Origin of the sequence: Streptomyces sp. AC512_CC834, from assembly GCF_019049325.1 — a bacterium.
Lineage (GTDB): Bacteria > Actinomycetota > Actinomycetes > Streptomycetales > Streptomycetaceae > Streptomyces.
Genome location: NZ_JAGMUO010000130.1, coordinates 45,123 through 99,468, shown reverse-complemented (window position 1 = coordinate 99,468; position 54,346 = coordinate 45,123). Strand labels below are relative to the sequence as shown.

Sequence of the window (54,346 nt, the reverse complement as noted above, 5' to 3'; positions counted from 1 at the left end):
CGGCCTGGTCGACGTGGTGGCCCTGTGGACGCTGGTCGCCGCCCTGACGGCGGGCGGTGCCTGGTGGGGCCTGGACAGCTACCGGCAGCACCGCGACTACTGCACCGCGGACCGGGAGCTGCGGCGGGCGGGCCCCGAGGGGGAGTGCGTCGGCGTGACGGCCGAGGCGTATTCCTTCGCCCCGGACATCGATGACGTACTGGGCCTCATCGAGGAGGAGAACGAGGCGGCGCGGACGTCGGGCAAGCCGGTGGTCAGCGTCGCCGTCGTCATGCCGTACACCGCGCAGAGCCCCGGCGCGGCCATGGCGCCGGACCTGATACGGCACGCCCTCCAGGGCGCCTACGTCGCCCAGCGGGCCAACAACGACGGGCCCATCACCGGCGACACCGCCGTACAACTGCTCTTCGCCAACGTCGGCGAGGACCTGAGCCACTGGCAGACCGTGGCCGACGCGCTGACCGCCCGGCGCGGGGGCGACGCGCCGGTCGTGGCCGCCATCGGCTTCCCCAACAGCGACGCCGCCACGCTCGCCGCCGTCCGGGACGGCCTCGGACCCGCGCGGATCCCGGCGGTGAGCGCCGTGCTCAGCTCCCGCGACATGGAGCACCCCTACCTGTTCAAGGTCTCGCCCTCCACCGACCAGCTCGTCGACGCGCTCCAGCGCTATGTGAGCGCCAACGAGGTGGACCGGAAGAACACCTTCATGATCGCCGACGACCGTGACGACAACTACGTGGCCAACCTCCGCCGTGCCTTCCGCCGGGAGTTCGGCGCGCGGTACGGCATCACCCCCGACGAGGTGGAGCGGCGGACCGAGACCTACCAGGGCATCAAGGGGCCCTCGCGGGGCACCCCGCAGATCTTCCGGCGGGCCGTGGCCGCGATGTGCGCGGTCGACGCCCGCACCGTGTTCCTCGCGGGCCGCGACGCGGATCTGCCGCCCTTCCTGAAGACCATCGACCGCACCAGTTCCTGTGACCGGGGCCCGGACGACGAGCCGCTGCGCATCCTGCGCGTCAGCACCGGCCGCACCCTCGCCACCGGGGACACCGAGATGCGCCGGATCGCCGAACGCAACAACATCGAGATCGTGACCGCCGTCGCCGTCGACGCGCCCCGCTGGCGGGCCGACACCGACGGCGACGAGCAGGTCCCCAAGGCCTTCGCCCACTTCGCCAAGTCCTACGACCGATACTTCGCCGAGGAGGATCCGGACGCCCTCAACGACGGATACGCCGTGATGTACCACGACGCGCTCACCGCAGTGGGGACCGCCGTGGCGGCGGCCCGGGACAGCAACATCGACGCCGTGACCCACAACGACGTCTACGACGAACTGCGCCGAGGCAGCCCCCTGGAGCACTGTGCCGCCGGCTGCGTACCGGGCGCGAGTGGCGTCTTCACCTTCGCCGACGAGAGCGCCGGGGCGGACGCCAGTGCCGGGGACGAGCAGGTGGTGGGGCTGTGGCCGGTGTGCAAGCCGGTGCCCATAGTGACCTTCCCGGTGGAACGCCAGGACAAGTCGCCGTTGTACCGGACCTATCAGGAACCGGGGGAAAGCACCTGCCCACCGCCGTGAGCCGACTCAGAACTGCCGAAGAAAGGCCTGCCAGCCCTCGCGGGAGACGGTGAGCAGGGGGCCGCCCTGCTGCTTGCTGTCGCGGACGGCGCGACCGTTCCCGAACGTAGGGGCCACCTCCACGCAGTTGCTCTCTGCTCCAGAGTGCGACGACTTCCGGAAGGGGCCTACGACCTTGGTCACGATCAGTCCTTGGTACTCCGCAGTATGTTCCGGATGAGCTTCGCGCTCGCGTCCGGTGCCAGTGCCGACGATCGTAGTAGGTCGTACATGTTGGCGTAAGCAGTGAGGTCTTCCTGCCCTTCAAGGACGGAAGTACCTCTCAGGTTCTCCAGAGCCACCGCTTCGACCACCGGGTCGGAATCAAAACTGAATGCCGAGAAGGCGGAGGTCACTGTGGCGAGCGCTCCTACGCTGAAGGGGAGTACCTGCACCGTGACGTTCTTCCGCTCTCCGGCCTCCAGGATTGCCGAAAGCTGCTGACGGTGGATGTCGACGCTCACCAGAGGGTGGGTGATCACCGCTTCCCAGATGATGGCGGAGTACGTTGCCCCGCCCTCCTCGATCTTTGCCTGGCGGGATTCGCGCACCTTCAGCAACTGGGCCACTCGCTCGGGCTCCATGTAGGTGGGGCTGGTCCGGATCACTGCCTCTGTGCAGGCCGAGGTTTGCAGGAGTCCCGGCACCAAGGCCTGCTGCCACTCACGGATATAGGTCGCATCGTCTTCCAGGGCAATGTGATCAAGGTAGTCCGGCCGCACATGCGCCGCGTGTTCGAGCCACCAGCCCCGGTTTCTGGAGTGCTTGGCCAACTCCTCCAGCTTGGCGCGTACTTCCGGGTCGCGGACACCGTACGCGTCCAGCAACAGCCGCACCTCGATGACGCGTGCGGTGACGTGCCCACTCTCAAGGCGGCTGACTCTGGCCTGACTCGCCGCGATGATCTCGGCGGCCTGCGGTTGATCGAACTTCGCAGCCTGTCGGTACTGCCTGAGTGCCGTCCCAAGTCGTCTGCTGCGTACGGTCGGCCGTCCACCTGCGGGCATGGGTCCTCCCCTCTCCTCGCGCAACGATGCCACACCTGCCGTCAGCACTGAGTGCACTTCACTCGATCGAGTGGACGACTGAATGTATTCAGTTGAGTGGGTTGTGCGTGCGCCATTTGCGGTCCTAGCTTCAGCCCATGCCCGCAACCGAGACCTTCCGCATCCCCAAGCACAGGCGGCACGTGCCGACAGCCCGGCAGCGTTTACACAAGGCCCTCGCCGACTGGGGCGTCGCCGACGAACTCACCGATGCCGTCGTCCTGCTGGCCAGCGAACTCGTCACCAACGCCGTACTGCACTGCCGCACCTCGTACGCGCAGGTCGGCGTCGCCCTCACCCTGGACGGTCCGGAACTGGTCCTGGAGGTCTCCGACCCGGACCGGGACAGGCTCCCCCGGCTCCACGACTCCGGCCCCGACGAGGAGGGCGGACGCGGGCTGGCCCTCGTATCGGCGTTGTCGGACGACTGGGGCTGCCGACAGGACCCGTACACGAAGTGTGTCTGGGCGCGGTTCACGCTCGTGGGGAGGCTCGATGTGGCTCCGGCGACTCCATGAGGCGCTCACCCGGCGGCGAACGGACAGAACGGCGGCGGCCCTCACCCGCGAGGCACGCGAACCGGACCCGTACGTGTGGCCGCTCCCCAGTCCGTACGACGCCCGCTGGCGACGTTGGCACAAGCGCTGTCGTGCGGCGGGGCGTTACCTGCCGTACCCGAGGGACGAACCCTGCTGGCCCGGGCTCGACACGTCACCGCCGCCGGCCTGGCAGACCGAGGACGACGTGGTGCGGCCGTATGTCCTCAGGCCTTGATACCGCGTCGCACCCGGGCGATCACCTGTTGCGCCTCCACGCCGTAGACGGCTGACTCCGCGAGGGCGTCCCAGGCCCGGCGGTACAGAGCGATCGTTTCAGCATCGTCGAGCCAGAGTTCGGCGTGCCAGTCCTCGACCGTGACCAGCCGGTCGTCCAGTATCCAGAACCCGTTCCCGGCGGGAACGCGCAACGGGCTGTCCAGGGGAACGATCCCCAGGTGAACGGTGTCCATGCCCACCACACCGAGCAGCCGGTCCAGTTGAGCGGCCAGGACCTCCGGCGCACACACGCGAGACTGAAGCGCGGCTTCCCACATCAGCAAGTTCAGCCGCTTGCCGGGCCGGTACAGCCACTCCTGCCGCTTCATACGGGCGCGCACCGCGTTCTCCGTGTCCTGCGGTGAGCGGCGGAGCCCTGCGTGCGACGCGAACAGGCTCCTGGCGTAGTCGGCCGTCTGCAAGAGACCGTTGACGACATGGCCGTCCCACACATGCAGTGTTCGTGACTCGCCGACGACGGCATTCCATGTCTCCTGCACAGGAGCATGCCCTGCCGCGAGCAGTCTCCGCCAGGATCGGATGTGACTCTCGAAGCCCTTCAGCCGAGCCTGTAGCTCATCGAAAGCGGCAGGCTGCCCCACCACCTCGGCCCAGGCCTTGAGGTCGTCCTTCGTAGGGGTCTGCCTGCCGCTTTCCAGTTTGCTGACCTTCGACTGAGGCCACCCCAAACGTTGGGCCAGTGCCGTACCGGTGAGCCGGCCATCAGGACTCTCGGCGCGCAGCTCCCGCAGCCTTCGGCCCAGTTCCTCACGCGCTCTCTGATAGTCCGTGCTCACCGGTATCCGCTCTTGCCCCTACATCTCGCTGCGCATCTCCGCCATGAATTGCTTCCACGGTACGGCGTGGTGCCAGGCGGCGTCCCGCAGCATGCAGCAGCGCACCACCTCTGCGGGCTCGGTGATCAGATCCACGTGTGTGAGCTGATCGTCGTCATCGAAGCACAGGAGCGCGACGAGGCGGCTGTCGAAGAGCCAGAAGTCCTCGGCGGGGAGCCGGAGCCGGTCCGCGTCGGCGCGCCGCATGTTGCGGATGTCCTCGCCCGACTCGATGTTCCACCGTGCGTGCTCCAACAGGTAGCGCTGACCAGTGGTGGGCGGCACATCCACCAGCCGCACCCGCTCGATGCGCTTTCCGAGTGCCGTCTGGGCCTGGATCGTCTTGCGAAAGGCACTGACCGAATCGCCCTTGGACCAGTCCTCCGCGACTCGTCCGGCCTCCATGAACTGCTTCCAGGAGTCGCCGTCCTCGTCGCTCGCGTACCGCCGCCGCGTCTCCAGGCGCCATGCGGTGTGCTCGAACTTGCCGAACAGGCCGGCGAACTCGTCGAGATCGATCGTCCGTACCTGCCGAGTCCGCTCCTTCGGAGTCCAGTCCACCAACAGGTCGCGCGGCACCACCACGGCGACCTCGCCCTCCGAAAGGTGCTGCAGTTGGGCGACATCCTCCTGACCGAGCGGAGGTCCGTGCACGATCACCTCGCCGCTGTCCACGTCCTCATGTACGGACGGGCATCCGCCACCGTTGCTCCCCGTCCCGTTGAACCGCAACCTGCGCGTCATACGCACCAACCCCCTTGGGTCTAAACGATGTTGCGCACTCAGCATGGTGGTACCTCTGCGTGAATGTCTATGCATTCAGAGTGACGACACGAGAATAAGGAGGAATATTCTCCTCACTGCTTCCCTCCCCCTCCCTACGGTCATCCCGAAGCCACACCGACCAGGAAGGGACAGCGATGCCGCACCGAAACGACCTGTACCGACTCGACCTCTCCGACGCCTCGTTCGCGACGGCGTGCGGCGGCAACACCCACCCCGACGGCGAGTCCTGCGTGACTCTCGCCCGCATCGGCGACGACGCCTGGGCCCTCGGCGACAGCAAGCGGCCGGACGCCGAGCCCCTGCGGTTCAGCACCGAGGAGCTGAGCGTGGCCGGGATCGACCCGACCCGGTTCGGTCTGGCCCTCTGAATCGCCGTCCCGCACCCCCTTCCCGGCTCCGGCCGGGAAGGGGGTCCGAAGAACCGAAGGACCGCCGGTGCATCACCTGCATCACCACGGCTACCTCTGGGTCGGCCCCAAACACCGCTTCGACGAAGAAGCCCTGCGGCGCCCGCCACATCCCGAGCCGCCGCCCGTCGGAAGCCGGCCGGAGCTGGTCCAGCGGTATCGCGAGGTCGCCGCCGAGTTCCCGACCTGCGACCTGCCCCCGTTGGAAACGCGGAACTGGTTGCGCAAGCCGCGCGCCCAGGTGCGCGGTACCTGGCCGGAGGCGAGCGACGCCGCGGCATGGCTCCGCGACCGACTGACCGAGTACGCGCCCCGCTTCATGTCCGACGCCCAGCGTGAGACCCTCCGGCCCGACACCCTCGTCGCCTCGGCGGAAGCACGCCTCGGGTGGGGCGGGGACGTATCGCTCGGCTACTACCTCGAACGCCCCGCGTATCTCTCCCTCGCCCTGGTGACCTGCTCCTCGACGGACGAGTCCCGCGCCCTGCCATGCCCCGGACTCTGAGGCGTCAGGCCAGCCCCGCCCCGATGGCACGCCGGACGGCGTCGGCGCGGTCGCGGATGTGGGCCTTGGCGAACAGGTTGTTGATGTGGGTCTTGACCGTGGCCTCGCTGATGAAGAGCTTCTCGGCGATGCCCCGGTTGGACAGGCCCTGGCCGATCAGGGTGAGGACCTCGCGTTCGCGGGGTGTGAGGTCGTCCGGCAGGGGCTGCCGGGCCGCCTCGCCCGGGGCGGGCGCCGCCTTCGTCCTGGCCGTGGCGAGCAAGCGGTTCTGGACCTCGCGGTCGAGTACGGACTGGCCCGCGCCGGCGGCCCGGATCGCCCGGGTGATGTCCTGGCGTCCCGCGTTCTTGGTCAGGTAGCCGCGGGCTCCCGCGCCGAGCGCGCCCAGGATCGACTCGTCGTCGGCGAAGGTGGTCAGGACGACCACCGCGACCTCCGGGTGCTCCTCGGTGAGGCGGCGGGTCGTCTCGATGCCGTCCAGCACAGGCATGCGCAGGTCCATCAGCACCACGTCGACCGGCCCGGCGGCCACCGCCGCCAGGACCTCGGTGCCGTCCGCGGCCGCCGCTACGACGTCGATGTCCTCGGCCAGGCCAAGCACCGCCGCGAGCGGCTCCCGTACGGCCGCCTGGTCGTCGGCGACGATCACCCTCAAACGCGCCTGATTCTCGATCTGTTCACTCATCCTGGTATCACCGCTTCCACCAGCCAGCCGCCCTGGTCCTGCCCCTCGGTGACCGGCCCCGCGCTGACGCTCCCGCCCAGCAGGGCGACGCGCTCGCGCATGCCGATCAGCCCCATTCCGCTGCCGACGCCCGGGGTCACCGCACGGGTGGCGGGCCGGTTGCGGATCCTCAGTGTGATCGACGACGCGGCGAACGTCAGCTCCACCTCGACCTTTCCGCCGGGAGCGTGCCGGGCCGCGTTGGTCAGGGCCTCCTGAGCGATCCTCAGCAGGTTCTGCGTCACCTGGGCCGGTGCCTCCCGGACGGTGCCACGGACCGTGAGGGCGTCGTGGTGGCCCGACGACTCGGTCATCGCGGTCAGGCTCTCCAGCAGCGGCAGTGCGTCCTCCCGCAGCGCGTGCACGGTCCACTGCGCCTGCTTCAGGCTCTCCTTGACCAGGCCGTGGGCCTTGTCGTTGGCCTCCCGGACCTTCTCCAGGTCACCGGTGTCGAGCAGGGCGTCGGCCAGTTCCAACTGCATGTTGATCCCGGCGAGGGAGTGCGCGAGGACGTCGTGCACGTCCCGGGCGATCCGGCCGCGCTCGGTCAGCACCGCGGTCCGAGCCTCCGCGCGGGCCGCGCGTTCCGCCGACTCGGCGGCCGAGATCGCCGACCGTACGGCCCGGCGCTGGCTGCGGTTGATGATGCCGACGACGACCGGGAGGCCGGTGGCGAGACCGAGCCCCCAGGGCAGCTCCGGGTCCCCCGGTCCCAGGTCGAAGTACAGGACACCGCCGCTGAGCAGGGAGCACGTCGCCGCGAGCGTGAGAGCCCGCCGGGTTTCGAGGCGGTAGCCGATGTGCCCGGCGAGGAAGAAGGCGAACAGGTAGCTCGCGCCGCTGCCGCTGACCCCGATCAGCGCGGCCGCCGCGAGGACGCCGATCGTGAGCCAGAGGAGCGCGAAGCGCGGGGGCACCCGGTGCTCGGGCAAGCCCCGGGCCAGCAGTGCCGCGGAGTTGAGCGCGAAGAGGGCGACGACCGCCAGGCCCTGGCCGCTGAACCCCATGGGCCGGATCGTCAGGGCTCCTGCGGCGACGACCGCGAGGCTCAGGCCCCACTGCACACGCGGGTCCTGACCGGGGACCGGCCGCCGAACGGGCGGCGCCCCCGCCCCCGGGCTCGGGGACGGAGGGTTCTCGGTGGCGGCGGGCACCGGCCGAACATAGCGCACGGTCAGGCCGTACGGTCGAGGGCGGGCACGGCGGGAGCCACTGCCAGGCCCTCGGCCCTGGCCCTGGCGCGGCTGCGCAGGTAGATCGTGCCCACCCGCGTCACCACCTCGGTGACCGCCATCAGCACGAACGCCGTCACCCAGGCCTGGTCGCTCGTGATGTGGTGCGCGATGCTGAACCGGGCGACGTCGTCGGCGCCGCTGCCGTGCTCGACCCAGACCTGGAAGCCCATACGGGCGCCCATGCCCAGCACCCACAGGATCGCCGACACGGCGCCGGCCTTGATCATGAGGTGCCCGTCGAGCGCCCTGATCCGGGTGTAGACGCCGCCCGCGACGCCGAGCACGGCGCCCACGGCCATCAGGGCCGCGATCAGCACCAGGTCGTTGCCCGCGGTCGGGACGGAGTCCAGGTACGAGTACGCCACGAAGGCGACGATCCCCAGCGGGATCAGGAAGGTCTTGCGGTCGAGCCGGCCTTCCCGCAACTGCCGGAAGACGACGAGAACGAGGGCGATGTCGGTGATCCACTCAGTCGTTGTCATGCCCTCAAGACTGCTCTGACCAGGCCCGCGGCACCTGGACCCATGGGTGGAACCGGGGGTGGAGTTCCGCCGCCGACTCGGCCTCCACCCACGGCTCCACCCCCGGTTCCACCCCCGGTTCCATCCGGTCGTCCCGGAACGGTCCTACCGGCTCAGCCGCTGGAAGCGCCGTACCGCCAGCGGCAGGAAGATCGCCGTCAGCACCACCGGCCACGCGGCCGCCATCAGCAGAGCGTGCTGCTCGACCCACGAGTCGCCGCCGCCGACCGGCGTGCCGAACAGTTCGCGGGCGGCCGCCGCCGTGGACGAGATGGGGTTCCAGGCGGCCACCCAGCCCAGCCAGTCGGGCATGAGCTGCGGGGCGACGAAGATGCTGGAGATCATCGTCAGCGGGAACGCCACCGCGAACAGGCCGCCCGCCGCCTCCGGGTTGGGGACCAGCAGGCCGAGCCACACGCCGAGCCAGATCAGCGCGAACCGCAGCCACAGCAGCAGCCCGAACGCGGCCAGGAAGCCCCAGCCGCCGTCGGGGCGCCAGCCCATGGCCAGCGCCGTCAGCATGAGGATCGTCAACTCGGCGCAGGCGACCACGAGATCGGTCACGCCGCGTCCGGCGACCACCGCCGAGGGGGACATCGGCATGGAGCGGAACCGGTCGATGACGCCCTTGGTGGAGTCGTAGACGACGACGGTCGCGGTGTTGATGAAGCCGAACGCCATGGTCATCACGAACATGCCCGGCATCAGGAAGTCCTTGTAGTCCCCGCCACCGGGCACCGTCATCGCGCTGCCGAAGACGTAGCCGTAGAGGAGGACGGAGAGGATCGGGAAGCCGAGTTGCCAGGCGATGTTGACGGGCTGGCGCTGGTAGTGGGTCAGGCCGCGGCGGACGATGTTGCCGCAGTCGGCGAGCAGCCAGTAGAGGCGGCCGTGCTCGGCCGGGGCAGTCGCCGCGTCGGCGTCGAGGTCGAGGTCTACGTCGGGGTCGAGAGCGCTCATGCCGCCACCACCGCCTCCTTCTCCGTCTCCTGCTCCCTCTCCTTCGTCTTCGCACTCGTACGGTGGCCGGTCAGGCGCAGGAACACGTCGTCGAGGCTCGGCCTGCGCAGCCCGATGTCCTCCACCGTGACGCCCTCGTCCTGGAGGGTGCGCGCCACCTCGGTCAGCGCGGACACCCGGTCGGTGACCGGGGCGTGCACCCGCAGCGCCTCCTCGTCGGCCTCGGGTTCGCCCTCGCAGACCCGGGCGACCGTCTTCACCACCCTCGGGATCTCGGCCCGGTCGGCGACCACGACCTCGATCCGGTCGCCGCCGACCAGGTTCTTCAACCCGTCCGGGGTGTCGTCGGCGATGGCCCGGCCCTGGTCGATGACGGTGATGCGGGCGGCCAGCTTGTCGGCCTCCTCCAGGTACTGCGTGGTCAGCAGGACCGTCGTGCCGCACGCCACCAGCGCGCGCACCGAGTCCCAGACCTCGCCGCGGCTGCGCGGGTCCAGGCCCGTCGTCGGCTCGTCCAGGAAGAGGACGGACGGGGCGAGGATCATCGACGCGGCGAGGTCCAGGCGCCGCCGCATGCCGCCGCTGTACTTGGCGACGCCCTGGTCGGCGGCGTCGGTCAGGTCGAACTGGTCCAGCAGCTCGACCGCCCGCGCGCGGGCCCGCCTGCCGCCCAGGTGGAACAGGCGCCCGAACATCTCCAGGTTCTGCCGGCCGGTGAGCACCTCGTCCACGGCCGCGTACTGACCGGTGAGGCCGATCCGCGCCCGCACCTCGCGCGCCTGCCGGGCGACGTCCAGGCCGGCCACCTCGGCCCGCCCGCCGTCCAGCCGGATCAGCGTGGACAGGATGCGCACGGCCGTGGTCTTGCCGGCGCCGTTCGGCCCGAGCAGGCCGTGCACGGTGCCCTCGCGGACGGCCAGGTCGAAGCCGTCGAGGGCGCGCTTCTCGCCGTACCGCTTCTCCAGGCCTTCGGCCCGTACCGCGTGTCGCTCGCTCATGGGTCCCCCTCTCATTCCCTGCTCCTGCTCCCACTTCCTAACTGAGTACACCGTACCCGATTACGCGTACACCGTACCCAGTTTTTGGGCGCGGACCTAGACTGACCCCATGGCAAGCGGTACGGAGACCAGTGGCAGCGGCGACATCGACCGCACCCTCGACCTGTTGTGGGACACCGGCCGGCGGCCCCGCCGGGGTCCCAGGCCGGGCCTGACGCTGGAGCGGATCGTGGAGGCCGCCGTCGAGGTCGCGGACCGGGACGGGCTCGGCGCGGTCTCGATGCGCAGGATCGCCACCGAGCTGGGCACCGGCACGATGTCCCTGTACCGCTACGTCCCCGGCAAGGGCGAGCTGATCGACCTGATGCTGGACCGCGTGCAGCGGCCGTCCGAGGACCCCGGCGACCTCGGTGACGGCGACTGGCGCTCGGCACTCCACGCGCTCGGCCACGCCACGCTCGCCCTCTACCGCCGCCACACCTGGCTGCTGGGGGTCAACCAGTCCCGCCCGATCCTCGGCCCGGCCGCCCTGGACGGGATGGAGAAGGTACTCACCCGGATCAAGCCCATGGGCCTGACCGACCCCGAGCTGATCTCGGCGATCATCATGGTCGACGGATACGTCGTCGGGGCCGCCCGCACGCAGGTGTACCAGGAGGAGGCCGAACGCACCTCCGGCCTGACGGACGCGCAGTTCTGGGCGGCGCAGGAGCCGGTGCTGGTGAAGGCCATGACGAGCGGGCGCTACCCGGTCCTGGCTTCCCTCTCCGAGGACGCCTTCGGCACCGGCTTCGACCACTTCGAGTTCGGGCTCCAGCGCATCCTGGACGGTCTCGAGGCCGTCGTGGCCGCGCGCCGTGCGGCCGACGAGTCAGCGTCGCCGGAACAGCCGGCGTAGCCCGAACAGGGCGACGAGCGCGACCAGCAGACCGCCCGCCCCTACCTTGAGCGTGTCCCCGCCCAGGCCGTCGGACCCGTCGGAACCCGACGCGTCGGATCCGCCCCCGCCGCCACCCGACCCGCCGTCCTCCCCAGGCGCGTCCTCGGCCTTCACGGGGCTGTCGGCGCCCTCCATGCCGAGCAGCAGCTTCTTGCCGTCGGTGGTGTAGGTGACGGACTCGCCCTGCCCCAGGGGCACGCTGATCCGCCCCTTGCGCTGGATCTTCCCGCCGTTCCAGTCGTACCAGATGCCCCCGAGGTAGCCGCGTACGGCGAGCTGCTTCCCGTCCGGGGAGAACGCGGCGTCCGTGGTCCACAGGTCGACGGGGACGGTGGGCCGGAAGACGTTGGTGCCGGAGGCGGAGAGCTTCGCCGGGCCCTCGTAGAGATGTCCGCCGTCCTCGTTCTTGTCGATGAGGTAGACCCGGCCGGTCTTCGGGTGGACCACCATCGACTCGGCGTCGCGGGCCCCGTCCGCGTACTTCACGACGTACTGCGTCGCCTTGACCGTCTGGTCCTTGAGTTCCTTCGGCTCGGGCAGCTCGTAGATCCACACGTACGGCCAGGTGCCGCCGAGGTTGTCCCCGATGTCGCCGACGAAGATCTTGTTGCCCGGTCCGACGGCGATCGCCTCGACGTCGCGGGGCGTGCCGACGCCGGAGAGTGCGACGCGGGCGACGGTCTTGCCGGTGGCGCCGTCCACGGCGTAGAGGTACGGCCCGTTGTCCTGGTCGTTGTGCGTCCAGTAGATGCCGGGGTGCAGGCGGGAGGCGGCGAGGCCGCTGGACTCGGTGATGCGCGGGTCCTTGATCGTGAACCCGTCGCTCCCGGCGGGCCCGTCGTCTCCGTCCGCCGCCGAGGCGGGCACGGCGAACGCGCCCACGAGAAGGGCCGAGGCGAGGAGGGCGAAGGGTCGGCGCATGCGCCAAGCCTGCCATCCCGCGCGGGCGTTCAGGTCGGCGGTCACCCTGTCGGTCACTCTGCCGCTCACCCTGCGTGGTCGGGCTCACATCGCGCCGGCCGGGCCGATCGTCCATGATGAGCGGATGCTCAGGTTCATGTTCGTCGGTGACTCCATGACGATCGGGAGTGCCGGCGAACACACGTGGCGCTACCGGCTGTGGCAGCACCTGCGCGACTCCTACGGCCGCCCCTTCACGTTCGTCGGCCCGCGCGAGACCCTCCACGACCAGGTGACGGACGCCCCCACCTCGTACGCCTACGCCGATCCCGACTTCCCCCGCGCCCACCTGGCGGGCTGGGGCGAGGGCTGGCACCACATGGCCCCGCTGATCGGCGAAACGGTACGGTCCTGCCGCGCGGACGTGCTCCTGGTCTCCCTGGGCCTCATCGACCTCGGCTTCTACACGAACGCGGAGCAGACCGCCGACAACGTCCGCGCCTTCGTGGCCGAAGCACGGTCGGCGAACCCGCGTGTGCGCGTGGCGGTGATGCCGGTGCTCCACAACATCCGGGTGGAGGCCGACGAGACCTTCGCCGAACAGGTCGCCCACTTCAACGAACTCCTCGCGAAGACCCTCGCCGACCTCGACGACCCGCGCTCCCCGCTGCTGCTCGTCCCGCCACCTGCGTCGTACGACGTCCACGCGGACACCTACGACGGCACGCATCCCAACGAGAGCGGCGAACACAAGGTCGCGGAGGCGTTCGCGGACGCGATGGACGGGGTGTGGGGGCTCGGCGGGCCCTACTCCGCCTCCTCGTAGGCCACGCCTCTGGCATATGCGCGCCCTCCCGTGTCCTGGTCGCCGTGCGTATCGTTGTACCGCGCGGCTGTACTCGGCGTTGAGTCAGCCGGGGAGGATCGCCACGATGACCGTCGTAGACGACAGGATCGCCATGGCCGACGTCGACACTGAACGCTTGGACGAGTGGTTCGAGCGGCTGGAGCGGATGCCCGTCCCCGAAGGATTCAGGGTCGAGATCGTCGGGGGCAACGTCCACATGACACCGCAGCGCGACACCCACCACAAAATCATCCGCCTTGTCGAACGATCCATCGAAGACCGCTTCGGCATGGACGTCGAGCTCTTCTCGGACGTCCGCATCGACTTCCCGGGACCCAAGAACGGCTTCTGCCCCGACGTGGCCAAGCTCCGCGACGGCGCGGCGAAGGACGAAACGGGCCACTGGCGCCACCAGGACGTCGAATTCGTGGCCGAGGTCATCTCCCAGGGCACCGCCGCCAACGACTACGGCCCCAAGAAGCTCGCGTACGCCGAAGCCGAGGTCCCCCTCTACCTCATCGCCGACCCGTACCAGGGCCGCTGCCACATCTTCACGCACCCCAAGAACGGCGACTACACGACCGAGACCAGGGTCGCCTTCGGGCAGGAGCTGGACCTCAACGACACCGTCCTCGGCCTCACCCTCAGGACCGACACCTTCCCCCGCGACTGACCACCCGCCCCGCCCCCGCTTGCCTGGAGCGCACTCCAAGTCGTTGGCTTGGGGACCATGAAGTACACGCAGCTTGGACGCACAGGACTCAAAGTCAGCCGGCTCGTCCTCGGGACGATGAACTTCGGTCCGCAGACCGACGAGGCCGACAGCCACGCGATCATGGACGCGGCGCTGGACGCCGGCATCAACCTCTTCGACACCGCCAATGTGTACGGCTGGGGCGAGAACAAGGGCCGTACCGAGGAGATCGTCGGCAACTGGTTCGCCAAGGGCGGCGACCGGCGTGACAAGACCGTCATCGCCACCAAGGTGTACGGCAACATGGGCGCCGACGGCGAGGCGTGGCCCAACCACGACAAGCTGTCCGCCGTGAACATCCGGCGTGCGGTCGACGCCAGCCTCAAGCGGCTGCGGACCGACCACATCGACCTGTACCAGTTCCACCACATCGACCGCTCCACCGGGTTCGACGAGATCTGGCAGGCCATCGACACCCTGGTCCAGCAGGGCAAGGTGCTCTACGCCGGGTCCTCGAACTTCCCCGGATACAAGATCGCGCAGGCCAACGAGACCGCCGCCCGGCGCGGCGGGACCATCGGTCTGGTCAGCGAGCAGTGCCTGTACAACCTGGCAGAGCGCCGGGCCGAGATGGAGGTGATCCCGGCCGCGCAGGAGTACGGCCTGGGCGTCATCCCGTGGTCGCCGCTGCACGGCGGGCTGCTCGGCGGGGTCATCCGGAAGGAGGTCCAGGGTGGGCGACGCGCCTCCGGGCGGGCGGCCGACACCCTGGCCGACCCCGCGGGCCGGGCGCGGATCCAGGCCTACGAGGACCTGCTCGACAAGCACGGCGTCGAGCCCGGCGAGGCCGCGCTGGCGTGGCTGCTGACCCGGCCGGGCGTGACCGGCCCGATCGTGGGCCCGCGCACCGCCGAGCAGCTCGCGTCGGCGCTGCGGGCCGTGGAGCTGGAGCTGTCGGACGAGCTGCTGGCCGGGCTCGACGAGATCTTCCCGGGGCCGGGGCCGTCGCCGGAGGCGTTCGCCTGGTAGCACGGTGAGCGGCCCTCGGCTGACCGGCCGCCCACCGGCCGGTCAGCCGAGGGCCGCCGCCATCGCCACCACGACGAGCATCAGCACGAGCACACCGGCCATGATCCGGTTACGGGTCTTCGGGTCCACGCCCCCGAGCCTAACCGGAGGCGCCGAGCGGGCTGCGGGCGACCGTCTCGTAACGGGGCTGCTCGCCCGGCACGCCGGAGTCCGGCAGGTGGCTGCGCACCAGCGCCAGCTCCGTCACGGTCCAGGTGGCGCCGGCGAAGCCCGCCAGCGCCTCGACGTAGGGCCGTACGTCGTGCGCCTCCCTGCTGCGGGCCAGGGTCAGGTGGGGCTTGTAGCGCCGGTGCTCCCCCATCTCGACGCCCGCCTTGCGCCCCGCCGACTCCGCGCGGTCGGCGAGCAGCCGCAGGGTCGCCAGGCCGCCCTCGGCACCCGCCCACAGCGCCCGGCCGCGCCCGAACTGGCCGCCGCCGTGCAGCGCCAGGTCGAAGGGCGCGGTGCGGTGGGCCGCCCGGTCCAGGCGGGCCGACAGGTCCGGTACGACGTCGTCGTCGACCTCGCCGTAGAAGGCGAGGGTGAGGTGCCACCCCGGACGACCGGTCCAGCGCAGCCCGTCCGCGCCGGGCAGCCTCCGCAACGCGGCCACCTCTGCGGCGAGGCCGACGGTGACGTCCTCGGGGGGCAGCACGGCGGCGAACAATCTCATGGAGCCACAGTCTGCCCGGGCATGACCCCGGCGCACCAGAAGTCGTTGTACCGCGCGGTTGTACGCGTCCGGAGAGGCACGACAGACATGACAGACATGATCGACAGCGGCAACGAACTCACCCTCGACGAGATGTTCGAGCGGCTGGAGAAGCTCCCCGTCCCTGAGGGTTACAAGTCGGAGATCGTCGGCGGCCATGTCTTTCTGTGGCCGCAGCGGAACACCTCATGGGACATCACCATCAACATCCTCGGACAGCTCCGCGCCGCATACCCGCACAAACGCCTGCGGTCCGACGTGCGCATGGACTGTCCGGGGCGGCTCAACGGGTTCGCTCCGGACGTGGTGGCCCTGGCCGATGGCCCGGACACCGGCCGCGACGCCGAGTTCGTCGCCGAAGTGATCACCCGTGAAACCGCCTCCAACGACTACGGCCCCAAGAAGGACGCCTATGCCGCCGCCGGCGTCCCGGTGTACCTGATCGTCGACCCGTACACCGGCGAGTGGCACCTCCACACCATCCCCAAGGACGGCAAGTACCACAGCGCCGTGAGCTTCGGCTTCGGCGAGGACATCGATCTGACCGGCACCGCCGTCGGCCTCACCCTCACGACCGACGACTTCCCCCGCGACTGACCGGGCACCGGCCTACGCCGCCGGTGCCAGCGCCTCCCGACGCTCCCGCGGCACGAAGCGGACCTGCGGGTAGCCGCGGTGCCAGCCGACCGACACGCGCAGGTTGCCGACGCGGGCCAGGATCAGGCCGATGACGAGCGCGGCGGTGGCGGCCACCGCGCCGCCCGCGGCGAAGCCGGCCCGGGCGCCGTAGGTGTCGGTGACCCAGCCGACGATCGGGGCGCCGACCGGGGAGCCGCCGAGGAAGACCATCATGTACAGGGCCATCACGCGGCCCCGCATGGCCGGGTCGGTGGACATCTGGATGCTGGTGTTGGCGGTGACGTTGACCGTCATGCTGAAGACGCCGATCGGGACCATCAGCAGCGCGAAGAGCCACAGCTCGGGTGCCGTCGACGCCACGATCTCCAGGGCGCCGAAGCCGAGGGCCGCCGCGATCAGTACGCGCAGGCGTGCCGTGCCGCGCCGGGCGGCCAGCAGGGCGCCGGCGAGGGAGCCGACGGCCATCAGGGTGTTGAAGAGGCTGTAGGCGCCCGCCCCGGCGTGGAAGACGTCGTCGGCGAAGGCGGACAGGAACACCGGGAAGTTGAAGCCGAAGGTGCCGATGAACCCGACCAGGGTGATCGTCCAGATCAGCTCGGGGCGCCCGGCGACGTAGTGCAGGCCCTCGCGGAGCTGTCCCTTGCCGCGCGGGGCGCGCTCGACGGCGTGCAGTTCACGGGCGCGCATCAGCAGCAGGCAACTGAGCGGCGCGACGAAGGACAGGCCGTTGGCGAGGAACGCCCAACCGGTGCCCACGCCTGTGATCATCAGGCCGGCGACGGCGGGGCCGACCAGGCGGGCGGACTGGAAGTTGGCCGAGTTCATGCTGACCGCGTTCGCGAGCTGGTCGCGGCCGACCAGCTCGGAGACGAAGGTCTGGCGGGCCGGGTTGTCCATGACGGTGGCCAGGCCCATGGCGAAGGCGGCGACGTAGACGTGCCAGACCTGGACGTGGCCGCTCAGGGTGAGCACGGCGAGGGCGAGCGCGGTCAGGCCCATCGCGGACTGGGTGACCAGCAGCGTGGGCCGCTTGCGCAGGCGGTCGACGAGGACGCCGCCGTAGAGGCCGAAGAGGAGCATCGGCAGGAACTGCAGGGCGGTGGTGATACCGACGGCGGCCGAGGAGCCGGTGAGGCTGAGCACCAGCCAGTCCTGGGCGATGCGCTGCATCCAGGTGCCGATGTTGGAGACGACCTGGCCGATGAAGAACAGGCGGTAGTTCCTGACCCTCAGGGAGGAGAACATCGAGGTCTTGGTCGTGCGAGGGGCGCCGGGGGTGGTCGGAGCGGTGGTCGGATCGTCGTTGCCGTCAGGTGCGGGGGCGGAAGCTGCTCCGGATCCCGTACTCAAAAGGGTTCGCCTCCTCGCGAAAACTGCTTACCGGTGTGCGAGCTTCTCCAGCACGGGGGCGGCGGCTCGCAGTTTCGCCCACTCGTCCTCGTCGAGCCCCTCGACCAGCGTGGCCAGGAACGCGTTCCGCTTGCGTCGGCTCTCGTCGAGCATGACCACGGCCTGCTCGGTCTGCGTCACGACCTTCTGGCGCCGGTCCTCGGGATGCGGCTCGAGCCGGACCAGGCCCTTGGCCTCCAGTAGCGCCACGATGCGGGTCATCGAGGGCGGCTGAACGTGTTCCTTGCGGGCCAGCTCGCCCGGGGTCGCGCGGCCGCAGAGGGAAAGGGTGCCCAGTACCGACATCTCGGTCGGGCTGAGCGACTCGTCGACGCGCTGGTGCTTGAGCCGACGGGACAACCGCATCACGGCGGAGCGCAGGGAGTTCACGGCGGCGGCGTCGTCGCCATGCTTGAGGTCCGGCATGTTCCTTAGCGTAACTCATTAGTCTGGCGAAGTACTACCGCTCAACCGCCCGCGTTCCCGTGACGCCCGCCACTGAAACCTACAGTTCACCCGTACGAGTGAGTCGTTTCCGGAAATCGGAGCATCACCCGGTCGGCGCGGGTGACCCTCGTGCCCATGGGGACCAGCGTGCTCAGCCTGCGGATGGACGGGGAGCTGCTCGACCGGCTCCGGGATCATGCGGCCAAAAGAGGAATGAGCGTCCAGGACTATGTCGTCCGGACGCTCATTCGCGATGACTTCGACGAGCGGTTCCAGTCCGCCGTGGAGGAGACGGAACGGTTCTACGGGGTCACCTGAGCGTGCCCCGCGGGCCTCACGTCAGGCCGAGGGCGGGCATCAGGTAGTAGAAGGCGAAGACCACCGACACCACGTGCATCACCACCGGGACCTCGCGGCCCCGCCCGGCCGCAAGGCGCAGCACCGAGAAGGTGATGAAGCCCATGCCGATGCCGTTGGTGATCGAGTACGTGAACGGCATCATCAGCATCGTCACGAAGGCCGGGATGGCGATCGTGAAGTCGGACCAGTCGATCTCCCTGATCGAGCCGGCCAGGATCAGGAAGCCGACCGCGATCAGCGCCGGGGTGGCCGCCTGGGACGGGACCATGGTGGCGACCGGCGTGAGGAAGAGCGCCAGGGCGAACAGACCGCCGGTGACGATGTTGGCGAAGCCGGTGCGGGCGCCCTCGCCGACGCCCGCCGTGGACTCCACGAAGCAGGTCGTGGCCGAGGCGGAACTGGCACCGCCCGCGGCGACCGCGATGCCGTCGACGAACAGGACCTTGTTGATGCCCGGCATCTGGCCCTCGCCGTCGGTCAGCTTCGCCTCGTCGCTGACGCCCATGATCGTGCCCATCGCGTCGAAGAAGCACGACAGCAGCACGGTGAAGACGAACAGCACCCCGGTCAGGACGCCGACCTTGCCGAACCCGCCGAACAGGCTGACCTCTCCCACCAGCCCGAAGTCGGGTGTGGCGACGGGGTTGCCCGGCCACTCCGGGGTCGTCAGACCCCAGGACGGGATGTCGGTGGCGGCGTTGACGATCAGCGCGATCACGGTCATCACGACGATCGAGATGAGGATGGCGCCCGGGGTCCTGCGGACGATCAGCGCGAGGGTCAGCAGCACACCGAGGACGAAGATCAGCACCGGCCAGCCGTGCAGATGGCCGCCGGTGCCGAGCTGGAGCGGCACGGTCGTCTCGGCCGCGTCGGGGATCCGGGTGACGAACCCGGAGTCGACGAGTCCGACGATCATGACGAACAGGCCGATACCGATGGAGATGGCCTTGCGCAGGCCGTAGGGCACGGCGTTCATCACGCGCTCACGCAGGCCGGTGGCGACCAGCAGCATGACGATGAAACCGGCCAGCACCACCATGCCCATGGCGTCCGGCCAGGACATCCGCGGGGCGAGCTGGAGGGCGACGACGGAGTTCACGCCGAGGCCCGCGGCCAGCGCGATCGGAACGTTGCCGATGACGCCCATCAGGAGCGTGGTGAAGGCCGCCGTCAGCGCGGTCGCGGTGACCAGTTGACCGTTGTCGAGCTGGTGGCCGTACATGTCCTTCGCGCTGCCCAGGATGATCGGGTTCAGCACGATGATGTAGGCCATCGCGAAGAAGGTGGCGAAGCCGCCGCGGATCTCGCGGGGCACGGTGCTGCCGCGCTCGGAGATCTTGAAGTAGCGGTCGAGGCCGTTCTGCGGGGGCCGCCGGTCTTCCGGCGACTCGGGGGACGGGGGAACCTTGGCGGAGGCCGAGGTGGGCATGCGGAGACCTCATCACCAACGGCAGGTTCCCCCACGGCCTCGTCGGTGTTTCTGCGCTTGGAGTTTTCTACGAAAGAAAATGGTCAGAGACAAACGGGTTCAGTATGAACGTATGAGCCAAGGATCGCTATCTCCGCGCGTAGACCCGCGTGTGGACCCGGATGGCGCCACGCCGTCAACCCGTTCGCGTCCTCCTCGTAAGCTGTACGCATGACGAAGTGGACACCCACGCACGAGGCGCCGGCGCCCCTGGAGGGGCCCGTGGTTTCGACCATCATCGGCGGCACCGTCCTCTGGTTCGTCCTCTTCCTGGTGCAGTTGCCGTTCTACGGCTGGTTCGACGACCACGGGCACACCTGGTGGGTGTGGACCTGCCTGGCCGGCGCCGGCCTCGGCCTGATCGGCATCTGGTACGTCCGGGGGCGCGACGCCGCGATCAAGCGGGACGCCGCCGCACCGGAACCACAGGCGGACCGGCCCACCGCGTAGTACCAGGGCAGCACCCCGTGTCCGCGCGTCTCGTACCCAGGTCGGATCTTCCCCGCATTGGGTGGGTGAAGCCGTAAAACCGCACGTACCGTCGAATCCATGACGCATCTCGACGCGGGCAGACTCGACCCCGCGCACCCCCTCGACGCGCCTTCGTCGCCCGCGACCGGGCTCACGGCGGCCGGGGTCGCCGAACGGATCTCGCGCGGTCAGGTCAACGACGTGCCGGTGCGCAGCAGCCGCTCACTGGCAGACATCGTCCGCGCCAACGTCTTCACCCGGTTCAACGCGATCATCGGCGTGCTCTGGGTGATCATGCTGGTCGTCGCGCCGATCCAGGACAGCCTGTTCGGCTTCGTGATCCTCGCCAACACCGGCATCGGCATCATTCAGGAGTGGCGGGCGAAGAAGACCCTCGACTCGCTGGCCCTGATCGGCGAGGTCCGGCCGACGGTGCGCCGGGACGGGAAGGCCGCCGAGGTCAGTACGTCCGAGATCGTGCTGGACGACGTCATCGAGATCGGCCCCGGGGACAAGGTCGTCGTCGACGGGGTGTGCGTCGAGGCGGACGGGCTGGAGATCGACGAGTCGCTGCTGACCGGTGAGGCCGACCCGGTCGTCAAGCAGCCCGGTGACCAGGTCATGTCCGGCAGCTTCGTGGTCGCGGGCGGCGGCGCGTTCCGGGCGACCAAGGTGGGGCGCGAGGCGTACGCGGCGCAGCTCGCCGAGGAGGCCTCCCGCTTCACGCTGGTCCAGTCCGAGCTGCGCTCCGGCATCTCCACGATCCTCAAGTACGTCACGTGGATGATGGTCCCGACCGCGATCGGCCTGATCCTCAGCCAACTGCTCGCCAAGGACAACGAGCTGGACGACTCCGTCGCGCGGACGGTCGGCGGCATCGTCCCCATGGTCCCGGAGGGCCTGGTCCTGCTCACCTCCGTCGCCTTCGCGATCGGCGTCGTCCGGCTCGGCCGCAAGCAGTGCCTCGTCCAGGAACTGCCCGCCATCGAGGGCCTGGCCCGCGTCGACACCGTCTGCCTGGACAAGACCGGCACGCTCACCGAGGGCGGCATGGACGTCACCGAACTGCGCGTGCTCGACGGCGCCGACGAACGGTACGTCCGTGCGGTGCTCGGCGCCCTCGGTGCGTCCGACCCGCGCCCGAACGCCTCCCTGAAGGCGATCATCGACGCCTACCCGGCGGACGCGGACTGGCACTGCTCCGAGTCGCTGCCCTTCTCCTCCGCCCGCAAGTACAGCGGCGCCACCTTCGACGAGGGCCACCAGGGCGAAGGCGTCACCCGTACGTGGCTGCTGGGGGCGCCGGACGTGCTGCTGGCCGAGGACGACCCCGCGCTCACCGAGACCGGGCGGCTCAACGAGCAGGGCCTGCGGGTACTGCTGCTGGCCCGCGCCACCCGCGAACTGGACGACCCCCGGGTCGCCGAGGGGGTCGCACCCAAGGCCCTCGTCGTCCTGGAGCAGCGGCTGCGCCCGGACGCCGCCGACACCCTGCGCTACTTCGCCGACCAGGACGTCCGCGCCAAGGTCATCTCCGGGGACAACGCGGTGTCCGTCGGCGCGGTGGCCGCCAAGCTCGGGCTGTCCGGGGCGACCGTCGACGCGCGCAGGCTGCCCGCCGAGCGGGAGCGGATGGCCGAGGCGCTCGACGGGGGCACGGTGTTCGGGCGGGTCACCCCGCAGCAGAAGCGGGAGATGGTGGGCGCCCTCCAGTCCAGCGGCCACACGGTCGCGATGACCGGCGACGGCGTGAACGACGTCCTGGCGCTCAAGGACGCCGACATCGGCGTGGCGATGGGTTCGGGCTCGGAGGCGACGCGGGCGGTCGCGCAGATCGTGCTGCTCAACAACAGCTTCGCGACGCTGCCGGCGGTGGTGGCCGAGGGCCGGCGCGTCATCGGCAACATCACGCGCGTGGCGACCCTGTTCCTGGTGAAGACCGTGTACTCGGTGCTGCTGGCGATCCTGGTGGTCTGCTCGCAGGTCGAGTATCCGTTCCTGCCCCGCCACCTGACCCTGCTCTCGACACTCACCATCGGCGTCCCCGCCTTCTTCCTGGCCCTCGCCCCGAACAAGGAACGGGCCAGGCCCCACTTCGTACGGCGCGTGATGCGGTACGCGATCCCGGGCGGGGTGGTGGCCGGCACGGCGACCTTCGTGACGTACCTCGTCGCGCGGAACCACTACGCCGGTCCTCATGCGCTGGACGCGGAGACGAGCGCGGCGACGCTGACGCTGTTCCTGATCTCGATGTGGGTGCTGTCGATCGTCGCCCGCCCCTACACCTGGTGGCGCGTGCTCCTGGTGGCGGCGATGGGGCTGGGCTTCCTGGTGGTGCTGGTGGTGCCGTGGCTCCAGGACTTCTTCGCGCTGAAGCTGGTGGGCGTGACCATGCCGTGGACTGCCGTCGGCATCGCGGTGGTCGGGGCGGGGGTGCTGGAGCTGATGTGGCGGTGGGTGGACCGCCGCTCCCCGGTGTGAGGTCCGTCCAAAAAGCGTGAGCACATCGGTCACCAATGTCCTCGGCACGCTCTTCTGAGCGCGCCGAGGACATTCCTACGGCAAGTGTTCACGTAATCGGCGACACCCCTAGTCGAACCAGCGGTCCCGGGCCAGTTCCTCCGTGCGGGACTCGTCCTCCAGCAGCGCCGCCACCTCGAAGCGCCGGGGCCACTGACCGGCCGCCCAGGCGAGGCCGGCCGCCACGCCCTCCAGCGTCGCCGCGTGGAGCACACCGTCGTCGGTGAGGCGCCAGTCGATCTCCACGCCGTCGACGACCAGTTCCTCGTGCTCGGTGTACGACACCGGGGTCCGGGCCCCGAGCAGCACGCGCACCGGCTCCGGTACGTCGTGCTCGGTGCCCTCGGAGTCGACCCGGCCGGTGACGGACTCGCTCAGCCGCCGCACCTGGAACAGCTCCGCCAGCTCGGCGGCCCGGGCCGGCCGGACGGGCAGCAGCGGCGTGCCGGACGTGAAGGGCAGCAGGTCCGGCGAGTCGACCACCATGGCGTCGGCGGCGTCCACGACCTCCACCCGGCCGTCGACCACGGCCCGCACCTCGTCCGGCAGGGTGACCCGATCCGGGTCCAGTTCGGCCAGCGCGCCGTACAGGGCGTGCAGTTGGGCGGCCGTGACCGGTCGGTCGGGGTCGGCGAGGCGGCCCAGGAGTTCGGCCGCGCCGCCGGGTTCGTCGAGGAGGGCGGCGACCGAGGTGCGCACGCCCAGGGCCCGCAGCACCTGTTCGTCCTCGAAGCCGCTCGCGTCGGCCTCGTCGTACAGGCCCCGCAGCAGCGGGTCGCCGCCCGCCGCGCGCAGACCGGCCGGGCGGCGTCCGCCGAGCACCGGGTGCCCGCGCAGCCACCACGCGGTGTACGGCCGTACGACCTCGTGGGTGCCGTCGGGCAGCAGGACGCGCACCGGCTGCACGAGCGCGTCGCGCAGGGGCGGCCGGGACAGCAGGGCGAGGGCCTCGGGCCACCGGTCGTCGTCCACGAGGTCGAGGTCGCGCACGGCGACGATCTCGGTGGCGACCGGCGGGACGGGGGTGTCCGGGAAGCGGTCGAGGACGTCCTCGCTCCACACGTCCACGGCGTCCAGCAGTCCCGCGTCGTCCGGTTCGGCGAAGTCTCCCTCGCGGGGCTCCAGTTCGTCGGGGTCCAGGACGACGTCGGTGGCGCGGACGAGGGCGAAGGTGACGAGGACGCCGCAGGCGGCCAGCGGCTCGGGGCCCCACTTCCCGGCGAGTTCCGCGTCCACGGCGGCGAGTTCGTCCTCGCGCATGACCTGGGCGAACGGGCTGCCGGGGAGGACGAGTTCGCCCGCCGGGGAGAGTTCGCCGTCCTCGTCGGGCAGGGCGAGCGCGCCCAGCCAGGGCTCGTCCCCGGGGTCGAGTCCGGCGTCGCGGACCAGGCCGAGGACGGTGTCGGCCAGTTCCTCGGCGTCCAGGGCGTCCTCCTCCCAGTTCGCGGCGCCCTCGTCGTCGAGGGAGGCGGCGACGGCGGCCCGGACCTGCGGGGTGGTGAGCACGGCTCGCGGGGTGGCCGGGAGGGCGCCGAGCTTCTCCAGCAGCGGGTGCGCGGCGTCCGGGTGGGCGACCTTCAGACCGAGGCGGGTGAGGACCTCCGGGTCCAGGGAGGCGGCGTCCGGGGAGGGCAGCAGCACCTGCCGGGGGCCGATGGCCGTACGCGCTCCCCCGCCGCCGAAAGCCTGCGATGTGCCGCCGGCGAGCGGCACGGGCAGCCCGGACAGCCGGTCCGGGTCGACCCCGGCGAGGCTGTCGTAGAGCCGCCGCCACCAGCCGGGGTCCTTCTCCAGACCGGCCAGCCGGTCGACCGCCTCGGTCAGCGGCACCCGGGCCACGCCCAGCGTGCGCAGTTCGGCGCGGCGCTCCAGTCCGGCGGGCAGCAGCGTCGGCAGCACCTCGGCGAGGACCCGCACGGTGTCGGCGCCCGCGCCCTCCACCACCTCGGCGTCGCGGGGCCGCAGGGACTCCGGCAGGTCGTCGTCGTCCTCCACGTGCCGGTCCTCGGAGGGGACGGCGGGGGGCAGGAAGGAGGTGCGCGGCAGCCGGTCGAGGATGGACTGCCGCAGCGCGCCGTCCAGTTCGCCCCGGCCCAGCGCTCCGGGCACCAGGTCGATGAGGCCGACGCCGACCGGCCGCCAGTCGGCGAGCAGCCCGGCGTAGGCGTCGGCCGCCCGTTCCGTCAGGAAGTCGGTCAGCGGGCCGCTCGCGGTGTGCCGGCGGGTGGTGTCCAGCGGGAACGACGCGATGAGCAGGGCGGGCACGCCGAGGGGCTCGTCGCTGGGGGTCGGGGCATGCACGACGGGGCTGGTGCGGGGGCGCGCGGGGGAGCCGTCGGCGTCGACGGGCACCGCCCAGGTCACCGACCAGTGGGGGCGCAGCCGCTCCTCCACGGGGCGGTCGGCGAGCAGGTCGGGGGTGAGGGGCCCGTGCGCGGCGGCGGTGCGCCAGCGGGTGACGCCCTCGCGGGAGTCCTCGACGACGGTCAGGGAGTCCTCGGTGCGGCGGGAGAGGGTGCGTACGTCGTCCCCCACCTCGACCACCACCTCTTCCAGGCCCGGCAGGGCGAGGAGCAGCGCGTCGTCGACGGCGTGCAGGAGCCGTTCGGCGAGGTCGGCGGCGGCCGTGTCGCGGAGCGGGAGGATGACGGCCGTGTCGTACGGGTCGGGCGCGCTGCCCTCGGCGGGCAACGGCAGCCGCAGCAGCGGCACATGCCCGTCGCGCCGCCGGATCTCGTCCCCGAGACCGGGACCGTGCCGGGCGGCGTCGGCATCGCCCTCGGCCGGGGAGCGGCCCGCCCCGCCGGGCCGGGCGGCGTCGGCGGCCAGGTCACGCGCCTCGGCCAGCGACCAGCGCACCCCGCCGTGCCGACCGACAACGGCGGGCTCATCGGTAACGGCCAGCACAGCGGCGAACCCAACCCCGAACCGCCCGACCGAGCCAACCGGGCCGCCTGGGCCGCCCGAATCGCCCGAGCCAGCCGGGCCGACCCCGAACCGGCCGCCCGAGCCGGCCGGGCCCACCGAACCGCGCGGTCCGCCCGAACCGCCCGAGCCCACCGAGCCAGCCGAGCCGCCCGAACCAGCGGGACCCACCGAGCCGGCCGGGCCGCCCGAACCAGCCGGACCCACCGAACCGCCTGAACCGCCCGAGCCCACCGAGCCAGCCGAGCCGCCCGAACCGACCGAGCCTGCCGGGCCGCCTGAAGGGACCGAGCCCACTGGGCCTGCCGAGCCGCCCGAACCAGCGGGACCCACCGAGCTGGCCGGGCCGCCCGAACCAGCCGGACCCACCGAACCGCCTGAACCGCCCGAGCCCACCGAGCCTGCCGGGCCGCCCGAACCGACCGAGCCTGCCGGGCCGCCTGAAGGGACCGAGCCCACTGGGCCTGCCGGGCCTGCCGGGCCGCCCGAGCCCACCGAGCCGCCCGAACCAGCCGGGCCCAACGAACCGTCCGAACCCACCGGACCGCCCGAACCAGCCGGACCGCCCGAACCGACCGAGCCCACCGGGCCTGCCGGGCGGCCCGGACCGCCCGAGCCCACCGGGCCGCCCGACCCGTCCCCCGCGTCCCGCTTGGCGGAGGCGCGCAGGGTGGACAGGGACTCGACTCCGGTCGCGTCCAGCGGGGCGCCGGTGTTGGCGGCGACGAGGACGCCGTCGCGCAGGGTGAGCCGGAGCCGGCCGGGTACTCCGGCGCGTGCGGCGGCGTCGGCGGCGTTCTGCGCGAGTTCGACGACCAGCCGGTCGCGGTAGCCGCCGAGGACGAGGTCCTCCTCCGCGTTGGCGTCCTCACGGAACCGGGCCGGGCTCGTCGCCCAGGCGTCCAGCACCCCGCGCCGCAGACGTGCCGTACCGAACGGGTCCGCGCCCTCGGCGGCAGGCCGTACGAACATGCTCACGGTGACTCTCCTCATCGACGGACCACGAAGGTACCGCCCCGGCACTCACCGACTGGACCGCCGAGGGCACACCTGTCACAGAGGCCGGCATCATTCAGCCCGTCCGGCGATTGAGGACGAGGCCGTCAAGGCCGACGGGGGTCTGGGGGCGCAGCCCCCAGGGACCCCGGCCACCCACGAACCCGCACCCTACGAATGCCCCAGCTCCGCCGACGCCTGGTCCTCGGTCACCGGGACCGACCCCGAGTCGGCGGCCGGCCGCAGCGGGAACGGATCCACCCGCGTCTCGTCGATCACCGGCGGAGCCACCCGCGGCGGCTTCGGCATGACCGCCGCCTCCGAGTGCCCGCCGCACCCGTAGGCGAGCGACACCACGTGGCCGTCGGCCGGGGAGAACTCGTTGGCGCACACCCCGAAGGCCTGCCCGAGCGAGCCGCCGATCCGGGCCAGGAAGCCGCAACTGTCGCAGGAGGCGGGGGCAGCCTGGGCCATCGCGGTCTTCGGGCCGTAGCCGTCCTCCCAGCGGTCCGCGGCGACATGCAGCCCGTACCGGGACAGCACCCGGGTGCGGCGCAGGCCCAGCTCCTCGGCGACCGCCGAGATCGTGCCGCGGGCCGGGACGGTCGACAGCTCGGCGGGCCGCCCGGCGGTCACCTCGGCGTCCTCGGCCTCGACCAGGTCGGCCATCTCGTGGGAGACGGCGGAGTTCGGCGGCGGCTCGTCCTCGCCGGTCCAGCCGGGCTCGAGACGCAGATCCTCCGCGTCGGTGGGCAGCAGGTCGCCGGGTCCCATGTCGCCGGGGCGCAGCCGCTCGCTCCACGGCACCCACTCGGGCGCGAGCAGCGCGTCGGGGCCGGGCAGCAGCACCGCCTCGTCCACCGTGACGATCTTGGCGCGGGAGGCACGGGCCACGGTCACGGCCCAGCGCCAGCCCCGGTACCCCAGCTCCTTGCAGGCGAAGTGGTGGGTGACGACCCGGTCGCCCTCCGACACCAGGCCCTCGTGCTCGCCGACGACGCCGGGGGCGGCGGCCTCCTCGGCTGCGGCGCGGGCGAGGTCGACGGCCTCGGCACACAGGCGGTCAGGGGTGCGGCTTCGCGTTGTCGCTGCGCTCACAGGTATCGCTTCTCTCCATACGCCGTCTCACGAGTGCACCGCTGTGTGCGAGGGGCGGACGGAGCGGACCTGTGGACCGCGTCGACGTCCGCGCCCGATCGCGCTCGGGCGCACCTACGTCATCCATTATCCATTCTGCGGGATGGCCGTACGGCGCGCGGCCGAGAACGTTCGCCACGGCGCGCTAGGCACGCTACCTGCTCAGGTGCGCTGGGCCTACACCGACGGGAGTTTCGGCGGGGTACGGACCGGTGTTTCCCCGGTGTCTCCCCCGGTGTTTCCCGGCGGCGTCACCCGACTCGGTCACAGCGATCACCGCCATCCGTGCCCCATCGGCGCTACAGCCGCCGCCGACGGGGCACTATGACGGGGTGGCAGCCGCACGGACGGAGTTCAAGCGCGGGAGCCGGTGGCGCGGCCCCGGCTCCCGGTTCCGTGCCGTCGGCCGGGCCCTGCGCCTGCCGGTGACCGGTACCGCGCGCGGCATCCGCCGGGCGACGCACGCGCACGGCGCGGGCGAGTCGGGCCTCGGCAAACTGATCGAGCTGCACGGGGTGAACGGCGCGGGCGACGTGATGATCACCGTCGCGCTCGCCTCCACCGTCTTCTTCTCCGTCCCCACCGACGAGGCGCGCGGCCGGGTCGCGCTGTACCTCGCCATCACCATGGCGCCGTTCACACTCCTCGCGCCGGTGATCGGCCCGCTCCTCGACCGGCTGCCGCACGGCCGCCGCGCGGCGATGGCGGCCGCGATGGCCGCCCGGGCACTGCTCGCGCTGGTGCTGTCGGCGGCCGTCGTCACCGGCGGCATCGAGCTGTACCCGGCCGCGCTCGGCGTGCTGGTCGCCTCGAAGGCGTACGGCGTGGTCAGAAGCGCGGTGGTGCCGCGGCTGCTGCCGCCCCGCATCTCCCTGGTGAAGGCGAACTCGCGGGTCACGCTGTGCGGGCTGCTGGCCACCGGCGTCGCCGCGCCGATCGGCGCGGGGCTCCAGCAGGTCGGGCCGCGGTGGCCGCTGTACGGCGCGTTCGTGATCTTCGTCGCGGGGACCGTGCTGTCGTTCACGCTGCCGCGGAAGGTGGATTCGGCGCGCGGCGAGGACCGGGCCCTGCTCGCCGCGGACGAGGACCACCTGCCCGGACCGCTGCGCAAGCGGGGCAAGCGCCCGGGGCTGCGCACGGTGGGCCCGGCGGTGACGCACGCGCTGGCCGCCAACGCCGCGATCCGCTGCCTGAGCGGCTTCCTGATCTTCTTCCTGGCCTTCCTGCTGCGCGTGCACCCGATGACCGGGCAGAGCGCGGCGGTGTCGCTGGGGATCGTGGGCGTCGCGGCCGGCGCGGGCAACGCGCTGGGCACGGCGGTCGGCGCTTGGCTGCGCTCCCGGGCGCCGGAGATCATCATCGTGACCGTCGTCGTGATCGTGCTGGGCGCGGCGGTGGTGGCCGCGGTGTTCTTCAGCACCGTCCTGGTGGCGTGCCTGGCCGCGGTCGCCGGGTTCGCGCAGGCGCTCGCGAAGCTGTCCCTGGACGCGCTGATCCAGCGGGACGTGCCGGAACAGGTCCGCACCTCGGCGTTCGCCCGCTCGGAGACACTGCTCCAGGTCTCCTGGGTGCTCGGCGGCGCCGTCGGCATCGTGCTGCCGCTCAACGGCACGCTGGGCCTGGCGGTGGCCGCCGCGATCATCGCCGCCGGGTGGCTGACGACCGTACGGGGGCTGATCGACTCGGCGCGGCACGGGAGGCCCGCACGGCCGAGGGTGGCGTGATCACGCCACGCCGTACCCAGGTGGGGGGCGGGCCGGGAGCGCCGTATAGCCTTCGCCCATGACCACGTTGCCCCGCGGCACCGCCGCTATCGGACACGGCGCTGTGCGGCGCCGCCGCGCCGTCGCCGCCGCCGGCGCCGTATCCGCCGGACTGCTCCTGCTGTCCGCCTGTGACGAGCCGACCCCGGTTTCGACGATCACGGTCGGCAGTGACTCGGTCACCTCCGATGCCACCTGCGGCGGCGAGGGCGAGACCCTGTCCGCCGACGAGATCACGAAGTGCCTGGACGACAAGGACGCGAAGACCATCACGGTCGACCAGGACGAGACCGTGCGGTTCGGCGTCGACCCGGACATCGCGGACAAGCACTGGACGATCCTGATGAACGGTCAGCAGTTGGTCGAGGACAGCGACAAGACCTACCGCACCGTGCCGGGCAGCGTGTTCTTCAACGCCCAGTACGGCGCCCAGGGCGACTCGACGAACGTCGCCGTGGCGGCCCGCGACGGCAAGGAAGGCAGCGAGAAGGTCACCGGTGTGTGGGTCTTCGAGCTGAAGAAGGACTGACCACGTCCTCCGCGCACATCCTCGTGGCCACCGCGGTCCCCGCCGAACGGGACGCGGTGGCCCGGGCGTTCCCGGAGCCCGGCGCCCAGGTGCTGCCCCGTCCCGGGATCGTCCTGCACCGGCTGCCGGGCGGCTGGGACCTGCTGGACGCCGGGGTGGGCCCCGCCCGCGCCGCCGCCTCCACGGCCGCCGCGCTGACCGCCGCGGCCCTCGACGGCTCGCCCTACGACCTGGTCGTCTCGGCCGGCATCGGCGGCGGCTTCGCACCGGACGCGCCCGCCGGCTCGCTCGTCGGCTCGCTCGTCGTCGCCGACGCGATCACCGCGGCCGACCTGGGCGCCGAGACCGCGGACGGCTTCCTGCCGGTCACCGAGCTCGGCTTCGGCACCGTCACCCACCACCCGCCCGCCGGTCTCGTCGCCGCCGTCGCCACCGCGACCGGGGCCCGCCCCGGCACCGTCCTGACCGGGTCCACCGTCACCGGCACCGCCGAACGCGCCGCGCTGCTGCGCGCCCGCCACCCGCGTGCCCTGGCCGAGGCGATGGAGGGGTTCGGCGTCGCCGAGGCCGCCGCCGCGCACGGCGTGCCCGTGCTGGAACTGCGCGCCGTCTCCAACCCGGTCGGCCCGCGCGACCGCGCCGCCTGGCGCATCGGCGAGGCGCTCACGGCACTGACGGACGCCTTCGGGAAGCTCGCACCCGTCCTCAGGAGTTGGACCCCCCATGACTGACACGACCGACACGACTGACACGACCGCCGAGCCCCTGCGGATCGCGTACTCCCCCTGCCCGAACGACACCTTCGTCTTCGACGCCCTGGCCCACGGCCGGGTCCCGGACGCCCCCGCTCTCGACGTGACGTTCGCGGACATCGACATCACCAACGGCATGGCCGAGCGCGGCGAGCTCGACGTTCTGAAGGTGTCCTACGCCGTCCTGCCGTACGTCCTCGACGACTACGCCCTGCTGCCCTGCGGAGGCGCGCTGGGCCGGGGCTGCGGGCCGCTGGTGCTGACCCGGGAGGCGGACGCGGACCTGCGCGGGCGCACGGTCGCGGTGCCCAGCGAGACGTCGACGGCGTACCTGCTGTTCCGCCTCTGGGCGGCCGACACGGTGCCCGGCGGTGGGGTCGGCGAGATCGTGGTCATGCCCTTCCACGAGATCATGCCCGCCGTGCGGGACGGGAAGGTCGACGCGGGCCTGGTGATCCACGAGGCCCGCTTCACGTACCAAAACTACGGGCTGCACAAGCTCGCCGACATGGGCGAGCACTGGGAGCACACCACGGGGCTGCCGATCCCGCTGGGCGCGATCATCGCCCGGCGTGCGCTGGGCGAGGAGACGCTGACCCGGCTCGCCGATGCGGTCCGCCGCTCGGTCCGCGCGGCCTGGGACGACCCGGACGTGTCCCGGCCGTACGTCATGGAGCACGCGCAGGAGATGGACCCGGCCGTCGCCGACCAGCACATCGGGCTGTACGTCAACGAGTTCACGGCCGACCTCGGCGAGGACGGCTACGCGGCGGTCCGGGGCCTGCTGACCCGCGCGGCGGCCGAGGGACTGGTACCGGCCCTCGGCCCGGACGCGCTGGCGTTTCCCTAGCGAACCCCGTTGATCAGACGTCCAGTTGGTCGGCGACCGCGCGGAGCAGCCCGGCGATCTTCTTGCCGGCGGTCTTCTCGGGGTAGCGGCCGCGCTCCAGCATCGGCGTGATGTTCTCCAGGAGGGTCGTCAGGTCCTGCACGATGGAGGCCAGCTCGTCCGGCTTCTTGCGCTGCGCGGCCGCGACCGAGGGCGCCGGGTCAAGGAGGGTGAGGGACAGTGCCTGGTCGCCGCGCTGTCCGGCGACCACACCGAACTCGACGCGCTGCCCCGGCTTCAGTGCCTCGACTCCGGCGGGGAGGACCGAGGAATGCACGAAGACGTCACCGCCGTCGTCGCGGGAGAGGAAGCCGAAGCCCTTCTCGCTGTTGAACCACTTGACCTTGCCGCTAGGCATGCCTGCCCTCGTCCTCGTACTCGTCGGAAAACTGCTCGGAAACGGCTCTGGATAGCACTTGGGCGGGTCGTCGCGACCCGCCGGTACCAAGGCTAATGGTGTTCAAGCCGGTGACAAGACGTCCCCCGGCTGTTCCCCAGACCTGGGAACTACCCTGGTCGGGTGCGTGACAAAACCCGAACGAATTCCGCCGCGCCCGGTGACCGACTGATCCGCGCCGGTGCGATCGTCTTCTTCATCGGAACCGTGGCCACTCTGGTCACCGTGGCCCCGCTGCTGCTGGGGACGACGCCCTTTCCCACCTACATGTTCTTGCTGAGCATGCTGATGGGAGTGGGCTTCCTGATCGCCGGGGCGGGGGTGCTCCGGTCGGCGGCGGCCGGGCGGCGTCAGGCGCGCGCCGCGGCCGGTCCTCCGGCGTCCCCGTCCCCATCCCCGTCGCCCTCGCCGTCGCGGTAGGCCGCGAGCCACTTCGGGAATCCGGTGAGGTCGGCCAGGACCACGTCCGCGCCGGCCGCGCGCAGCTCCCCGGCGTCGCACGGCCCGCTGGCCACGGCGACGGAACGGGCGCCCGCGGCGCGGGCCCCGCGTACGTCGCCCACGTGGTCGCCGACGTACACGTCCGCGTCGTGCTCGCGCAGCGCGACGGCCTTCTGCTCGGCCCACAGGCCGCCGATCACGGCGTCCGGCTCGATACCGAGGTGCGCCAGGTGCAGCTTGGCGTTCGGCTCGTACTTGGCGGTGACGACGACCGCTCGCCCACCGGCCTCGCGTACGGCGGCCACGGCCTCCCGGGCGCCGGGCAGCACGAGCGTGGGCTCGATCGCGTACGCGGGGTATATCTCCCGGTACAGGTCGGCGACGGCCGGGATCTCCTCGGCCGGGAACCAGTTGGCCAGCTCCTCGGCCAGCGGCGGCCCGAGCCGCGTCACGGCCAGGTCGGCGTCGATGTACGTCCCCGTCCGCGCGCTCAGCTCGAGGTAGCAGGCGTGGATGCCGGGCCGGGAGTCGATCAGCGTCATGTCGAGATCGAAGCCGACGGTGGGCGCGGGGCGGGTGGATGAGGCCATGGGGTCCATTGTGCCGGGCCCCTGACGGCTGCTCGCGGGGCACCCGGTCCGACCTGGGTGAAGAGGGTGGAGAGGGTGGAGAGGGGTGTGGTCCGGGGCGGAGGCGGACCGCATGCCGCCCTGCGGGGGCGAGGGACACCGGGGACTGCCGCACCGCAGGGGCGGCGCCCGGTCGCGGCGGGGGTCGCCGGCGTGGTGCCTCCGCCCGGTCAGCCGCGGAGGCGGCGCGCTCGCCACAGGAGGTACAGGGCCGTGGCGACGGCGGCGGTGCGCAGGACCCAGGGCCAGGTGTCGGTGACGGCGTCGTTCATGTGGCCCTCGGCGATCGGATCGCCCCAGCGGCCCTCGGTGCGGCCCCACAGCCAGACGGCACCGGCGGCGGCGACCGTGCCGGGCAGGCCCAGGACGGCCCACTTCGACTGGGCGGGGGTCAGCCGGCGGGAGAGGTAGGCGATCAGCCAGCCCAGGCCGAGTGCGACGAGGTTGCCGAGCACGGCACCGACGACGAGGAGGCCGGCGGCGAGCAGGAGGAGGGGGTTGTTCCAGCCGCCCTCGGGCCACAGGCGGCGCAGGCGGCGGCGCCGGGTCCCGTCCGGCTCCCCGGCGACCAGTTCCCCGGCCTCCTCCTCCACGGCCTCCCCCGCCTCCACGGGTGACTTCCCGCCGGTGGCGGCGTCCTTCTTCGCCGTCTCGTCCTGCTCCCTCGGCGGCGGCTTGAGCAGCTCCGGGATCTCGATGCCGCCGACGAACCCGGGCACGCTGTCGAACCCGGGCAGGCTGCCGCCGACGCCCGCGAACGGGCCGTTCTCCACCCGCCACCAGTCCGGCTGACGGCCGCCCGCGCCCCCCAGTTCCTGCGCGCTCGCCAGGTGCGGCGGGGACGCGGCGGGCTCGGCCGGGGGTTCGGGCGCGGCGCGGCGCAGGCTCTTGCGGCGTTCGGCCTTGCGGGGCCCGGCCTTGCGGGGCCCGGAGTCCCGCTGGACGGGCACGGCGGTGGGCGGCGGCACCGACGGCTGCCGGGCCCCGCTCGTGCCGCCCGCCGCGTCGACGATGTCGTCGGGGCTGCCGAGCCGGTCCAGGATGCGGCGGACGGCGGCGGGGCTGTCCACGGTGGTCTTCGCACGGTGCCGGTCGATCTCGTTGCGCAGCTCCGAGACCAGCCGCATGCGGGTGGCCGACGGCAGTTGCCGCTGCTGGGCCACGTCGCCGACGCGGCTCAGATACTCGAAGACGACCTGGTCGCTCTCGATCCCCACGTTCCCCTCCGGGGCGGTGCGTTGTGGTACCCGTCGTACCCTGTCGTACCCCGTCGGACGAAGGTACCGAATCTTCCCGTGACCGGCCGACGGCACCGCACCGTCGCACCCGCACCCCGCCGTCGCACCCACCCGCTAACGTGGGCCGGATGAGCACCGAGGAGAAGTCCGCGGCCCCCCGGTCCCTCGCGGAGGCGCTCCGCGTCAGGGACGACGTCTCGCTGGCCGCCCTCCTGCGCAGCCGCCCCGACCTCATCACCCCCGTGCCCACGGACCTCACCCAGCTCGCCACCCGCGCCGGCACCCGTGCCTCGGTCGTGCGGGCCCTGGAGCGGCTGGACCGGTTCGCGCTGCAGACGGCTCAGGCGCTGGCCGTGGCGTCGGACCCGGCGTCGTACCGTGAGCTGCTCGCCCTGATGGGCGGCGACGAGGCGGACCCCGCCGTCGCGGCCGCGCTGCCCCGGGCCGCCGCCCTGCTGCGCGAGCAGGCCCTGGTGTGGGGCGCCGACGACCGGCTGCGGCTGGTGCGCACCGCCCGCGAGCTGCTCGCACCTTCCCCGCAGCATCCCTCGCCGACGGGGCTCGGGCCCACCGTGCGGGAGGCGACGGCGGGGATGTCGCCGGGCCGGATCCAGGAGATCGTCACCGCCGCAGGACTGCCCTCGACGCACGACTCCGTCTCCGCGGTGTCCGCGCTCGCCACCCTGTTCGCCGACCGGCGGCGGATGGCGGCGCTCCTCGCCGAGCTGCCAGGGGAGTCCCGGGAGGTGCTGGCCCGGCTGGTGTGGGGCCCGCCGTACGGCCAGGTCACCCACGACCCCGCGCACCACCTGCGCGCGCTGCTGGACCGGGGCCTGCTCCTGCCGACCGCGCCGGGCACGGTCGTGCTGCCCCGCGAGGTGGCCCTGCATCTGCGCGCGGGGCGGGCGCACCGCACGGCCGAGCCGGTGCCGCCGCCGGTGGAGGCCGCCGCCGCACACCGTCCACAGGTTGTGGACGCCACCGCGGCCGGGCAGGCCCTGGCGGCGCTGGGAGTCGTCGAGGAGCTGCTGAAGGAGTGGGACGAGGGCGGCCCGACGGTGCTGCGGGCCGGTGGTCTGAGCGTGCGCGACCTGAAGCGGACGGCCGTCGCCCTGGACGTGCCCGAGCCGGTCGCCGCCTTCTGGGTCGAACTGGCCTACGGGGCCGGGCTGATCGCCACCGACGGGGAGTCCGACGAGCGGTACGCGGCGACCCCGGCGTACGACGAGTGGCGCGAGCTGCCCCCGGCCGAGCGCTGGGCGCGGCTCGCCGGGACGTGGCTGACGGCGACCCGGACGCCGGGCGTGGTCGGCGGGCGGGACGCGAAGGACCGTACGCTCTCGGCGCTGGGCCCGAACCTGGACCGTTCGGCGGCGCCGGAGGTACGGCACCGGGTGCTGATCCTGCTGGCGGGGCTGCCCGAGGGCGCCTCGCCCACCGAGGAGTCGGTGCTGGCCCGGCTGGGCTGGGAGCGCCCGCTGCGCGCTCCGCAGCGGGAGCAGCGGCAGACGGGGGACGACGATCTGCGGACCCGGATCGCCCGCTGGACGCTGTCCGAGGCGGAGCTGCTGGGCGTCACCGGGCGCGGTGCGCTGGCGGCACCGGGGCGGGCCCTGATCGGGGCACCCGAACCGTCCCGTCCGGCGGAGGACCACAAGAGCCCGAAGAGCCCCACGAGCCCCGAAATCCCCGAAAGCCCCACGAGCCTCGAAGGCCCCGAACGGCCCGAAGACCCCGAAGGGCCCGAGGGTCCGGGCGACAAGCTCCCCGTCCATCACCGCACACCGCCGGTGCCCGCCGCCCCGACCTCCGCCGAGCAGGCCGTGGCCACCGCGACCGCCGCCCGGCTGCTCGAACCGCTCTTCCCCGAACCGCTGGACCACGTGCTGCTCCAGGCCGACCTGACGGCGGTGGCGCCGGGGCCGCTGGAACGCCCGCTGGCCGATCTGCTGGGCGTCCTCGCGGACGTGGAGTCCAGAGGCGGGGCGACCGTCTACCGGTTCACGCCGGGCTCGGTACGCCGTGCGCTGGACGCCGGGCGGACCGCCGCCGACCTGCACGCGTTCCTCGCCCGGCACTCCCGTACGCCGGTGCCGCAGCCCCTCACGTACCTGATCGACGACGTGGCCCGGCGGCACGGGCAACTGCGGGTGGGCGCGGCCTCGGCGTACGTGCGCTGCGACGACGACGCCACGCTGGACGAGATCCTCGCCGACAAGCGGGCCGTCGGCCTCGGCCTGCGCCGTCTGGCGCCGACCGTGCTGGCCGCGCAGGCCGACCCGGCGGCGCTCCTTGAGGGGCTGCGCGCGCTGGGCTTCGCGCCGGCCGCCGAGTCCGCCGCGGGCGACGTGCTGATCACCCGCGCGGACTCCCACCGCACTCCGCCGCGGACGGCACCGCAGCCGGTGCCGGACGGTCCGCCGGTCGCCGACGACACGCTCCTGACGGCGGCGATCCGTGCCGTCCGGGCCGGCGACCTGGCCTCCACGACCCCGCGCAAGCCGCTCCCCGGCGGTGAGGAAGGGGGCGGGGAAGGCGACGGCGAGGGCGGCGACGGGGGCGGTGCCACACGCGGCGAGCTGCCTCGCACGGGCGCCACCGAGACGCTGGCCACCATGCAGGCGGCGGTCCTGACCGGCGAGGCGCTGTGGATCGGCTACGTGAACGCCGAGGGCGCCGCCAGCCAGCGCGTCATCGCGCCGATCCGCGTCGAGGGCGGCTTCGTCACGGCGTACGACCACACGGCGGACGAGGTGCGCACCTATCCGCTGCACCGGATCACCGGCGTGGCCGAACTCGCCGACGACGCGCGCTGATTCCGGCGCACTTTCGGGTGTACGCGGCGATTCATGCACGCCACGCCGGGTGATTCGCACCTGCGAGGGAGCTTTTTTCATATTCCGCATCGGTTCGTCGACGCTCGGGCAGCCACCGGGTGCCCTGCAAACGAACCGAAAGGAAGAACCCGATGCGTACTGCCGTTCGCCGTGTCGCCACCGTCCTGACCTCCACCGCGGCGCTGCTCGCGGCGTTCGCCGCCGAGGCCGCCGCCGTCGGCATCGACCTCGGCGGAGGCGTCACCCTCTGACCCGTCCCCCCTTCCGCGACTCTCGGCGGGCCGGGTCCCAGTCCCCCTGACCCGGCCCGCCGACCTCCCCGCACATCCGAGCACCCGAGCGTCCGAGCGTCCGAGACTCCGAAAGGCCTCCCATGCGCGCCAAGCCCTCCGCCCCCGACCACTCCCCCGACCGCTCCGCCGTGCGTTCCGCCGTCGCCGTCTCCGTCGCCGCCCTGATCACCGCCGCGGCGCTGTTCGGCGCCCTCGCCCCCAAGGCCGCCGCGCTGGAGGGGCCGCTCATCAACAACATCGACATCGCCGTCCGGTAGGCCCGTCCCCGCGATCAGGCACACTGGACGTTTGGCCGAGCCGTCGTCCGGCCGCACGCACGCGAAAGGGTGCCGCCCGTGAATGGTCCGCTGATCGTCCAGTCCGACAAGACCCTGCTCCTCGAAGTCGACCACGAGCAGGCAGGCGACTGCCGTCGGGCCATCGCGCCGTTCGCCGAACTGGAGCGGGCGCCGGAGCACATCCACACCTACCGGGTGACGCCGCTGGGCCTGTGGAACGCGCGAGCGGCGGGCCACGACGCCGAGCAGGTCGTGGACGCCCTCGTCGAGTACAGCCGCTACCCGGTGCCGCACGCGCTGCTCGTCGACATCGCCGAGACGATGGACCGCTACGGCCGCCTCACCCTCTCCAAGGACCCGGCGCACGGTCTTGTCCTGACGAGCACCGACCGGCCGGTCCTTGAGGAGGTCCTGAAGTCGAAGCGGATCGCGCCGCTGGTCGGGACCCGCATCGACGACGACACGGTGGCCGTGCACCCCTCCGAGCGCGGGCAGATCAAGCAGACGCTGCTGAAGCTGGGCTGGCCGGCCGAGGACCTCGCCGGGTACGTCGACGGCGAGGCGCACGCGATCGAGCTGGCCGAGGACGGGTGGGCGCTGCGCCCGTACCAGAAGCAGGCGGTGGAGAACTTCTGGCACGGCGGCAGCGGTGTCGTCGTGCTGCCCTGCGGGGCGGGCAAGACGCTGGTCGGGGCGGGTGCGATGGCGCAGGCCAAGTCGACGACGCTGATCCTGGTCACCAACACGGTCTCCGCCCGGCAGTGGAAGCACGAGCTGGTCAGGCGCACGTCGCTGACCGAGGACGAGATCGGCGAGTACAGCGGCACCCGCAAGGAGATCCGGCCGGTCACCATCGCCACGTACCAGGTGCTGACGACCCGGCGGAAGGGCGTCTACCCGCACCTGGAACTGTTCGACTCCCGGGACTGGGGGCTGATCCTCTACGACGAGGTGCACCTGCTGCCCGCGCCGGTCTTCAAGTTCACCGCCGACCTCCAGGCCCGGCGGCGGCTCGGCCTGACCGCGACCCTCGTGCGGGAGGACGGCCGCGAGTCGGACGTGTTCTCCCTCATCGGGCCGAAGCGGTTCGACGCGCCGTGGAAGGAGATCGAGGCGCAGGGCTACATCGCGCCCGCCGACTGCGTGGAGGTCCGGGTCAACCTCACCGACGCCGAGCGGCTCGCGTACGCCACCGCCGAGACGGAGGAGAAGTACCGCTTCTGCGCGACGACCGACACCAAGCGCAAGGTGACGGAGGCGATCGTGCGGCGGTTCGCCGGGCAGCAGATCCTCGTCATCGGCCAGTACATCGACCAGCTCGACGAACTGGGCGAGCACCTGGGCGCGCCGGTCATCAAGGGCGAGACGACCAACGCCCAGCGGGAGAAACTCTTCGAGTCCTTCCGGCAGGGCGAGATCAGCGTCCTGGTCGTGTCGAAGGTCGCGAACTTCTCGATCGACCTGCCGGAGGCGACGGTCGCCGTCCAGGTGTCGGGCACGTTCGGGTCGCGGCAGGAGGAGGCCCAGCGGCTCGGCCGGGTGCTGCGTCCGAAGGCCGACGGCCACCAGGCGCACTTCTACTCGGTCGTCGCCCGCGACACCCTCGACCAGGACTTCGCCGCCCACCGCCAGCGCTTCCTGGCGGAACAGGGCTACGCCTACCGGATCATGGACGCGGACGAGGTACTGGCTGAGGGAGGCTGAATCCGCCCCGGGACCACCGGTCTCAGTGGCGGCGGACGCCGGCCTCCTCGCCGTACTCGCCGAGGACGACCACGTCGAAGGCGGCGCCGGCGAACACCCTGACAGCCCGCAGGGTGTCACCGATCCGGTGCCGGTGGCTGCCGGCCACGGGCGTGGCGCCGGACACGCGGCCCGGTGCCTGGGCGGGGGAGATGGTTGCTGCGCTCATGTCTCCATGGTGCGACCGCACACCCCCGAACGGCATCGGTCTGTGGACCGAACCCCCTCGGGCGCCGCGTACGCCTGCGGGCGGACGCCTTCCCCTCAGGTAGGAGGGCCCGACCCCTAAGGGTCGTAGGAAAGTCGTTGGCCCGTGCCGACCCCGCTCCCCTAGACTTCCGCTCTTGCCCGCCTCCCCACGGAGTGCTGCCGTCCGGACGGAAACCGGTCGGCCCACCGCGCGCGTCCCGCGCCCACAGCACCGCATCGCATCGCAGGTCATCCGGAGGCACTCCCTTGTCCACGCCCGTCCACGAGGACACGCCCGTCCACGACGACCCCCTCTCCAGGGAACGCTCCCATCTCGCCGCGTCCCGTTCCGCCCTGCGCTCGATGCGCGCGGACGTGGAGTCCCTCGACATCACCGACGTCACCGCGAACTGGGTCAACGCCGCGGTCCTGGAGAGCCAGATCGAGCAGCGCATCAAGGCGCTCGCCGACCTCAGCGAGACCCCGCTCTTCTTCGGCCGGCTCGACTACGTACACGCTCCGGGCGCCGAGCAGGCGGAAGGCGGTGAGGGCGAGAGGTTCTACGTCGGGCGCCGGCACGTGCACGACGCCGACGGCGACCCGATGGTGATCGACTGGCGGGCGCCGGTCTCGCAGCCGTTCTACCGGGCGTCGAAGAAGGACCCGCAGGACGTCTCGCTGCGCCGCCGCTTCGGCTACACCGGCGGGGACCTGACCGCCTACGAGGACGAGCACCTGCTGGACCCGGCCGAGGCCGCGACCACCACCAGCAGACTGCTCCAGCAGGAGATCGAGCGGCCCCGTGTCGGCCCGATGCGGGACATCGTGGCGACGATCCAGCCCGAGCAGGACGAGATCGTGCGCGCCGGACTGACCGGCTCCGTCTGCGTCCAGGGCGGTCCGGGCACCGGCAAGACCGCCGTCGGCCTGCACCGCGTCGCCTACCTCCTGTACGCGCACCGCGAGCGCCTCGCCCGCACCGGCACCCTGGTCATCGGGCCGAACCGGTCCTTCCTGCACTACATCGAGCAGGTGCTGCCGGCGCTGGGCGAGCTGACGGTCCGCCAGGCGACCGTCGACGACCTGGTCGCCCACGTCGAGGTGCGCGGCGCGGACGAGGCGGCGACGGCGGTGATCAAGGGCGACGCGCGGATGGCACGGGTCCTGCGCAGGGCCCTGTACGCGCACGTCACCCCGCCCGCCGAGGGCGTCGTCGTGGTGCGCGGCTCGCGCCGCTGGCGGGTGCCGGTGTACGAGCTGGAGGAGATCGTCCGCGAGCTGCTCGCCCGTGACATCCGCTACGGCGCCGCCCGCGAGGCGCTGCCGCAGCGCATCGCGCACTCCGTGCTGGTGCAGATGGAGCGCGCGGGCGAGGCCCCGGACGACCGGGTGCAGAACACGGTGGCGCGCAACGCCGCCGTGAAGGCGCTGGTGAAGTCGGTCTGGCCGCAGGTCGACCCGGCCAGGCTGGTCCTGCGTCTCCTCGCCGACGCAGACTTCCTCGCCGAACACGCCGAGGGGATCCTCACCGAGGACGAGCAGAAGGCGGTGCTGTGGGTGAAGCCGGCCCGCTCGGTGAAGTCCGCGAAGTGGTCACCGGCCGACGCCGTACTGATCGACGAGGCGACCGACCTGATCGAGCGCACCCACTCCCTCGGACACGTGGTCCTCGACGAGGCGCAGGACCTCTCCCCGATGCAGTACCGCGCGGTGGGCCGGCGCTGCACCACCGGTTCGGCGACGGTCCTCGGCGACCTGGCGCAGGGCACCACGCCGTGGGCGACCCGGAGCTGGGAGGAGGCGCTGGGGCATCTGGGCAAGGGCGAGGCCCTGGTCGAGGAGCTGACGGCCGGTTTCCGCGTCCCGACGGACGTCATCGCGTACGCCTCCCGGCTGCTGCCGCACATCGCGCCGGGCCTGACGCCGGTGGCGTCGATCCGCGAGAACCCCGGCTTCTTCGACATCCGCACGACTGACACCGGTACGGCCGACTCCGGTACGGGCGACGCCGGTACGGCCGACGTGGTGGCGGCCTGCCGTGAGCTGCTGGAGCGGGAGGGCTCGGTCGGCCTGATCGCCGCCGACGCCAGGGTGCCGGAGCTGGCGGCGGCCCTGGAGGCGGACGGGATCGGGTACGTCGGCCCCGGCGAGGAGACGACCCACGCCACCCGCCTGACCCTGGTCCCGGCCTCGCTGGCCAAGGGCCTGGAGTACGACTACGTGGTCCTGGACGAACCGCGGGCCGTGGTCGACGGCGAGCCCGACGAACGGACGGGGCTGCGCCGCCTGTACGTGGCACTCACCCGCGCGGTCTCGGGCCTGATCGTGACCCACGGGACGGAGCTGCCAAGGCAACTCGTGTAGGCGGAGCTGCGGGCAGTCGTGCCTGGGGCGGCGCCCGTCCCAAAGAGGCGGCACCCCGTCAACGCGGGCGAGTGACACTCACCCCCGCGACCACCGGCACAGGCGCACCACCCAACCGAACCCTCAGCGTCCGAGCACCCGCCGCCACTCCCCCACCGCGTCCGCCGAGACCGGCCCGCCCCACCCGGCGGGCCGCGCCGCGCCGCCGATGTGGAAGCCGTCGATCCCCGCGTCCAGCAGCCCGGGTACGTGCTCCAGCCGCAGGCCGCCCCCCACCAGCAACTGCTGCTCGTACCCCGGCTCCCCCCGCCGCCGCGCCTCCGCGAGCAGCACCGTCAGGCCCTCGTCCACTCCATCGGCCGCCCCGGCGGTCAGATACGTGTCGAGGCCCGGAAAGTCCGCGAGCTGCTTGCGCAGGGCGTCCCGGTTCGCGGCCCGGTCGATCGCGCGGTGGAACGTCCACCGGCACCCGTCAAGGACCCCGGCGACCCGCTCCACCGCCCCGAGATCCACGTCGCCCTCCGCGTCGAGGAACCCCAGCACGAACTGCGTGGCCCCGGCCTCCCGCATCCGACCGGCGACCCGTGTCAGCCGTTCGACGTCCCCGGCGGCGAACCCGTCCGCAAGCCGCAGCATCACCCGTAGGTCGATGTCGACGGCGGCGCGGATCGCGGCGACGGTCTCGGCCGGCGGGGTGAGTCCGTCGGCCGCCATGTCGGTGACCAGTTCGAGGCGATCCGCGCCTCCGGCCTGGGCGGCGATCGCGTCCTCGACGTCGAGGGCGATCACCTCCAGGACTGCACGCTTGCTCATGGGACCCCATTCGTCGCGGCCTGCTACAGGTCTAGTCCAATCCAAGACTACGCCCAGACAGCAGGCCGGGGTGCCCGCGTCGCTGCTCAGCCGCCGAAGATGTTCAGCTCCGCCGCCTCCACCCCGGCCAGCTCGTACCCGGTCGCTCCGTCGAGGGGGCGGCCCGCGTAGAGCCGTACGAGGGTCGCGGCGTCGCCGATGAACCGGCCCGGCGGCCGCTCACCGCTCACCGCGCCCAGTTTCAGGGGCTCGTCCAGGTCGTCGAGGTCGGCGTGGAGCGGCACGTGACCGCGCTCGCGGGTGATCGCGGCGAGCAGCGCGAGCGCCTCCGGCAGCCCACGCCCCGCGTACGCCCCCGGTGCGCCGAAGGTCGTCCGCACATCACCGGCGTGCACCCACTCGCCCAGTGCGACCGCGTCCAGTACGCCGCCCGCGCGGGCGATCACCGGGCCGGCCTCGGTCATGCCGCGCTCCAGCTCGCCGACGATCCGGTCGTTGGTCCAGTCGGCGCGTTCCGCGATGTCGCGGTCGTTGCACTCGGGGGAGAAGACGCCCCTCTCGAAGCGGTTCTCCACCACCCGGATCAGTGCGGTGGAGCAGTGCGCCAGCATGTCGCGCACGCTCCAGCCCGGACACGCGGCCACCGGCAGCGCGAAGTCCGCGTCCGGCCGGGACCGCAGCAGCGGTAGCAGTTCGTCCCGTTCGATGGTCAGCAGCCGCCCGGGCAGTTCGGGATCGCGTACGTCGTGCACGTCTGCGGGAGTCGTCATGGACTCCACGTTAGGGGCCGGGACCGGCGCGCGGTCGGCGTCTCAACGTCCCAGCAGGGCGTCCAGTTCGGCGGCGAAGAGGAGCGCGGGGTCGAAGCCCATGCCGGTGAACTGTCCGGCGAGTTCCAGGGACAGCACGCCGTGCAGCCGGGACCAGAAGGACAGGGCGCGGTGGAGGGCGGCGGAGGGTGCCGGGTGGCCGCCCGCCCACTGCCGGTGGGTTTCGAGGTGTGCGTCGAACGCGCCCGTGCTGCCGTCCGGCGGCAGCGCGGCGCAGGCGTCGAGGATGACCGTCATGGTCTCGGCGGCGATCTCGGTGATGTCGTCGGGTGCCCGGTAGCCGGGGACGGGGGTGCCGTAGACGAGGAAGTAGCGCTGCGGGTCGTCCAGGGCCCAGGCGCGCAGGGTGTGCGCCAGTCCGGCCAGGTCGGCACCGGCCCCGGCGGCCGCCCGGAAGGCGTCGGCCTGGCTTCGGTAGGCGTCCCGGACGAGTTCGGTGATCAGCTCGTCGCGGCCGTCGAAGTACCGGTAGAGCGCGGGTCCGCTCATGCCCATCCGCTTGGCGATCGCGTTGAGGGAGAGCGCGGACGCCCCCGCCGCGGCGATCTGCTCCCACGCGTGTTCCTTGATCTCCGCCCGCACCTGGGCGCGGTAGCGCTCGCGCGGGGTCGTCGTGCGCGGCTCCGGCATGGTCAGCCCGCCATCTCTCAATTTCCGCCAGGCCAACTTCTCCGGGCCAGGATTCACCACTTGGTTAGAAGCTATCACGAAAGCTATCTGGAAGAATGAGCGCATGGCCGACCTCGACGCCCTGCGCTCCCGCTTCGCCCGTGCCCTCGACCGGGCCAGGAGTCCCGCACCCGGCGGCCCGGACCCCGCGCCGTACGCGGACAACCTGCTCGCCCGCTGGCAGGAGCCCCAGCGGCACTATCACACCCTGGCGCACCTCACCGCGGTCCTGGACCACGTCGACGTACTGGCGGACCACGCCGACGACGCCGACGTCGTACGCCTCGCCGCGTGGTTCCACGACGCCGTCTACCAGCCCGACCGGTCCGAGAACGAGGAGCGGTCGGCGCGTCTCGCCGAGCGTGCCCTGCCCGAGGCCGGGGTCCCGGCGGAGAAGACCGCCGAGGTGGCCCGGCTGGTCCGGCTCACCACCACCCACGCCCCGGCAGGCGACGACCGCGACGGGCAGGTGCTGTGCGACGCGGACCTGGCGATCCTCGCCTCGCCGCCGTCGGCGTACGCGGCGTACACGGCGGCCGTCCGCGAGGAGTACCACTTCGTGCCCAGCCATGCCTTCCGCGAGGGCCGGGCCGCGATCCTGCGCCAACTCCTGGACCTGCCCAGCCTCTTCCACACCCCGCACGGACGGCGCGAGTGGGAGGCGACCGCCCGCCACAACCTCACCGGGGAGCTGGAAATGCTGTCGCTCCCCGACACCCCCGGCCTCTAGCCTGCCCGGTATGCGGAACATGGGCGGGGAACAGGTGGAAGAGGCCGTCGCGAGCGCCGTCGCGCTGCTGCGGACGGCGACGGAACGGGACTGGGAGACGACACCGGCCGGACGGCTCGAATGGACCTGCCGGTACACGGCGGAGCACGTCGCGGGCGACCTCATCGCCTACGCGGGCCAGCTCGCCGGACGCGCCACCAAGGCGTACGTCCCCTTCGAGATCACCCTGGACGAGGGCACCGGCAACGAGGACGTGCTCCAGGTGATCGAGACGACCGGCGCGCTGCTCGCCGCCACCCTCCGCACGACTCCGCGCGAGGTCCGGGCCTTCCACCCGTACCCCTATCGCAGCGCGAACCGTGAGGGCTTCGCCGCGCTGGGGGTCGCCGAGGTGTTCCTGCACACGCACGACATCGCCGCAGGCCTCGGCCTGGCCTACGAGGCGCCCGCCGGGCTGTGCGCGGACGTCCTCGCCCGGATCTTCCCGCACGTCCAGCCGGGCGCCGACCCCTGGCGCACCCTGCTGTGGGCCACCGGCCGCGGCGACCTGCCCGGACGTGCCCCGGTCACCGAGTGGCGCTGGCGCAACAACCTGGTGGTCCCGGCCGAGCGGCTCACCCTCCAGGGCGTCACGCCCGCCGCCGCCACCGACCTCGCCGCGGGCGGCGACGGCGGCTTCGCGTGGGTCGAGGGCGGCCCCTTCCAGGGCACGCGCGACGCCGCCGGGATGCTGCTCAAGGCGTACGGGGCGGGCGTGCACCGCCCGGAGTGGGGCGTGTTCGTCCTCGTACGGGGCGAGGACGGGCGCGCGGTCGGCGGCATGGGCTTCCACGGGCCGCCGGACGAGGACGGCCGGGTGGAGATCGGCTACGACCTGGTCGAGGCCGCCCGCGGCAACGGCTACGCGACCGAGGGCCTGCGCGCGCTGTCCGCGTGGGCGCTGGAGCGGGAGGAGGTGACGTCCGTGTTCGCGACGACCGACCCGGACAACACCGCGTCGCAGGCCGTCATCGTCCGTGCCGGTTTCGCCCGGGTCGCCGGGGAGGACTCGGGGAGCGCGGAGGGCGCGGAGGGCGCCGAGCAGTTCGCCTACGAGCTGCGCGGCTGAGAGCCGCCGCGCGGCCGGGCGGAACCGGCACCGGATCCGCCGACACCGGATCCGCCGACACCGGATCCGCCGACACCGAGTCCGCCGGCGCCCTTGCGGCGGCGCAGCCCCGCCCCGTGCAGCAGCCGCACCACCTCGCGGCTGCTGACCTCGAGCGCGCCCGCGGACACGGCGTCGGCGTAGCGCTGGGCGGGCAGGTCGTAGTGGTCGCGTTCGAAGGCGCGGCGCGGCACACCCAGGGTCGCGGCGAAGGCGTGCAGTTCGGCGTAGGAGACGTCGCTGACGAGGTGCGACCACAGGCGGCCGTGCCCCGGCCAGGTCGGCGGGTCGATGTAGAGGGTCACCGGGCGGCCGTCCTCACGAGGGCTCCGGGCCGCCGGTGGCGGCGCCCAGCGAGCCGACCGCCGCGACTTTCACGCCCGCCTGGCCGCACACCCAGTGCGGGTCGGGACCCAGTTCGGGCTCGACGTCCAGCGCGTGCGGGTCGCCGGCGCCGCACACCGGGCACAGCGGCCAGCGGCCGTACCGCTCCAGCAGGGCGTCCTGCACGTCCTGCGCGACCAGCCCCGCCACGAACGGGGCACCCTCCGGCCACTGCTCGACCCACCAGCGCCGCTGCACGACGGACTCCTCGACGAGGGACACGACGTCCGGCTCGGCGACCTGACCGGCCACCAGGTCGGCGAGCACGAGGGCGCGCGCGGCGTGCAGCGTCTGCTCGAGGGGGCTGATGGGGTCCATGCACCCATTGTGCGCACTCTTGACCCGCGCACCGAAACGAGAATATCTTTCATGAGTGACCGATGAAGTGAAGGAAACTTTCGCGAAGGCCTCCGGGGGCCGCCGCGCCACCGTTGGCGGCAGCGCGCCGCCCGCGCCCGCCGCCCTCGCGGCCAAGGTGCGCACGCTGGCGCCGTCGATGACCCGTTCCATGCAGCGGGTCGCCGAGGCCGTCGCGGGCGACCCGGCCGGCTGCGCGGCCCTCACGGTCACCGGCCTCGCCGAGCTGACCGGCACCAGCGAGGCGACCGTCGTACGCACCGCCCGGCTGCTCGGCTACCCGGGCTACCGTGATCTGCGCCTCGCGCTGGCCGGGCTCGCCGCCCAGCAGCAGTCCGGCCGCGCGCCCGCCATCACGACCGACATCGCGGTCGACGACCCGATCGCCGACGTCGTCGCCAAGCTCGCCTACGACGAGCAGCAGACCCTCGCCGACACCGCCGCGGGACTGGACACCGTCCAGCTCGGCGCGGCCGTCGCCGCACTCGTCGCCGCCCGCCGCACCGACGTGTACGGCATCGGCGCCTCCGGTCTGGTCGCCCAGGATCTCACCCAGAAGATGCTGCGTATAGGGCTCATAGCCCACGCCCCGGGCGACACGCACCTCGCCGTCACCAACGCGGTGCAGCTCCGCGCCGGGGACGTCGCCCTCGCGATCACGCACTCCGGCTCCACGGGTGACGTCATCGAACCGCTGCGGGTCGCCTTCGAGCGCGGCGCGACGACCGTCGCGATCACCGGCCGCCCCGACAGTCCCGTCACGCAGTACGCCGACCACGTACTGACCACGTCCACGTCGCGGGAGAGCGAGCTGCGCCCGGCGGCGATGTCGTCCCGGACCAGTCAGCTACTGGTGGTGGACTGCCTGTTCGTGGGCGTGGCACAGCGGACCTACGAGTCGGCCGCGCCGGCTTTGGCGGCTTCCTACGAGGCGCTGGCGCACCGGCACGGGGCGCATCGCGGCAGGCCGTAGGGCCATCGGCAGCACCACCCGGCACCGAGTACCGAGTACCGAAGTACCGAGCAGACACCAGAAAGAGCCGCACCCTCATGACCTCCACCCCCCATCACCCCGACCTCCGTTCCCAGTTGGAGACGCTGACCACCGAGGCGTTCCGGCCCGAGCTGGCGGAGATCGACCGGCTGCCCACCCTCGACATCGCGCGGCTGATGAACGGCGAGGACGCCACCGTGCCCACCGCCGTCGCCGAGCGGCTGCCCGAGATCGCCGCCGCCATCGACGCCGTGGCCGCCCGGATGACGCGCGGCGGACGGCTGGTCTACGCGGGCGCCGGTACGGCCGGCCGACTCGGCGTACTGGACGCCTCGGAGTGCCCGCCCACCTTCAACACCACCCCCGGGCAGGTCGCCGGCCTGATCGCGGGCGGCCCCGACGCCATGGTCACGTCCATCGAGGGCGCCGAGGACTCGCCCGAGCTGGCCCGCGCCGACCTGGACGCCCTCGCCCTGACCGCCGACGACACGGTGGTCGGCGTCTCCGCCTCCGGCCGCACCCCGTACGCCGTCGGCGCCGTCGAGTACGCCCGCTCGCTCGGCGCCCTGACCGTCGGCCTCGCCTGCAACCGGAACAGCGCCCTGGCCGCCGCAGCCGAGCACGGCATCGAGGTCGTCACCGGGCCCGAGCTGCTCACCGGCTCCACCCGCCTGAAGGCCGGCACGGCACAGAAGCTGGTCCTGAACATGCTGTCGACGATCACCATGATCCGGCTCGGCAAGACGTACGGGAACCTGATGGTGGACGTCCGCGCCTCCAACGAGAAGCTGCGCGCCCGCTCGCGCCGAATCGTCGCGCTCGCCACCGGTGCCGCCGACGCCGACATCGAGCGCGCCCTGACGGCGACCGACGGCGAGGTCAAGCACGCGATCCTGGTCCTGCTCGCCGACGTGGACGGCCCGACGGCCGCCCGCCTCCTGACCGAGTCCGGCGGCCACCTGCGCGCGGCGCTCACGGGGGCGCACGACTGACCGAACGCTCCTGCCCGTGCCTCCGGCCCTGTCGGCGCCGTGTGCGATTCTGAAGAACATGAACCACGCCCAGCTAACCGCACTGGGCCGCGCCCTGCGTCTCCTCGGTGAGCACGGCGAGGCCCTGAGCACCGACACGCCGGAGGCCAAGCTGCACGAGGTCCGCGCGGACCTGAAGCGGGCGCTGGACCAGTTGGAGGAGAGCGTCACGACGACGGCCCCCAGCACCCGCTGCCCCGAGCATCCGAACGGGCCGGTCGACAAGGCCGCCCCCGACCTGTGCCTCCTGTGCGAGACCCGCCGCCGCACCGCCCGCCGCGCCGAGTACAACGGCGACCCGCTGCCCGCCCGGCCCACCGAGCCGGTCCAGTCCCGGTACGGGGTGCGGGGCGACCGCCCGCAGCCCCAGCAGCGCTGGCTGCCGGAGCTGTGGAACGGCCAGGCGTGGCAGTTGTGCGGCACCCCGCGCCGCGACCGCCGCGAGGCCGAGCTGTACATCGCGGCCCAACTGCGCGCACCGCGCGCGGCGATGGCGTACCGGCTCGTCCACGAGTTCACGGACTACGAGGTGCTGCGGGTGTGGGGCACACCGGTACGGGTGGACATCGAACCGATGGGCGGCCTCTGACGTGGTGAGCCTGACGTGGTGAGTCCGACGTGGTGAGCCTGACGTGGTGAGACGGAACGACCAGCGCCGCGCCGCCCTCGTCGACGGCGCGATCGAGGTGCTGGCCGCGCAGGGCGCCCGGGGCCTGACCTTCCGCGCGGTCGACACGGCGGCGGCCGTACCGCCCGGCACCGCGTCCAACTACTTCGCGAACCGCGACGACCTGCTCACCCAGGCCGGCGCCCGCGTCTACGAGCGCCTCCACCCCGACGAGGCCACCCTCACCCGCCAGCGCACGGCCGGCCGCGACCGCGAGACCTACGTCCAGCTCATGCGCGAACTCGTCGACCGCATCGCCGCCTTCCGCACCGGCTACCTCGCCCTGCTCGAACTCCGCCTGGAGGCCACCCGGCGCCCCGAGCTGCGCGCGGTCCTCACCGAGCGCATCCGCGAGGATGTCGCCGCCAACGTCACCTACCACGAGGCGTCCGGCCTCCCCGGCGACGCGACGGCCGTCAAGCTCCTCTATCTCGCCCTGAACTGGCTGATCGTCGAACAGCTCACCCTGCCGGACGTGTTCACCCCGGCCGAGCGCGACGAGCTGGTGGCGGCGGCGGTCGAACGCATCGTGACACCGGACGAAGACCGATAGACAGACAGAACGATAGACAGACCGCCCGCCCACCCGCGGGTCAGATCTGGTTCTCACCGCCGTCGACGTACCAGTTGGCGCCGAGGACGAAGCTGCTCTGGTCCGAGGCGAGGAAGGCCACCACCGCGGCGACCTCCTCGGGGCGCCCCATCCGCCCGATGGCCGTGTCCGTGGCGAGCTTCGCGCGGGCCGCGATCGCGTTCTCCTCGCCGACGAGGCCGGTGATCCCGGGGGTGTCGACCGGACCCGGGGAAACGGCGTTGACCCGGACACCGCGCCCCTTGAGTTCGTTGGCCCAGCCCCGCGCGAAGGTCCGTACGGCGGCCTTGGAGGCGGCGTACAGGCTGAACGCCTCCGCGCCGTTGTCGGCGGCGGTGGAGGCGTTGAGGATCACCGAGGCGCCGTCGTTGAGCAGCGGCAGCGCCTTCTGCACGGTGAAGAGCACGCCCCGCACGTTGACACCGAAGATCTGGCCGATCTGCTCTTCGGTGACCTGTTCCAGCGGTATGTGTGCGGCGGTCGCCGCGTTGGCGAAGACCACGTCCAGCCCCCGGCCCCGGGCGCGGACCGCGTCGTAGAGCCGGTCCAGGTCGTCGAGGTCGGTGACGTCCCCGGCCACCGCCGTGACCTTCGCCGCGCCGATGGTCTCCACCGCGGCGTCCAGCTCGGCCTTGCGCCGTCCGGTGATGAACACGTGCGCGCCCTCGTCCGCCAGCCGCACCGCGGTGGCGAGGCCGATCCCGGTGCCGCCGCCCGTGATGACGGCGGTCTTGCCTTCGAGCTGTCCCATGAGAATGACCTCCGTGAAGTTCAGTACCGATCGGTACCGAAAGAGAACGTAGCACATCTGCACCGTTCGGTACGGAAGCGGTAGAGTGGGCGCATGGAGACGCGAGGAAAGGGGCCGATCGGCCGCCCGAGAGGATTCGACGCCGACGAGGCCCTCGAACAGGCCATGCGGGTCTTCTGGAAGCAGGGCTACGAGGGCGCCAGCCTCACCGACCTCACCAGCGCCATGGGCATCACCCGCACCAGCATGTACGCGGCCTTCGGCAACAAGGAGGACCTGTTCCGCAAGGCCCTGGAGCGCTACGAGGAGGGCCCCGCCGCGTACGTGGCCCGGGCCCTGCTGGAGCCGACCGCCCGCGAGGTGGCAACCGCGTTCCTGAACGGCGCCGTCCGGACCAGCACCCGCCCCGGCTGCCCGCCCGGCTGCCTGGGCGTCCAGGGCTCCCTCGCCGCCGGCGACACCGGACTCCCCGTCCGGGACATGCTCGCCGACTGGCGCAACGGGGGCGTTACCCATCTCCGCGACCGCTTCCGGCAAGCGATCGACGCCGGCGACCTGCCCGCCGACACCGATCCCGTGGACCTCGCCCGCTACCTCATGACCATCGCCAACGGCATCTCCGTCCAGGCCGCCGGCGGCGCCACCCGGGAAGACCTCCAGCGGGTGACCGACATGGCCCTACGGAGCTGGCCACCCGCCTGACGAAGCGCCCTAGCGTCGTACGCTCTCGTGGTTCGTCCCGCGCAGCCGGGCCTTCAGCACCTCCTCCGGCCGCGCCACGGCCACCGACGCCTGCGGGCAGTCCCACTCCCGGCCCCCGGCGACCGGCCGCAACTGCACGCTGCCTCCGACATGCCCCATCACCTCCCCCACACGCCCGTCCCTCGCGTCCACAGCATGCGTACCCACTGCGGGCCGCTCCCCCCGCACCACCGACGCCAGCCGCTCGGCCACCCGGACGTTGCACCGCCCCAACTCGACCAGGGCGAACGGCTCGTCACTCGCGCCGGTCACCGGATCGACACACAGGGACGGCAGTACGACACCGGCGCCCACGAGGGCCTGCCGCAAGGACTCGACGACTTCTTCGGTCGACCGCACCCTTCCTCACCTCCACGCTGAGTTCGTGATTCGCGACACAGCGTGTCCGTTCCGCCCCTAACCTGGCCATACAGGGCGCCCCAACAACCGCTGCTGTGCGACCGGGAGTTCCGTCACCATGCCAGGACCGAAAGACCTCGACCCGTCCTCGTCCCCCCGCGCCCTCCTCGGCGCCGAGCTGCGCCACGCCCGCGAGAAGTCCGGCCTGAGCCAGGAGGAACTGGGCGCCCGCCTGTTCGTCAGCGGCTCGTTCATCGGCCAACTGGAGTCCGGCACGCGCCGGATGCAGCCGGAGTACGCACGTCTGCTGGACGACGTCCTGGGCACGGAGGACTTCTTCCGGCGGAACTGCGCGGCTTCGGCCAAGTCGAAGTATCCGGAGCACTTTGCGGAGGCGGCGGAGGCGGAGGGGGCTGCTACGGAGATCAGGGAGTACGCACCCCTGTTGATCCCCGGGCTGTTGCAAACACCCGCGTATACGCGAGCAGTGTGCCGCGCCTACCAACCCACCGCGCCTGACGATGTGATCGAGGCGCTCGTAGCGGCCCGAATGGATAGGGCCCAGCTCCTCGACGATCCAACAGAGCCGTTGTTGTGGGTGGTGCTGGACGAGGCCGCGTTACGTAGGGCGACGGGGGGACGCGAGGTGATGGCCGAGGCGCTTGCCCACATCGTTGCTCTGGTCCGCCGGAACCGAATCATCGTGCAGGTGCTTCCCTTCACGGCGGGTGCACACGCAGCGCTGGAGGGCGCCATCAAGTTGATGAGCTTCGACGACGCCCCACCGCTGGCCTATTTCGAGGGTGTTGGGACGGGCCGCCTTGAGGACGATCCCGCAATCGTCCGCTACCAGCGGCAGACGTACGACCTCCTCTCGGCCTGCGCCCTGTCCCCTCAGAACTCCCTGGCTCTTATCGAGGCGATGGCGCAGGATTACGCCCATGAGGAGCGACACTGAGGCGACTTGGTACAAGTCCAGCTACAGCGGCGGCAGCGGCGGCAACTGCCTCGAGGTCGCTCGCTGGCGCAAGTCGACGTACAGCGGCGGGAGCGGCGGCGACTGCCTGGAAGTCGCCACCGGGAACCCCGCCGTCATCCCGATCCGCGACTCCAAGAACCCCGACGGCCCCAGGCTCCGCTTCCAAGCCGATGCCTGGTCGGTCTTCGTCGACGGCATCAAGGGAGCCCCAGCTTCCACGTGACCGTGGGGCCACTCGCTTCCTTGCCAGGGTCGTGCTTCCACGACCCGAGTAAAGGGCGCTCCCTGCGGTCGCGTCGGCTCCGCCGATGGGCCTGCGGCCCACCCTTGACTCGGCTCGCTCCAGCACGAGGGAGAAGCGAGCGAGCGGCCCGGGAAAACGGGTGGCCGAGGCACGCCGGTCCCTCCCGTCGGCCGCCCAGTCCCCGGCACGAGGGGCGCGCTCGCGCCTCGCATGCACGCCGGGCCGTCTCAGCGGCTTTCGGCCGGAGGGTGGAGGAGTGGAGGTGTCGGCCGCATGGCGGGACCGGCCGGATGGCGGTGTTGGCCGGATGGCGGTGTCGGCCGCTTGGAGGGGCCCGACGACGCGATCGGACACTCTGTCCCACCCTTCATCGCACCCCACCTGCGTATTCACCCCACACACCCGGGACACACTGTCCAATCACCCCCTCCACCCTCCCCACCCCAGACCACCCTCCGAAAGCCGCGAACAAATCCGCCGATTTGTTCGCGGCTTTCGGCATGGGTCCCCCACCCACCGCTCGCCATCCACCACCCACCGGCCGTCCGCCGCTGAGCCGACCCGGCGTGCAGGCGACGCGCCCACGCGCTCCCCGCACCACCCTCCGGGCGAAAGCCGCTAAGCCGTGGCGGCGTGCTGGCGAGGCGCCGACGCGCCCCTCACCCCGGGCCACTGGGCGACCCGCCCAAGGGACCGGCCCACCCGGGACACCCACCCTCCCCCGGCCGCCCGCACGCTTCTCACC

The 54,346-nt window shown here is 72.2% G+C and carries 56 protein-coding genes and 1 pseudogene (1 of these 57 running past the window's edge); 30 read left to right on the top strand and 27 right to left on the bottom strand.

The window, feature by feature from the left end; all coding sequences use genetic code 11:
• Nucleotides 1-1,582, top strand: partial view of an ABC transporter substrate-binding protein gene (locus KUM40_RS40125; RefSeq protein WP_217171329.1) — the 3' portion only. It extends 65 nt beyond the left edge of the window; only the last 1,582 of its 1,647 coding nucleotides appear in the window; the start codon falls outside the window, past its left edge; its stop codon occupies nucleotides 1,580-1,582.
• Between the two features lie 6 nt (nucleotides 1,583-1,588).
• Here the strand turns inward: KUM40_RS40125 and KUM40_RS40120 are convergent, their stop codons facing one another.
• A complete protein-coding gene (locus KUM40_RS40120; RefSeq protein WP_217171328.1) occupies nucleotides 1,589-1,765 on the bottom strand; it encodes a DUF397 domain-containing protein in 177 nt (58 codons plus the stop codon).
• Nucleotides 1,766-1,767: 2 nt separating this feature from the next.
• Nucleotides 1,768-2,628, bottom strand: a complete 861-nt coding sequence (locus KUM40_RS40115; RefSeq protein ID WP_217171327.1) for a helix-turn-helix transcriptional regulator — start codon at nucleotides 2,626-2,628, stop codon at nucleotides 1,768-1,770.
• Nucleotides 2,629-2,765: 137 nt separating this feature from the next.
• On the opposite strand from KUM40_RS40115, the gene KUM40_RS40110 reads away from it, so the two are divergent.
• Nucleotides 2,766-3,185 (top strand): ATP-binding protein, encoded by a 420-nt coding sequence (locus tag KUM40_RS40110; RefSeq protein ID WP_217171326.1) that lies wholly within the window; start codon nucleotides 2,766-2,768, stop codon nucleotides 3,183-3,185.
• 245 nt (nucleotides 3,186-3,430) lie between these two features.
• Here KUM40_RS40110 and KUM40_RS40105 read toward each other — a convergent pair whose 3' ends face one another.
• Nucleotides 3,431-4,279 carry a helix-turn-helix transcriptional regulator gene (locus KUM40_RS40105; RefSeq protein WP_217171325.1) on the bottom strand — a complete coding sequence of 283 codons (849 nt, stop codon included), beginning with the start codon at nucleotides 4,277-4,279 and terminating at the stop codon, nucleotides 3,431-3,433.
• A gap of 18 nt (nucleotides 4,280-4,297) precedes the next feature.
• On the bottom strand, nucleotides 4,298-5,062 hold the full coding sequence (locus tag KUM40_RS40100) for a DUF6879 family protein (RefSeq protein WP_217171324.1): 765 nt from the start codon (nucleotides 5,060-5,062) through the stop codon (nucleotides 4,298-4,300).
• A 176-nt stretch (nucleotides 5,063-5,238) separates the two neighbouring features.
• Between KUM40_RS40100 and KUM40_RS40095 the strand changes: the two genes are divergently transcribed.
• Both KUM40_RS40095 and KUM40_RS40090 read left to right on the top strand, forming a co-directional pair.
• The gene (locus KUM40_RS40095; protein WP_217171323.1) at nucleotides 5,239-5,472 is read left to right on the top strand and encodes a DUF397 domain-containing protein; all 234 of its coding nucleotides are present in this window, start codon (nucleotides 5,239-5,241) and stop codon (nucleotides 5,470-5,472) included.
• Between the two features lie 76 nt (nucleotides 5,473-5,548).
• Nucleotides 5,549-6,016: a hypothetical protein gene (locus tag KUM40_RS40090; RefSeq protein ID WP_217171436.1), complete on the top strand. Its 468-nt coding sequence runs from the start codon at nucleotides 5,549-5,551 to the stop codon at nucleotides 6,014-6,016.
• A gap of 4 nt (nucleotides 6,017-6,020) precedes the next feature.
• Here KUM40_RS40090 and KUM40_RS40085 read toward each other — a convergent pair whose 3' ends face one another.
• The 5 genes from KUM40_RS40085 to KUM40_RS40065 form a co-directional block, all read right to left on the bottom strand.
• Entirely contained in the window at nucleotides 6,021-6,701 is a 681-nt protein-coding gene (locus KUM40_RS40085) for a response regulator transcription factor (RefSeq protein WP_217171322.1), read from the bottom strand.
• Nucleotides 6,698-7,912 (bottom strand): histidine kinase, encoded by a 1,215-nt coding sequence (locus KUM40_RS40080; RefSeq protein WP_217171321.1) that lies wholly within the window; start codon nucleotides 7,910-7,912, stop codon nucleotides 6,698-6,700. Before KUM40_RS40080 ends, KUM40_RS40085 begins: the two co-directional genes overlap by 4 nt.
• 2 nt (nucleotides 7,913-7,914) lie before the next feature.
• Nucleotides 7,915-8,457: a hypothetical protein gene (locus tag KUM40_RS40075; RefSeq protein WP_217171320.1), complete on the bottom strand. Its 543-nt coding sequence runs from the start codon at nucleotides 8,455-8,457 to the stop codon at nucleotides 7,915-7,917.
• A 144-nt stretch (nucleotides 8,458-8,601) separates the two neighbouring features.
• Nucleotides 8,602-9,456, bottom strand: coding sequence for an ABC transporter permease (locus KUM40_RS40070; RefSeq protein ID WP_217171319.1), 855 nt, complete (start codon nucleotides 9,454-9,456; stop codon nucleotides 8,602-8,604).
• A complete protein-coding gene (locus KUM40_RS40065; RefSeq protein WP_217171318.1) occupies nucleotides 9,453-10,454 on the bottom strand; it encodes an ATP-binding cassette domain-containing protein in 1,002 nt (333 codons plus the stop codon). Before KUM40_RS40065 ends, KUM40_RS40070 begins: the two co-directional genes overlap by 4 nt.
• Before the next feature lie 109 nt (nucleotides 10,455-10,563).
• On the opposite strand from KUM40_RS40065, the gene KUM40_RS40060 reads away from it, so the two are divergent.
• Nucleotides 10,564-11,352, top strand: coding sequence for a TetR/AcrR family transcriptional regulator (locus KUM40_RS40060; RefSeq protein WP_217171317.1), 789 nt, complete (start codon nucleotides 10,564-10,566; stop codon nucleotides 11,350-11,352).
• Here KUM40_RS40060 and KUM40_RS40055 read toward each other — a convergent pair.
• Nucleotides 11,326-12,315 carry a WD40 repeat domain-containing protein gene (locus tag KUM40_RS40055; protein WP_217171435.1) on the bottom strand — a complete coding sequence of 330 codons (990 nt, stop codon included), beginning with the start codon at nucleotides 12,313-12,315 and terminating at the stop codon, nucleotides 11,326-11,328. The genes KUM40_RS40060 and KUM40_RS40055 overlap by 27 nt on opposite strands.
• Nucleotides 12,316-12,439: 124 nt before the next feature.
• Between KUM40_RS40055 and KUM40_RS40050 the strand changes: the two genes are divergently transcribed.
• The 3 genes from KUM40_RS40050 (at nucleotide 12,440) to KUM40_RS40040 (ending at nucleotide 14,864) form a co-directional block, all read left to right on the top strand.
• Entirely contained in the window at nucleotides 12,440-13,120 is a 681-nt protein-coding gene (locus tag KUM40_RS40050) for a GDSL-type esterase/lipase family protein (protein WP_217171316.1), read from the top strand.
• Nucleotides 13,121-13,226: 106 nt separating this feature from the next.
• Nucleotides 13,227-13,814, top strand: coding sequence for a Uma2 family endonuclease (locus KUM40_RS40045; protein WP_217171315.1), 588 nt, complete (start codon nucleotides 13,227-13,229; stop codon nucleotides 13,812-13,814).
• Nucleotides 13,815-13,871: 57 nt separating this feature from the next.
• A complete protein-coding gene (locus KUM40_RS40040; RefSeq protein WP_217171314.1) occupies nucleotides 13,872-14,864 on the top strand; it encodes an aldo/keto reductase in 993 nt (330 codons plus the stop codon).
• A gap of 139 nt (nucleotides 14,865-15,003) precedes the next feature.
• On the opposite strand, the gene thpR is transcribed toward KUM40_RS40040, so the two are convergent.
• Nucleotides 15,004-15,576 carry an RNA 2',3'-cyclic phosphodiesterase gene (gene thpR, locus KUM40_RS40035; protein ID WP_217171313.1) on the bottom strand — a complete coding sequence of 191 codons (573 nt, stop codon included), beginning with the start codon at nucleotides 15,574-15,576 and terminating at the stop codon, nucleotides 15,004-15,006.
• Between the two features lie 96 nt (nucleotides 15,577-15,672).
• Between thpR and KUM40_RS40030 the strand changes: the two genes are divergently transcribed.
• Nucleotides 15,673-16,212: a Uma2 family endonuclease gene (locus KUM40_RS40030; protein WP_217171434.1), complete on the top strand. Its 540-nt coding sequence runs from the start codon at nucleotides 15,673-15,675 to the stop codon at nucleotides 16,210-16,212.
• 12 nt (nucleotides 16,213-16,224) lie between these two features.
• On the opposite strand, the gene KUM40_RS40025 is transcribed toward KUM40_RS40030, so the two are convergent.
• Both KUM40_RS40025 and KUM40_RS40020 read right to left on the bottom strand, forming a co-directional pair.
• Nucleotides 16,225-17,604: an MFS transporter gene (locus tag KUM40_RS40025; RefSeq protein ID WP_217171312.1), complete on the bottom strand. Its 1,380-nt coding sequence runs from the start codon at nucleotides 17,602-17,604 to the stop codon at nucleotides 16,225-16,227.
• 27 nt (nucleotides 17,605-17,631) lie between these two features.
• A complete protein-coding gene (locus KUM40_RS40020; protein WP_217171311.1) occupies nucleotides 17,632-18,069 on the bottom strand; it encodes a MarR family winged helix-turn-helix transcriptional regulator in 438 nt (145 codons plus the stop codon).
• Nucleotides 18,070-18,219: 150 nt separating this feature from the next.
• Here KUM40_RS40020 and KUM40_RS40015 point away from each other — a divergent pair, with 150 nt between their 5' ends.
• Nucleotides 18,220-18,408 (top strand): hypothetical protein, encoded by a 189-nt coding sequence (locus KUM40_RS40015; protein WP_031038097.1) that lies wholly within the window; start codon nucleotides 18,220-18,222, stop codon nucleotides 18,406-18,408.
• Nucleotides 18,409-18,424: 16 nt separating this feature from the next.
• On the opposite strand, the gene KUM40_RS40010 is transcribed toward KUM40_RS40015, so the two are convergent.
• Entirely contained in the window at nucleotides 18,425-19,882 is a 1,458-nt protein-coding gene (locus KUM40_RS40010; protein WP_217171310.1) for an NCS2 family permease, read from the bottom strand.
• Nucleotides 19,883-20,092: 210 nt separating this feature from the next.
• Between KUM40_RS40010 and KUM40_RS40005 the strand changes: the two genes are divergently transcribed.
• On the top strand, nucleotides 20,093-20,371 hold the full coding sequence (locus tag KUM40_RS40005) for a DUF2530 domain-containing protein (RefSeq protein ID WP_217171309.1): 279 nt from the start codon (nucleotides 20,093-20,095) through the stop codon (nucleotides 20,369-20,371).
• A 99-nt stretch (nucleotides 20,372-20,470) separates the two neighbouring features.
• Entirely contained in the window at nucleotides 20,471-22,873 is a 2,403-nt protein-coding gene (locus tag KUM40_RS40000; protein WP_217171308.1) for a cation-translocating P-type ATPase, read from the top strand.
• 108 nt (nucleotides 22,874-22,981) lie between these two features.
• On the opposite strand, the gene KUM40_RS39995 is transcribed toward KUM40_RS40000, so the two are convergent.
• Entirely contained in the window at nucleotides 22,982-26,809 is a 3,828-nt protein-coding gene (locus KUM40_RS39995; protein WP_374227468.1) for a molecular chaperone Hsp90, read from the bottom strand.
• A 195-nt stretch (nucleotides 26,810-27,004) separates the two neighbouring features.
• The gene (locus KUM40_RS39985; RefSeq protein WP_217171307.1) at nucleotides 27,005-27,931 is read right to left on the bottom strand and encodes a DUF3027 domain-containing protein; all 927 of its coding nucleotides are present in this window, start codon (nucleotides 27,929-27,931) and stop codon (nucleotides 27,005-27,007) included.
• 371 nt (nucleotides 27,932-28,302) lie between these two features.
• On the opposite strand from KUM40_RS39985, the gene KUM40_RS39980 reads away from it, so the two are divergent.
• The 4 genes from KUM40_RS39980 to KUM40_RS39965 are packed head-to-tail and all read left to right on the top strand — an operon-like array spanning nucleotide 28,303 to nucleotide 31,864.
• Nucleotides 28,303-29,694, top strand: a complete 1,392-nt coding sequence (locus KUM40_RS39980; protein ID WP_217171306.1) for an MFS transporter — start codon at nucleotides 28,303-28,305, stop codon at nucleotides 29,692-29,694.
• A gap of 58 nt (nucleotides 29,695-29,752) precedes the next feature.
• On the top strand, nucleotides 29,753-30,262 hold the full coding sequence (locus KUM40_RS39975) for a DUF2771 domain-containing protein (RefSeq protein ID WP_217171305.1): 510 nt from the start codon (nucleotides 29,753-29,755) through the stop codon (nucleotides 30,260-30,262).
• Between the two features lie 23 nt (nucleotides 30,263-30,285).
• Nucleotides 30,286-30,993, top strand: a complete 708-nt coding sequence (locus KUM40_RS39970) for a futalosine hydrolase (RefSeq protein WP_217171433.1) — start codon at nucleotides 30,286-30,288, stop codon at nucleotides 30,991-30,993.
• Nucleotides 30,986-31,864, top strand: coding sequence for a 1,4-dihydroxy-6-naphthoate synthase (locus KUM40_RS39965; protein ID WP_217171304.1), 879 nt, complete (start codon nucleotides 30,986-30,988; stop codon nucleotides 31,862-31,864). Before KUM40_RS39970 ends, KUM40_RS39965 begins: the two co-directional genes overlap by 8 nt.
• Nucleotides 31,865-31,877: 13 nt before the next feature.
• On the opposite strand, the gene KUM40_RS42300 is transcribed toward KUM40_RS39965, so the two are convergent.
• Nucleotides 31,878-32,261, bottom strand: coding sequence for a cold-shock protein (locus KUM40_RS42300; protein ID WP_217171303.1), 384 nt, complete (start codon nucleotides 32,259-32,261; stop codon nucleotides 31,878-31,880).
• Between the two features lie 162 nt (nucleotides 32,262-32,423).
• Here KUM40_RS42300 and KUM40_RS41970 point away from each other — a divergent pair, with 162 nt between their 5' ends.
• On the top strand, nucleotides 32,424-32,720 hold the full coding sequence (locus KUM40_RS41970; protein ID WP_308401341.1) for a hypothetical protein: 297 nt from the start codon (nucleotides 32,424-32,426) through the stop codon (nucleotides 32,718-32,720).
• On the opposite strand, the gene KUM40_RS39955 is transcribed toward KUM40_RS41970, so the two are convergent.
• Nucleotides 32,651-33,331 (bottom strand): HAD family hydrolase, encoded by a 681-nt coding sequence (locus KUM40_RS39955; protein WP_217171302.1) that lies wholly within the window; start codon nucleotides 33,329-33,331, stop codon nucleotides 32,651-32,653. The two genes, KUM40_RS41970 and KUM40_RS39955, sit on opposite strands and share 70 nt — an antisense overlap.
• A gap of 209 nt (nucleotides 33,332-33,540) precedes the next feature.
• Nucleotides 33,541-34,587: a hypothetical protein gene (locus tag KUM40_RS39950; protein ID WP_217171301.1), complete on the bottom strand. Its 1,047-nt coding sequence runs from the start codon at nucleotides 34,585-34,587 to the stop codon at nucleotides 33,541-33,543.
• Nucleotides 34,588-34,736: 149 nt separating this feature from the next.
• Here KUM40_RS39950 and KUM40_RS39945 point away from each other — a divergent pair, with 149 nt between their 5' ends.
• The 3 genes from KUM40_RS39945 (at nucleotide 34,737) to KUM40_RS39935 (ending at nucleotide 39,720) form a co-directional block, all read left to right on the top strand.
• Nucleotides 34,737-37,424 (top strand): helicase C-terminal domain-containing protein, encoded by a 2,688-nt coding sequence (locus KUM40_RS39945; protein ID WP_217171300.1) that lies wholly within the window; start codon nucleotides 34,737-34,739, stop codon nucleotides 37,422-37,424.
• A gap of 394 nt (nucleotides 37,425-37,818) precedes the next feature.
• A complete protein-coding gene (locus KUM40_RS39940; RefSeq protein WP_217171299.1) occupies nucleotides 37,819-37,995 on the top strand; it encodes a hypothetical protein in 177 nt (58 codons plus the stop codon).
• A gap of 78 nt (nucleotides 37,996-38,073) precedes the next feature.
• Nucleotides 38,074-39,720, top strand: a complete 1,647-nt coding sequence (locus KUM40_RS39935; protein WP_217171298.1) for a DNA repair helicase XPB — start codon at nucleotides 38,074-38,076, stop codon at nucleotides 39,718-39,720.
• Between the two features lie 22 nt (nucleotides 39,721-39,742).
• Here the strand turns inward: KUM40_RS39935 and KUM40_RS39930 are convergent, their stop codons facing one another.
• Nucleotides 39,743-39,928 (bottom strand): hypothetical protein, encoded by a 186-nt coding sequence (locus KUM40_RS39930; protein ID WP_217171297.1) that lies wholly within the window; start codon nucleotides 39,926-39,928, stop codon nucleotides 39,743-39,745.
• A gap of 287 nt (nucleotides 39,929-40,215) precedes the next feature.
• Between KUM40_RS39930 and KUM40_RS39925 the strand changes: the two genes are divergently transcribed.
• Nucleotides 40,216-42,312: an ATP-binding domain-containing protein gene (locus KUM40_RS39925; protein ID WP_217171296.1), complete on the top strand. Its 2,097-nt coding sequence runs from the start codon at nucleotides 40,216-40,218 to the stop codon at nucleotides 42,310-42,312.
• 123 nt (nucleotides 42,313-42,435) lie between these two features.
• On the opposite strand, the gene KUM40_RS39920 is transcribed toward KUM40_RS39925, so the two are convergent.
• The 3 genes from KUM40_RS39920 to KUM40_RS39910 form a co-directional block, all read right to left on the bottom strand.
• The gene (locus tag KUM40_RS39920; protein WP_217171295.1) at nucleotides 42,436-43,125 is read right to left on the bottom strand and encodes a copper homeostasis protein CutC; all 690 of its coding nucleotides are present in this window, start codon (nucleotides 43,123-43,125) and stop codon (nucleotides 42,436-42,438) included.
• A gap of 86 nt (nucleotides 43,126-43,211) precedes the next feature.
• Nucleotides 43,212-43,895 (bottom strand): maleylpyruvate isomerase family mycothiol-dependent enzyme, encoded by a 684-nt coding sequence (locus KUM40_RS39915; protein ID WP_217171294.1) that lies wholly within the window; start codon nucleotides 43,893-43,895, stop codon nucleotides 43,212-43,214.
• A gap of 42 nt (nucleotides 43,896-43,937) precedes the next feature.
• On the bottom strand, nucleotides 43,938-44,585 hold the full coding sequence (locus tag KUM40_RS39910; RefSeq protein ID WP_217171293.1) for a TetR/AcrR family transcriptional regulator: 648 nt from the start codon (nucleotides 44,583-44,585) through the stop codon (nucleotides 43,938-43,940).
• Nucleotides 44,586-44,688: 103 nt separating this feature from the next.
• Between KUM40_RS39910 and KUM40_RS39905 the strand changes: the two genes are divergently transcribed.
• Nucleotides 44,689-45,354, top strand: coding sequence for a hypothetical protein (locus KUM40_RS39905; RefSeq protein ID WP_217171292.1), 666 nt, complete (start codon nucleotides 44,689-44,691; stop codon nucleotides 45,352-45,354).
• 10 nt (nucleotides 45,355-45,364) lie between these two features.
• Complete coding sequence (locus KUM40_RS39900; protein WP_217171291.1) at nucleotides 45,365-46,462, top strand: GNAT family N-acetyltransferase; 1,098 nt, start codon at nucleotides 45,365-45,367, stop codon at nucleotides 46,460-46,462.
• 86 nt (nucleotides 46,463-46,548) lie between these two features.
• Here the strand turns inward: KUM40_RS39900 and KUM40_RS39895 are convergent.
• Both KUM40_RS39895 and KUM40_RS39890 read right to left on the bottom strand, forming a co-directional pair.
• Nucleotides 46,549-46,806: pseudogene (locus KUM40_RS39895) on the bottom strand (DUF4031 domain-containing protein); the annotation flags it as partial.
• A gap of 13 nt (nucleotides 46,807-46,819) precedes the next feature.
• Nucleotides 46,820-47,203, bottom strand: a complete 384-nt coding sequence (locus KUM40_RS39890) for a hypothetical protein (protein WP_217171290.1) — start codon at nucleotides 47,201-47,203, stop codon at nucleotides 46,820-46,822.
• A 55-nt stretch (nucleotides 47,204-47,258) separates the two neighbouring features.
• Here KUM40_RS39890 and KUM40_RS39885 point away from each other — a divergent pair, with 55 nt between their 5' ends.
• The 4 genes from KUM40_RS39885 to KUM40_RS39870 all read left to right on the top strand — a co-directional run bounded on the left by KUM40_RS39885 (nucleotide 47,259) and on the right by KUM40_RS39870 (nucleotide 50,487).
• Complete coding sequence (locus KUM40_RS39885; protein WP_217171289.1) at nucleotides 47,259-48,215, top strand: MurR/RpiR family transcriptional regulator; 957 nt, start codon at nucleotides 47,259-47,261, stop codon at nucleotides 48,213-48,215.
• Nucleotides 48,216-48,292: 77 nt separating this feature from the next.
• Nucleotides 48,293-49,228 carry an N-acetylmuramic acid 6-phosphate etherase gene (gene murQ / locus KUM40_RS39880; protein WP_217171288.1) on the top strand — a complete coding sequence of 312 codons (936 nt, stop codon included), beginning with the start codon at nucleotides 48,293-48,295 and terminating at the stop codon, nucleotides 49,226-49,228.
• Between the two features lie 58 nt (nucleotides 49,229-49,286).
• On the top strand, nucleotides 49,287-49,856 hold the full coding sequence (locus KUM40_RS39875) for a hypothetical protein (RefSeq protein WP_217171287.1): 570 nt from the start codon (nucleotides 49,287-49,289) through the stop codon (nucleotides 49,854-49,856).
• A 43-nt stretch (nucleotides 49,857-49,899) separates the two neighbouring features.
• The gene (locus KUM40_RS39870) at nucleotides 49,900-50,487 is read left to right on the top strand and encodes a TetR/AcrR family transcriptional regulator (protein ID WP_217171286.1); all 588 of its coding nucleotides are present in this window, start codon (nucleotides 49,900-49,902) and stop codon (nucleotides 50,485-50,487) included.
• Nucleotides 50,488-50,527: 40 nt separating this feature from the next.
• On the opposite strand, the gene KUM40_RS39865 is transcribed toward KUM40_RS39870, so the two are convergent.
• Nucleotides 50,528-51,277 (bottom strand): SDR family oxidoreductase, encoded by a 750-nt coding sequence (locus KUM40_RS39865; protein WP_217171285.1) that lies wholly within the window; start codon nucleotides 51,275-51,277, stop codon nucleotides 50,528-50,530.
• A 93-nt stretch (nucleotides 51,278-51,370) separates the two neighbouring features.
• Here KUM40_RS39865 and KUM40_RS39860 point away from each other — a divergent pair, with 93 nt between their 5' ends.
• A complete protein-coding gene (locus tag KUM40_RS39860) occupies nucleotides 51,371-51,979 on the top strand; it encodes a TetR/AcrR family transcriptional regulator (protein ID WP_217171284.1) in 609 nt (202 codons plus the stop codon).
• Between the two features lie 9 nt (nucleotides 51,980-51,988).
• Here the strand turns inward: KUM40_RS39860 and KUM40_RS39855 are convergent, their stop codons facing one another.
• Entirely contained in the window at nucleotides 51,989-52,378 is a 390-nt protein-coding gene (locus tag KUM40_RS39855; protein ID WP_217171283.1) for a hypothetical protein, read from the bottom strand.
• A gap of 118 nt (nucleotides 52,379-52,496) precedes the next feature.
• Between KUM40_RS39855 and KUM40_RS39850 the strand changes: the two genes are divergently transcribed.
• Together KUM40_RS39850 and KUM40_RS39845 are read left to right on the top strand one after the other, a co-directional pair.
• A complete protein-coding gene (locus tag KUM40_RS39850) occupies nucleotides 52,497-53,336 on the top strand; it encodes a helix-turn-helix transcriptional regulator (protein ID WP_217171282.1) in 840 nt (279 codons plus the stop codon).
• Nucleotides 53,320-53,580 (top strand): DUF397 domain-containing protein, encoded by a 261-nt coding sequence (locus tag KUM40_RS39845; RefSeq protein WP_217171281.1) that lies wholly within the window; start codon nucleotides 53,320-53,322, stop codon nucleotides 53,578-53,580. Before KUM40_RS39850 ends, KUM40_RS39845 begins: the two co-directional genes overlap by 17 nt.
• Nucleotides 53,581-54,346: the final 766 nt, after the last annotated feature.

What these genes read in the sequence shown, in the direction of transcription:
- KUM40_RS40115 (WP_217171327.1), bottom strand. Translation starts at nt 2,628, where the DNA reads ATGCCCGCAGGTGGACGGCCGACCGTACGCAGCAGACGACTTGGGACG.
- KUM40_RS40110 (WP_217171326.1), top strand. Translation starts at nt 2,766, where the DNA reads ATGCCCGCAACCGAGACCTTCCGCATCCCCAAGCACAGGCGGCACGTG.
- KUM40_RS40100 (WP_217171324.1), bottom strand. Translation starts at nt 5,062, where the DNA reads ATGACGCGCAGGTTGCGGTTCAACGGGACGGGGAGCAACGGTGGCGGA.
- KUM40_RS40095 (WP_217171323.1), top strand. Translation starts at nt 5,239, where the DNA reads ATGCCGCACCGAAACGACCTGTACCGACTCGACCTCTCCGACGCCTCG.
- KUM40_RS40085 (WP_217171322.1), bottom strand. Translation starts at nt 6,701, where the DNA reads ATGAGTGAACAGATCGAGAATCAGGCGCGTTTGAGGGTGATCGTCGCC.
- KUM40_RS40075 (WP_217171320.1), bottom strand. Translation starts at nt 8,457, where the DNA reads ATGACAACGACTGAGTGGATCACCGACATCGCCCTCGTTCTCGTCGTC.
- KUM40_RS40070 (WP_217171319.1), bottom strand. Translation starts at nt 9,456, where the DNA reads ATGAGCGCTCTCGACCCCGACGTAGACCTCGACCTCGACGCCGACGCG.
- KUM40_RS40065 (WP_217171318.1), bottom strand. Translation starts at nt 10,454, where the DNA reads ATGAGCGAGCGACACGCGGTACGGGCCGAAGGCCTGGAGAAGCGGTAC.
- KUM40_RS40060 (WP_217171317.1), top strand. Translation starts at nt 10,564, where the DNA reads ATGGCAAGCGGTACGGAGACCAGTGGCAGCGGCGACATCGACCGCACC.
- KUM40_RS40055 (WP_217171435.1), bottom strand. Translation starts at nt 12,315, where the DNA reads ATGCGCCGACCCTTCGCCCTCCTCGCCTCGGCCCTTCTCGTGGGCGCG.
- KUM40_RS40050 (WP_217171316.1), top strand. Translation starts at nt 12,440, where the DNA reads ATGCTCAGGTTCATGTTCGTCGGTGACTCCATGACGATCGGGAGTGCC.
- KUM40_RS40045 (WP_217171315.1), top strand. Translation starts at nt 13,227, where the DNA reads ATGACCGTCGTAGACGACAGGATCGCCATGGCCGACGTCGACACTGAA.
- KUM40_RS40040 (WP_217171314.1), top strand. Translation starts at nt 13,872, where the DNA reads ATGAAGTACACGCAGCTTGGACGCACAGGACTCAAAGTCAGCCGGCTC.
- thpR (WP_217171313.1), bottom strand. Translation starts at nt 15,576, where the DNA reads ATGAGATTGTTCGCCGCCGTGCTGCCCCCCGAGGACGTCACCGTCGGC.
- KUM40_RS40030 (WP_217171434.1), top strand. Translation starts at nt 15,673, where the DNA reads ATGATCGACAGCGGCAACGAACTCACCCTCGACGAGATGTTCGAGCGG.
- KUM40_RS40020 (WP_217171311.1), bottom strand. Translation starts at nt 18,069, where the DNA reads ATGCCGGACCTCAAGCATGGCGACGACGCCGCCGCCGTGAACTCCCTG.
- KUM40_RS40010 (WP_217171310.1), bottom strand. Translation starts at nt 19,882, where the DNA reads ATGCCCACCTCGGCCTCCGCCAAGGTTCCCCCGTCCCCCGAGTCGCCG.
- KUM40_RS40005 (WP_217171309.1), top strand. Translation starts at nt 20,093, where the DNA reads ATGACGAAGTGGACACCCACGCACGAGGCGCCGGCGCCCCTGGAGGGG.
- KUM40_RS40000 (WP_217171308.1), top strand. Translation starts at nt 20,471, where the DNA reads ATGACGCATCTCGACGCGGGCAGACTCGACCCCGCGCACCCCCTCGAC.
- KUM40_RS39995 (WP_374227468.1), bottom strand. Translation starts at nt 26,809, where the DNA reads ATGTTCGTACGGCCTGCCGCCGAGGGCGCGGACCCGTTCGGTACGGCA.
- KUM40_RS39975 (WP_217171305.1), top strand. Translation starts at nt 29,753, where the DNA reads ATGACCACGTTGCCCCGCGGCACCGCCGCTATCGGACACGGCGCTGTG.
- KUM40_RS39965 (WP_217171304.1), top strand. Translation starts at nt 30,986, where the DNA reads ATGACTGACACGACCGACACGACTGACACGACCGCCGAGCCCCTGCGG.
- KUM40_RS42300 (WP_217171303.1), bottom strand. Translation starts at nt 32,261, where the DNA reads ATGCCTAGCGGCAAGGTCAAGTGGTTCAACAGCGAGAAGGGCTTCGGC.
- KUM40_RS39955 (WP_217171302.1), bottom strand. Translation starts at nt 33,331, where the DNA reads ATGGCCTCATCCACCCGCCCCGCGCCCACCGTCGGCTTCGATCTCGAC.
- KUM40_RS39945 (WP_217171300.1), top strand. Translation starts at nt 34,737, where the DNA reads ATGAGCACCGAGGAGAAGTCCGCGGCCCCCCGGTCCCTCGCGGAGGCG.
- KUM40_RS39940 (WP_217171299.1), top strand. Translation starts at nt 37,819, where the DNA reads ATGCGCGCCAAGCCCTCCGCCCCCGACCACTCCCCCGACCGCTCCGCC.
- KUM40_RS39930 (WP_217171297.1), bottom strand. Translation starts at nt 39,928, where the DNA reads ATGAGCGCAGCAACCATCTCCCCCGCCCAGGCACCGGGCCGCGTGTCC.
- KUM40_RS39920 (WP_217171295.1), bottom strand. Translation starts at nt 43,125, where the DNA reads ATGAGCAAGCGTGCAGTCCTGGAGGTGATCGCCCTCGACGTCGAGGAC.
- KUM40_RS39915 (WP_217171294.1), bottom strand. Translation starts at nt 43,895, where the DNA reads ATGACGACTCCCGCAGACGTGCACGACGTACGCGATCCCGAACTGCCC.
- KUM40_RS39910 (WP_217171293.1), bottom strand. Translation starts at nt 44,585, where the DNA reads ATGCCGGAGCCGCGCACGACGACCCCGCGCGAGCGCTACCGCGCCCAG.
- KUM40_RS39905 (WP_217171292.1), top strand. Translation starts at nt 44,689, where the DNA reads ATGGCCGACCTCGACGCCCTGCGCTCCCGCTTCGCCCGTGCCCTCGAC.
- KUM40_RS39900 (WP_217171291.1), top strand. Translation starts at nt 45,365, where the DNA reads ATGCGGAACATGGGCGGGGAACAGGTGGAAGAGGCCGTCGCGAGCGCC.
- KUM40_RS39890 (WP_217171290.1), bottom strand. Translation starts at nt 47,203, where the DNA reads ATGGACCCCATCAGCCCCCTCGAGCAGACGCTGCACGCCGCGCGCGCC.
- murQ (WP_217171288.1), top strand. Translation starts at nt 48,293, where the DNA reads ATGACCTCCACCCCCCATCACCCCGACCTCCGTTCCCAGTTGGAGACG.
- KUM40_RS39875 (WP_217171287.1), top strand. Translation starts at nt 49,287, where the DNA reads ATGAACCACGCCCAGCTAACCGCACTGGGCCGCGCCCTGCGTCTCCTC.
- KUM40_RS39865 (WP_217171285.1), bottom strand. Translation starts at nt 51,277, where the DNA reads ATGGGACAGCTCGAAGGCAAGACCGCCGTCATCACGGGCGGCGGCACC.
- KUM40_RS39860 (WP_217171284.1), top strand. Translation starts at nt 51,371, where the DNA reads ATGGAGACGCGAGGAAAGGGGCCGATCGGCCGCCCGAGAGGATTCGAC.
- KUM40_RS39850 (WP_217171282.1), top strand. Translation starts at nt 52,497, where the DNA reads ATGCCAGGACCGAAAGACCTCGACCCGTCCTCGTCCCCCCGCGCCCTC.
- KUM40_RS39845 (WP_217171281.1), top strand. Translation starts at nt 53,320, where the DNA reads ATGAGGAGCGACACTGAGGCGACTTGGTACAAGTCCAGCTACAGCGGC.